Source organism: Blastococcus saxobsidens (assembly GCF_002938435.1).
In the GTDB taxonomy this organism is placed as follows: Bacteria; Actinomycetota; Actinomycetes; order Mycobacteriales; family Geodermatophilaceae; genus Blastococcus; species Blastococcus saxobsidens.
This window is the reverse complement of record NZ_POQT01000013.1, coordinates 1-57671: the sequence shown is the minus strand read 5'-3', so window position 1 is coordinate 57671 and position 57671 is coordinate 1. Positions and strand designations below refer to the sequence as shown.

At 71.5% G+C, this 57671-nt stretch carries 49 protein-coding genes and 1 pseudogene (1 of these 50 running past the window's edge); 24 read left to right on the top strand and 26 right to left on the bottom strand.

The features are described 5' to 3' along the window. Window positions 1–360 carry the 3' portion of a transglycosylase domain-containing protein gene (locus C5507_RS10125; RefSeq protein ID WP_104528399.1) on the top strand. It extends 792 nt beyond the left edge of the window, so only the last 360 of its 1152 coding nucleotides appear in the window; its start codon lies beyond the left edge, outside the window; it ends in the stop codon at window positions 358–360. 8 nt (window positions 361–368) lie between these two features. On the opposite strand, the gene C5507_RS10120 is transcribed toward C5507_RS10125, so the two are convergent. Beyond that, window positions 369–1676 carry a plasmid pRiA4b ORF-3 family protein gene (locus tag C5507_RS10120; protein ID WP_104528398.1) on the bottom strand — a complete coding sequence of 436 codons (1308 nt, stop codon included), beginning with the start codon at window positions 1674–1676 and terminating at the stop codon, window positions 369–371. A gap of 153 nt (window positions 1677–1829) precedes the next feature. Here C5507_RS10120 and C5507_RS22240 point away from each other — a divergent pair, with 153 nt between their 5' ends. Then, window positions 1830–2348: a hypothetical protein gene (locus C5507_RS22240; RefSeq protein ID WP_158657560.1), complete on the top strand. Its 519-nt coding sequence runs from the start codon at window positions 1830–1832 to the stop codon at window positions 2346–2348. 181 nt (window positions 2349–2529) lie between these two features. Beyond that, a complete protein-coding gene (locus C5507_RS10110; RefSeq protein WP_104528397.1) occupies window positions 2530–3432 on the top strand; it encodes an SMP-30/gluconolactonase/LRE family protein in 903 nt (300 codons plus the stop codon). A gap of 10 nt (window positions 3433–3442) precedes the next feature. Here C5507_RS10110 and C5507_RS10105 read toward each other — a convergent pair whose 3' ends face one another. Both C5507_RS10105 and C5507_RS10100 read right to left on the bottom strand, forming a co-directional pair. Then, on the bottom strand, window positions 3443–4465 hold the full coding sequence (locus C5507_RS10105) for a GGDEF domain-containing protein (protein ID WP_104528396.1): 1023 nt from the start codon (window positions 4463–4465) through the stop codon (window positions 3443–3445). A 67-nt stretch (window positions 4466–4532) separates the two neighbouring features. Beyond that, on the bottom strand, window positions 4533–5126 hold the full coding sequence (locus C5507_RS10100; protein ID WP_242611085.1) for an RNA polymerase sigma factor: 594 nt from the start codon (window positions 5124–5126) through the stop codon (window positions 4533–4535). Between the two features lie 126 nt (window positions 5127–5252). Between C5507_RS10100 and C5507_RS10095 the strand changes: the two genes are divergently transcribed. Further along, window positions 5253–6167, top strand: coding sequence for a phosphorothioated DNA-binding restriction endonuclease (locus C5507_RS10095; protein ID WP_104528394.1), 915 nt, complete (start codon window positions 5253–5255; stop codon window positions 6165–6167). A gap of 35 nt (window positions 6168–6202) precedes the next feature. On the opposite strand, the gene C5507_RS22235 is transcribed toward C5507_RS10095, so the two are convergent. Then, a complete protein-coding gene (locus tag C5507_RS22235; protein ID WP_158657559.1) occupies window positions 6203–6376 on the bottom strand; it encodes a hypothetical protein in 174 nt (57 codons plus the stop codon). 197 nt (window positions 6377–6573) lie between these two features. On the opposite strand from C5507_RS22235, the gene C5507_RS10085 reads away from it, so the two are divergent. The 4 genes from C5507_RS10085 (at window position 6574) to C5507_RS10070 (ending at window position 12138) form a co-directional block, all read left to right on the top strand. Beyond that, window positions 6574–6873, top strand: a complete 300-nt coding sequence (locus tag C5507_RS10085; protein WP_130504226.1) for a hypothetical protein — start codon at window positions 6574–6576, stop codon at window positions 6871–6873. A gap of 99 nt (window positions 6874–6972) precedes the next feature. Further along, window positions 6973–8838 carry an HNH endonuclease signature motif containing protein gene (locus tag C5507_RS10080; RefSeq protein WP_158657558.1) on the top strand — a complete coding sequence of 622 codons (1866 nt, stop codon included), beginning with the start codon at window positions 6973–6975 and terminating at the stop codon, window positions 8836–8838. Between the two features lie 364 nt (window positions 8839–9202). Next, a complete protein-coding gene (locus C5507_RS10075; RefSeq protein WP_104528390.1) occupies window positions 9203–10777 on the top strand; it encodes an alkaline phosphatase D family protein in 1575 nt (524 codons plus the stop codon). A gap of 71 nt (window positions 10778–10848) precedes the next feature. Beyond that, window positions 10849–12138 carry an endonuclease/exonuclease/phosphatase family protein gene (locus tag C5507_RS10070; RefSeq protein ID WP_104528389.1) on the top strand — a complete coding sequence of 430 codons (1290 nt, stop codon included), beginning with the start codon at window positions 10849–10851 and terminating at the stop codon, window positions 12136–12138. A gap of 169 nt (window positions 12139–12307) precedes the next feature. On the opposite strand, the gene C5507_RS10065 is transcribed toward C5507_RS10070, so the two are convergent. The 7 genes from C5507_RS10065 to C5507_RS23115 all read right to left on the bottom strand — a co-directional run bounded on the left by C5507_RS10065 (window position 12308) and on the right by C5507_RS23115 (window position 16856). Continuing rightward, window positions 12308–12697, bottom strand: a complete 390-nt coding sequence (locus C5507_RS10065; RefSeq protein ID WP_242611086.1) for a type II toxin-antitoxin system VapC family toxin — start codon at window positions 12695–12697, stop codon at window positions 12308–12310. Window positions 12698–12702: 5 nt separating this feature from the next. Then, window positions 12703–12939: a FitA-like ribbon-helix-helix domain-containing protein gene (locus tag C5507_RS10060; protein WP_104528387.1), complete on the bottom strand. Its 237-nt coding sequence runs from the start codon at window positions 12937–12939 to the stop codon at window positions 12703–12705. A 75-nt stretch (window positions 12940–13014) separates the two neighbouring features. Beyond that, window positions 13015–13260: a DUF7662 domain-containing protein gene (locus C5507_RS10055; RefSeq protein ID WP_104528386.1), complete on the bottom strand. Its 246-nt coding sequence runs from the start codon at window positions 13258–13260 to the stop codon at window positions 13015–13017. Then, the gene (locus tag C5507_RS10050; protein WP_104528385.1) at window positions 13257–14900 is read right to left on the bottom strand and encodes a nuclease-related domain-containing DEAD/DEAH box helicase; all 1644 of its coding nucleotides are present in this window, start codon (window positions 14898–14900) and stop codon (window positions 13257–13259) included. Before C5507_RS10050 ends, C5507_RS10055 begins: the two co-directional genes overlap by 4 nt. A gap of 337 nt (window positions 14901–15237) precedes the next feature. Further along, entirely contained in the window at window positions 15238–15609 is a 372-nt protein-coding gene (locus C5507_RS10045; RefSeq protein WP_104528384.1) for a type II toxin-antitoxin system death-on-curing family toxin, read from the bottom strand. After that, window positions 15606–15806 carry a ribbon-helix-helix protein, CopG family gene (locus tag C5507_RS10040; RefSeq protein ID WP_242611371.1) on the bottom strand — a complete coding sequence of 67 codons (201 nt, stop codon included), beginning with the start codon at window positions 15804–15806 and terminating at the stop codon, window positions 15606–15608. Before C5507_RS10040 ends, C5507_RS10045 begins: the two co-directional genes overlap by 4 nt. A gap of 87 nt (window positions 15807–15893) precedes the next feature. Then, window positions 15894–16856, bottom strand: a complete 963-nt coding sequence (locus C5507_RS23115; protein WP_104528382.1) for an Lsr2 family DNA-binding protein — start codon at window positions 16854–16856, stop codon at window positions 15894–15896. Between the two features lie 381 nt (window positions 16857–17237). On the opposite strand from C5507_RS23115, the pseudogene C5507_RS23110 reads away from it, so the two are divergent. The 7 genes and pseudogenes from C5507_RS23110 to C5507_RS10005 form a co-directional block, all read left to right on the top strand. After that, a pseudogene (locus C5507_RS23110) lies at window positions 17238–18083 on the top strand (ADP-ribosylglycohydrolase family protein); the annotation flags it as partial. Continuing rightward, a complete protein-coding gene (locus C5507_RS23400) occupies window positions 18075–18638 on the top strand; it encodes a protein-tyrosine phosphatase family protein (protein ID WP_346193782.1) in 564 nt (187 codons plus the stop codon). The pseudogene C5507_RS23110 and the gene C5507_RS23400, both read left to right, overlap by 9 nt. Window positions 18639–18838: 200 nt before the next feature. Next, entirely contained in the window at window positions 18839–21451 is a 2613-nt protein-coding gene (locus tag C5507_RS10025) for a Z1 domain-containing protein (protein ID WP_207225755.1), read from the top strand. Continuing rightward, on the top strand, window positions 21448–22440 hold the full coding sequence (locus C5507_RS10020; RefSeq protein WP_104528381.1) for a PD-(D/E)XK motif protein: 993 nt from the start codon (window positions 21448–21450) through the stop codon (window positions 22438–22440). Before C5507_RS10025 ends, C5507_RS10020 begins: the two co-directional genes overlap by 4 nt. After that, window positions 22437–24332: a hypothetical protein gene (locus C5507_RS10015; protein ID WP_104528380.1), complete on the top strand. Its 1896-nt coding sequence runs from the start codon at window positions 22437–22439 to the stop codon at window positions 24330–24332. Before C5507_RS10020 ends, C5507_RS10015 begins: the two co-directional genes overlap by 4 nt. Continuing rightward, window positions 24329–25222 (top strand): hypothetical protein, encoded by an 894-nt coding sequence (locus tag C5507_RS10010; protein ID WP_104528379.1) that lies wholly within the window; start codon window positions 24329–24331, stop codon window positions 25220–25222. The genes C5507_RS10015 and C5507_RS10010 overlap by 4 nt, the downstream gene beginning before the upstream one ends. Further along, entirely contained in the window at window positions 25219–26007 is a 789-nt protein-coding gene (locus C5507_RS10005) for a DUF6339 family protein (protein ID WP_104528378.1), read from the top strand. The genes C5507_RS10010 and C5507_RS10005 overlap by 4 nt, the downstream gene beginning before the upstream one ends. 8 nt (window positions 26008–26015) lie before the next feature. Here C5507_RS10005 and C5507_RS10000 read toward each other — a convergent pair whose 3' ends face one another. Continuing rightward, window positions 26016–26432, bottom strand: a complete 417-nt coding sequence (locus C5507_RS10000; protein WP_242611087.1) for a very short patch repair endonuclease — start codon at window positions 26430–26432, stop codon at window positions 26016–26018. Window positions 26433–26631: 199 nt separating this feature from the next. On the opposite strand from C5507_RS10000, the gene C5507_RS09995 reads away from it, so the two are divergent. Further along, entirely contained in the window at window positions 26632–27744 is a 1113-nt protein-coding gene (locus C5507_RS09995; RefSeq protein ID WP_242611088.1) for a DNA cytosine methyltransferase, read from the top strand. Window positions 27745–27773: 29 nt separating this feature from the next. Here C5507_RS09995 and C5507_RS09990 read toward each other — a convergent pair whose 3' ends face one another. The 4 genes from C5507_RS09990 to C5507_RS09975 all read right to left on the bottom strand — a co-directional run bounded on the left by C5507_RS09990 (window position 27774) and on the right by C5507_RS09975 (window position 31874). Further along, window positions 27774–29666, bottom strand: coding sequence for an ATP-binding protein (locus tag C5507_RS09990; protein ID WP_104528376.1), 1893 nt, complete (start codon window positions 29664–29666; stop codon window positions 27774–27776). Between the two features lie 27 nt (window positions 29667–29693). After that, window positions 29694–30443, bottom strand: coding sequence for an enoyl-CoA hydratase/isomerase family protein (locus C5507_RS09985; protein ID WP_104528375.1), 750 nt, complete (start codon window positions 30441–30443; stop codon window positions 29694–29696). A 109-nt stretch (window positions 30444–30552) separates the two neighbouring features. Continuing rightward, entirely contained in the window at window positions 30553–31419 is an 867-nt protein-coding gene (locus C5507_RS09980; protein WP_104528374.1) for an HNH endonuclease, read from the bottom strand. A 110-nt stretch (window positions 31420–31529) separates the two neighbouring features. Then, complete coding sequence (locus C5507_RS09975; RefSeq protein ID WP_242611089.1) at window positions 31530–31874, bottom strand: nucleotide pyrophosphohydrolase; 345 nt, start codon at window positions 31872–31874, stop codon at window positions 31530–31532. A 128-nt stretch (window positions 31875–32002) separates the two neighbouring features. On the opposite strand from C5507_RS09975, the gene C5507_RS09970 reads away from it, so the two are divergent. Then, window positions 32003–33868 carry a DUF2075 domain-containing protein gene (locus C5507_RS09970; RefSeq protein ID WP_207225756.1) on the top strand — a complete coding sequence of 622 codons (1866 nt, stop codon included), beginning with the start codon at window positions 32003–32005 and terminating at the stop codon, window positions 33866–33868. 2 nt (window positions 33869–33870) lie between these two features. On the opposite strand, the gene C5507_RS22230 is transcribed toward C5507_RS09970, so the two are convergent. From C5507_RS22230 to C5507_RS09945, 5 genes are all read right to left on the bottom strand, one after another. Continuing rightward, window positions 33871–35280, bottom strand: a complete 1410-nt coding sequence (locus C5507_RS22230; protein WP_130504227.1) for a hypothetical protein — start codon at window positions 35278–35280, stop codon at window positions 33871–33873. Between the two features lie 124 nt (window positions 35281–35404). Next, window positions 35405–36169: a 3-oxoacyl-ACP reductase gene (locus C5507_RS09960; RefSeq protein WP_104528372.1), complete on the bottom strand. Its 765-nt coding sequence runs from the start codon at window positions 36167–36169 to the stop codon at window positions 35405–35407. Window positions 36170–36174: 5 nt separating this feature from the next. Further along, window positions 36175–37542 carry an aldehyde dehydrogenase family protein gene (locus tag C5507_RS09955; RefSeq protein ID WP_104528371.1) on the bottom strand — a complete coding sequence of 456 codons (1368 nt, stop codon included), beginning with the start codon at window positions 37540–37542 and terminating at the stop codon, window positions 36175–36177. A gap of 24 nt (window positions 37543–37566) precedes the next feature. Then, window positions 37567–38301, bottom strand: a complete 735-nt coding sequence (locus C5507_RS09950; protein WP_104528370.1) for a gamma-glutamyl-gamma-aminobutyrate hydrolase family protein — start codon at window positions 38299–38301, stop codon at window positions 37567–37569. Continuing rightward, on the bottom strand, window positions 38282–39646 hold the full coding sequence (locus C5507_RS09945; protein WP_104528369.1) for a glutamine synthetase family protein: 1365 nt from the start codon (window positions 39644–39646) through the stop codon (window positions 38282–38284). The genes C5507_RS09950 and C5507_RS09945 overlap by 20 nt, the downstream gene beginning before the upstream one ends. Window positions 39647–39909: 263 nt before the next feature. Here C5507_RS09945 and eat point away from each other — a divergent pair, with 263 nt between their 5' ends. Together eat and C5507_RS09935 are read left to right on the top strand one after the other, a co-directional pair. Next, on the top strand, window positions 39910–41358 hold the full coding sequence (eat, locus tag C5507_RS09940) for an ethanolamine permease (RefSeq protein ID WP_104528368.1): 1449 nt from the start codon (window positions 39910–39912) through the stop codon (window positions 41356–41358). 83 nt (window positions 41359–41441) lie between these two features. Next, window positions 41442–42134 carry a FadR/GntR family transcriptional regulator gene (locus tag C5507_RS09935; protein WP_242611090.1) on the top strand — a complete coding sequence of 231 codons (693 nt, stop codon included), beginning with the start codon at window positions 41442–41444 and terminating at the stop codon, window positions 42132–42134. 39 nt (window positions 42135–42173) lie between these two features. Here the strand turns inward: C5507_RS09935 and C5507_RS09930 are convergent, their stop codons facing one another. After that, window positions 42174–42920, bottom strand: coding sequence for an enoyl-CoA hydratase-related protein (locus tag C5507_RS09930; protein WP_104528367.1), 747 nt, complete (start codon window positions 42918–42920; stop codon window positions 42174–42176). Between the two features lie 301 nt (window positions 42921–43221). Here C5507_RS09930 and C5507_RS09925 point away from each other — a divergent pair, with 301 nt between their 5' ends. Continuing rightward, entirely contained in the window at window positions 43222–44058 is an 837-nt protein-coding gene (locus C5507_RS09925; RefSeq protein WP_104528366.1) for a hypothetical protein, read from the top strand. Window positions 44059–44105: 47 nt separating this feature from the next. Here C5507_RS09925 and C5507_RS09920 read toward each other — a convergent pair whose 3' ends face one another. Together C5507_RS09920 and C5507_RS09915 are read right to left on the bottom strand one after the other, a co-directional pair. Then, complete coding sequence (locus C5507_RS09920; protein WP_104528365.1) at window positions 44106–47411, bottom strand: TM0106 family RecB-like putative nuclease; 3306 nt, start codon at window positions 47409–47411, stop codon at window positions 44106–44108. 191 nt (window positions 47412–47602) lie between these two features. Next, window positions 47603–49021: a hypothetical protein gene (locus tag C5507_RS09915; protein WP_207225760.1), complete on the bottom strand. Its 1419-nt coding sequence runs from the start codon at window positions 49019–49021 to the stop codon at window positions 47603–47605. Between the two features lie 405 nt (window positions 49022–49426). Here C5507_RS09915 and C5507_RS09910 point away from each other — a divergent pair, with 405 nt between their 5' ends. The 3 genes from C5507_RS09910 (at window position 49427) to C5507_RS09900 (ending at window position 52693) form a co-directional block, all read left to right on the top strand. Next, on the top strand, window positions 49427–50671 hold the full coding sequence (locus C5507_RS09910) for an MFS transporter (RefSeq protein WP_104528364.1): 1245 nt from the start codon (window positions 49427–49429) through the stop codon (window positions 50669–50671). A 110-nt stretch (window positions 50672–50781) separates the two neighbouring features. Beyond that, the gene (locus C5507_RS09905; protein WP_207225762.1) at window positions 50782–51867 is read left to right on the top strand and encodes an MBL fold metallo-hydrolase; all 1086 of its coding nucleotides are present in this window, start codon (window positions 50782–50784) and stop codon (window positions 51865–51867) included. 202 nt (window positions 51868–52069) lie between these two features. Beyond that, complete coding sequence (locus C5507_RS09900) at window positions 52070–52693, top strand: antibiotic biosynthesis monooxygenase (RefSeq protein WP_104528363.1); 624 nt, start codon at window positions 52070–52072, stop codon at window positions 52691–52693. Between the two features lie 64 nt (window positions 52694–52757). Here the strand turns inward: C5507_RS09900 and C5507_RS09895 are convergent, their stop codons facing one another. Both C5507_RS09895 and C5507_RS09890 read right to left on the bottom strand, forming a co-directional pair. Next, a complete protein-coding gene (locus C5507_RS09895; protein ID WP_104528362.1) occupies window positions 52758–53783 on the bottom strand; it encodes a hypothetical protein in 1026 nt (341 codons plus the stop codon). Window positions 53784–53869: 86 nt separating this feature from the next. Continuing rightward, window positions 53870–54667: a hypothetical protein gene (locus C5507_RS09890; RefSeq protein WP_130504228.1), complete on the bottom strand. Its 798-nt coding sequence runs from the start codon at window positions 54665–54667 to the stop codon at window positions 53870–53872. A 276-nt stretch (window positions 54668–54943) separates the two neighbouring features. Here C5507_RS09890 and C5507_RS09885 point away from each other — a divergent pair. After that, the coding region (locus tag C5507_RS09885; protein ID WP_487246492.1) for a P-type ATPase actuator domain-containing protein at window positions 54944–57671 on the top strand (2728 nt) is incomplete at its 3' end.

Genomic DNA, 57671 nt, shown 5'->3' with positions numbered 1-57671 from the left:
GGGCCGACGGTCTACGGCGTCTGCGCGGCCGGCTGGTACTACTTCGACTCCCCGCCGGGCGAGCTGTCCGTCGGTCAGGCGGTGCAGCTGGTCGGCCTGCTGCCCTCCCCCGGGCACGTCCGCCGGGCGCCGGGTGGCGGCATGGACTTCCAGGTGGAGGACGGCCTCGGCTGGCTGTCCCGGTCGCACGTGCTCAACGCCCAGGCCCGGGTGCCGCCGCACATCGAGCGGCTGGGCTTCCAGCCGGTGGAGGACGCCGGCGTCGAGGGGCTGGCCTCGGACCAGGAACCGTCGGACGACGACTGCTCGAGCCCGCCGGAGGAGATCACCGAGCTGATCGCGGCCGAGGGCACCGGCTGAGTTCCCTCTCAGCCCCGGCGACGCCCTCGGGTGTGCCGGTCGTAGAGGGCCAGCAGCTCGCTGGTGGCGGCGACGTCGAAGGCCTCCGGGTCGAATCCTCCGCCCACCCACGCGGTCATCTCGGCGTGGTCCGGGTGGCTCCCGTCGGCCAGCACGTGCAGCAGGTGCTCGTAGCCGGGAGGGCCGCCGCAGTCCTCGGGCGGGCAGGCGCGGGCACCGGCGGTGCAGTGCGGCGTCAGCACGCCTACCGCGGGCAGTCGCTGCCCGACGCGGATGACGTGTTCCCAGCCGTCGCCGAAGTCGTACTCGTAGCCGAACTCGGGGCCGACGGCGGCCGCGTCGCCGACGGTCGTCGTCGTGTCGTCCCCCACCTCGCCGGGGAAGTCCTCGACGTCCCCGTAGAGCACCTCGCCGACGCGGAAGAGGAACAGGTGCGCGTCCTGCCATCCCAAGGTGGTCTGCAGGACGGCGTGCAGCTCGCGCAGCGTCAGCGAGGCGGGGACGACGACCTGCCGCCACACGGGCGGCTCGACGTCCTGCAGGGTGACGGTGAGTTCCAGGGCGGCATCGCCGGGCGCCCGCATCGGCGCCGCATCGGCCGGCCGCCCGGTCCGGGGCGCCTCGTCGCGGAACACCGCGGTGCGGGCCAGGGTCCGCGCCGCGTCCGGGAGCGGCTCGCGGGACCGCCTCCAGGAGCCGAGGAGGCCGAGCCGGTCGAAGACCGTCCGGGTGCGGCGGACGACGACGTGCACATCGCGGCTGTCCGGCGACCGCCACCCGTCCCGACCGGCCCAGCCGAGCAGGCCCAGCCCCCGGGCGACCAGCTCGTCGGGGTCCTGCCGGCCGGCGGCGGTGGCCAGCAACCACAGGACACCGCCGTCCTGCTCGACGTCGCTGCGACCGAGCGGCAGCTTCCCGGCGATGTGCTGCCACAGGCCGATCGGGTCCTCCGCGAACCGGCGTCCGAGCGTCGTGGGCAGCAGCGTTCCGCGGTGGACCCGGGTGAGGCCGAGCAGGCGCGCCGAGTGGCGGAGGTCGGCGACCGGGACGGTGAGATCCTCCCGGTTGGCGGCGCCGATCCAGTCGACGTCCCATCCCAGCGCCTGCATGGTCTCCTGGACCACGGCCGGCGGGAGGTAGCCGGCCGCGGTGAGCGCGACTCCGTCGCCCAGCCGGGCGAGGAACCAGCGGTAGGGCTCGACGACGTCGGGGTCGGGCGTCACCGAGACCTGCGCCGCCTCGTCGATCAGCCGCAGCCACGCCGGATCCCGCACGCCGCGCAGGCGCTCGACGACGTCGTCGGCCGCGTTCGTCACCCGGCCATCCTGTCCTGCCTCCGGCGAGCGAGGGCACGGGGCCGGTCGGTCATCCCGGTGGCGGCCGACGCCACCGCACCCCACGACGCCGAGGTCGGCGCCGGGCGCCTCGCCATGACGGGTCAGGATGGAGCGCGGACTGCGGGAGGCGTGATGGGACGACGGCGACGATCCGGCACCTATCCGTACGACTACACCGAAGCCGACGACCGCCGGTTCCTCGACAGCGGCGCCGGCGGCACGCTGCGGGTGCTGCACGGCCCCGGCCGCGGCATGGGGATGACGGACGGGGTGCTCTGCCGCGTCGAGGTGGTGGCCGCGGACGGCGCCGTGCTGGACCAGGCGGCGGCCGGGAGCCGCGGCAAGGAACACCGGCTGCACGGGAGTTCCGCCGGCGACTGCGTCACGGTCTCCGTGTCCGCGTGCTTCGACGGCGACGACGGATGCGGCGGGCCCGGCTGCCTGCCGGTGCTCGACGAACTCACCGCGGCACGCGCCGTCGTGCTCACCGGCGATCTCGCCGACGTCGTCCGATTCGGTGTCGGCCCGGCCTGGGACGAGGTGCTGCTGGTCGACACCGGGGAGCTCGATGGACGCGCGAGCAGGCCGGCCGCATGCCGGTGGGGTGCCGGAGTCCGCCTCCGTGGCGCTCGTCCGGTCGATCGGCGGTAGCCGGACGCGGTGGTCGCCGAGCCCCGGCCGCGGCGGTGCACGAGCGAGTGGAGTGTTTAGCTGTTGTCGCGGGTTGAGACGCGAACCTGGCCGGGTGCGGCCGCGGCAGCACCCGCGGGGCCCCGACGCCGGCGGAGCAGCGGCCCTCGCGGCGGACCGGCCCGGCCCGTAGGTTCCGATCATGACGGGTCGAGCGTTCCGGACGGTGCTGGAGGGTGGCTCCTACTTCGAGGGGCCGCGGTGGCGCGACGGCCAGTGGTGGGTGTCGGACTTCTACCGGCACACCGTGAGCCGGGTGCCGGCCGAGGGCGGCGCGGAGATCGTCGTCCTGGAGGTCGAGAACCAGCCGTCGGGGCTGGGCTGGCTGCCCGACGGGTCGCTGCTCGTCGTCTCCATGAAGGACCACCGGCTGCTGCGGGTGTCCGACGGCGAGGTGTCGACGCACGCCGACCTGTCCGGCGTCTGCGGCGGGCTGATGAACGACATGGTGGTGGACGCGACCGGCCGGGCGTTCGTCGGCGACTTCGGCTTCGACCTGATGGGCGGCGGGGCGCCGAAGCCTGCGTCGGTGAAGCGGGTGGACCCCGACGGCACGGTGACCGTGGTGGCCGAGGACCTGCTCTTCCCGAACGGCTCGGTGATCACGCCGGACGGCGGCACGCTGGTCGTCGGCGAGACGTGGGGCAACCGGTTCACCGCCTTCGACCTCGCGCCCGACGGCTCGCTGACCAACCGGCGGGTGTGGGCCGAGCTCGGGCCGGAGCCCGTGGGCGGTTCGGTGGAGGAGCTGATCGGTCAGGTCGTCGTCGCCCCCGACGGCTGCACCCTGGACGCCGAGGGGCACATCTGGGTGGCCGACGGGCTCAACTCGCGGGTACTGCGGGTGGCGCCCGGCGGTGGCATCGTCGACGAGATCGCCGCACCGGACGGCATGGGGGTGTTCGCCTGCGCGCTCGGTGGGGACGACGGCCGCACGCTGCTGCTGTGCTGCGCGCCGGACTTCTACGAGCACACGCGGGCGCCGGTGCGCGAGGCGGTGCTGGTGACGACGCGGGTCGCCGTCCCGCACGCCGGGCTGCCCTGAGGCGCTCCGGTCAGACGGGGACGGCGCCGTCCGAGCGGCGGGTGTTCCTGCCGCCGGTGAAGAGCTGGGCACGTCCGCGGCCGCGGATCTTGGCGTCGTAGAGAGCGCGGTCGGCGCTGCGCATGAGCTGCGAGGCGCTGTCCCCGGAGCGGTACTGGGCGACCCCGCACGACAGCGAGACGTCGGGGTGCAGCGCGCAGATCCGGCGGACGAGGGCCAGCGCCTCGGGGCCGGGCATGCCGGGCAGGAGCAGGGAGAACTCGTCGCCGCCGTGCCGGGCGAACATGGCCCCGGCGGGCAGCTCGTGCCGCCACACGTCGGCGACCCGGCAGAGCACCCGGTCGCCGGCCTCGTGGCCGTGGGTGTCGTTGACCGACTTGAAGTGGTCGACGTCGATCAGCACCGCCGAGAGCACGCCGCGCACCCGGGCCGCCTCGGACATCAGCTCGTCGAGCGCCTGGTCGAAGCCGCGCCGATTGCTCAGCCCGGTCAGCGGATCGATGCTCGCGCTCGAGGCGAGGACGACCAGGCGGTGGATGACGATGCCGATGCCGGTCAGCACGAGGTCCAGGCCCAGCGTCGCACCCAGCGGGACGCCGTCGGAGACGAGCAGCGCCGCGGTGACGCCGGCGACGGCGACCACGAGGTGGGCGAGCGCCTGGCGTCCGGAGAAGAAGAAGTGCGCATCGACGACGACGAAGGCGATCAGCGTCGCGGCGGCGAAGGAGGTGACCGGATCGGGAGCTACCAGCACTGCCGTGACGATGAGGGCCGTCGCCACACCCACCGCGCCGTGGAAGAGGCTCCGCGGCCAGCGGGCGCCCCACCGGCCGACCCCTGCGGCCGCCAGCAGGGCGACGAGGGAGAGAATCAGCAGCACCAGCCGGCGGTTGCCCGGCTCGGCGGCCGAGGTGATGCAGACGCCGGCGGTCCCGCCGAAGGCGTAGAAGGTGGCGAGCGTGCGCGCCATGACGCGCGTCGTCGCCACCTCGGGCGCTGCGGACCGGCTCACCCCCAGGAGTTCGGCCGACACGCCCCATCCCTTGAGCCTCGGCCCCCGGTCCCACCCACCCGGGTGGCTGCCGGGCCGGCCTGCATGGTCAGACGGCCTCCTGGACGAGCCCGGACTGCCGGGTGGACGGCAGGACGGCGGCCGAGGTCGCCGGGCTCAGCCCCTCGTGCAGCCGGCGCATGCCGGCCAGCATCCGGGTCTTGACCGTGCCGAGCGGCGCGCCGGTGCGCTCGGCGATCTCCCGCTGGGTGTACCCGCCCCAGTAGGCGAGCACGAGCGCCTCGCGCTGCACGGCAGGCAGCGCCGCGAGGGCTGCCCGGGTGCGGGCGTCGGCCATGCGGTCGGCCACCACCTCGCTGACGTCGGGGGCGACCTGCTGCCCGTCGAGGTCGGCGAACGCGTCGGTCCGGCGGCGCAGGGCGGTCTCGCGCCGGACGGCGTCGACCGCCTTGTGGTGCACGATCGAGAGGAACCAGGCGGCGAACGACGCACGACTGGCGTCGAAGGCGGCCGGGTTGCGCCAGTAGGCGAGGAAGGCCTCCTGGACGACGTCCTCGGCGACGCGGTCGCAGCCCACGATGCGACGGGCCAGACTGAGCGCACGGGGCGTGTAGCTGTCCACCAGGACAGCCAGCGAGGGCTCGGCCGTTGTGTTCGACCGACCCAGGGTGTTGTGGGTCACCAGCGCTTGATGCCGCGCGATCAGATGGCGCAAACCCATTCACGGACGAGGGTCACTGTATTGACACCATCGTGTGACGGAGCCCCCTCCGCGCTGGGGTCGCGCCTCTGCGGCAGGGTGGGCCACGTGTCAGTGGAGGAGGCCGGCGCCCGCGAGGTGCTCGAGCAGTTCGCGTCGCTCCGCCAGCACCAGCGGGACGGCCGGAGATCCCCGCACAAGCCCCTCCTGACCCTTCTGGCTCTGGGCCGGCTGGCGGAGACGGGGAGCAGTGCGCTGCCCTGGTCGGAGGCCGAGGGGCGGCTGGCCGACCTGCTGGAGGAGTTCGGGCCGACGTCGAGGACCGGGCGAGCCCAGAGCGCCGCCTATCCCTTCACCCGCCTCCGCGCCGACGGGGTGTGGACGCTGGACCGCGACGTCCCGATGGACGCCGTCGGCCCGCTGCGGGACGGCGTCACCGGTCAGTTCGAGGCGTCGCTCGAGAAGGCTCTGAGAGCCCGGCCGGACCTGCTGGACGCGGCGGCGCGCGGACTGGTCGAGAGCCACTTCCCCGCGGCCGTGGGCCCCGACGTCCTCGTCGCCGTGGGCCTGGACCCCGAGCTGCTGGACGGCGTGACCGCCGGCGGCGGTGACACCAGGGAGCAGCGCCGACGCAGCCGGGCGTGGCCGACGGCGGTGATCGAGGCGTGGGACAGGCAGTGCGCCTTCTGCGGTTTCGACGGCGCGGCCGGGGGTGGCGTGGTCGGCATCGAGGCCGCGCACGTCCGCTGGTTCACGCAGGGCGGCCCGGACGATCTCGACAACGGGCCGGCCCTCTGCTCGCTTCACCACAAGCTGCTCGACCGCGGCGTGCTCGGGCTGGACGCCGACTCCGCCGTCGTGGTGTCGCAACGGTTCTCCGCCCGCACGCCGGCGGGCCGGAGGATCTACGACCTCCACGGGCAACGGCTGTCGCCCCGGCGGGGCACCCCTCTGCCGGCGGAGCAGCACGTGGCCTGGCACACGGAGCAGGTGTTCAAGGGCTCCGGCCTGGCCGCTGCCTGAGGGCTGCAGCCGGGACGCCGTGGGGCGCGCCTGCGTCAGCGGGCGTCGTTGCCCATGGTCGGCTGCGGCGCGGGGACGGCGGGCCGCTGCCGCTTGAAGCCGGGGTCGAAGCGCTGGGTCAGCTCGAGCTCGCCGGTGTCGGGAGCGGCGTGCCGCCCGAGGCGGGGCATCGCGAACTCGGCGGTCTCGTCGGTGAAGTGCTTGGCCACGACTCCACGGTACGAAGCGGACAGGGCGCGGCGCGACACCCGCCGTGGCGTCTCGGACGGGTGGGACCAGCGGGGCAACTGAGACATGTCGAGAAGTCGACACGTCGACGTCTCGACGAGTCTCCTCGGCCCTGCTGGGCGGATCGGCCGACGGGCAGGGTGACCGACGACGGCGCAGCGCTACCGGAGCAGATCCGGTGCATCACCGGGACGCCGGGCGCGACTTCCCCCGCCGGCTCCGCTGCGCCGAGGTTGCGGGCGCAGCGCGGGTGCACACCGCCGGAGACCTGCAGCCGCAGGCGGTGCCCGGCGCGGAAGAGGCGCGCGGCATCGGCAGCGCCGTCTCCACGACCCGCTCCCCCGCCGTCGACTGCTCGCCGGGCGCCGGGGCCAGCCGGACGAGCCGATCGGTGATGTCGATCGACGCAACCGTTCGGCCCGACGTCGCAGAGCCGGAGGAAGAGGTCGGCACACCCGCCGAGCCGCTCGGCTCGTGATCCCGAGCCTCGCCGGCCGCCGCGTTCCGGCCGTCGACCGGCCCACTCCTCCGGAATCCCCCCTGGTCAGACGGGCGACTCCCCGGTATGATCGAACACGTGTTCGACGACGCGGTGGTGCTGACGCCGGAGGAGTACGACTCCTTCGTCATCGCCTGCCTCGAGACGGAGTTCGACGCCGCCTACCCGGATCCGGCCGACTTCGTGCGCGACGACCACCAGCGGTTCCTCGACTCACGAGCGCGGTTGCTGACCTCCGGAGCAGCACACCTCGACGACGCCGTGGCGGCCGCGAAGCAGCTGTCGCGCGACGAGGCGGTCCGCGTCCGCGCGCTGGCCGCCTTCACCCGCAGCCGCCCGGCTGCGATGTTCGACCGCGTTCCCGGCGAGCAGGGTGCCGCGTCCGCGACGTCGCGGGCGTCCCGGCCGGCCGCACTCACCGAGGTCAGCGAGTGGGCGGTCGACGAGGCGGCGGCGACCCTGGGCGTCTCCGGTCGCGCGGCCTCCCTGATGCTCGTCGACGCGGTGACCCTGGTGGAGGGCCTGCCCGCCACCCTGGCCGCGCTGAGCGCGGGAGACATCTCACCGGCGCACGCGCGGATCATGGTGGAGCTGGCGGGTCCGGTGGCCGACCCCGCGAAGCGCCGGGAGGTCGAGGACGCCGTCCTGCCGCGAGCGGCGCGGCAGACCCCTGCGGCACTGCGGGCAGCCGTCCGTCGAGCGGTCGCCCGGATCGACGCCGGCGCGGCCGCCGACCGGCTGGCGAAGGCGGCGCGCGACCGGCACGTCCGGCTGGACGCCCGCGACGACGGCACGTCCACGCTCACCGCGCTGCTGTCGACGCCGGTCGGGCGGGCCTGCCGCGAGGCACTGAGCGCCTACGCGAAGGCGTGCGAGGTCGACGAGGACGGCAACCGCGATCCGCGCACCCACGACCAGCGGATGGCCGACTGCCTGGCCGACCTGATCCTGCGGCCGCACGCCGACCACCCCGCCGTGCAGGTGGTGCTCACGCTCGTCGCGGGCGTGGACACGCTCACCGGGCACGGCGCGGGGGCCGACGAACCCGGAGAGCTCGACGGCGACCTGGTCTCCGCGGCGCAGGTGCGGGAGCTGGCGTACCAGTTCGGCCTGCTGCCGCGGCCCGGGTCCACGCCCGCCGCCGTCGGTGACGCCCCGTGCTCCGCCGCTCCAGAAGCTCACTCCACCAGCCCGGTCGCCGAGTCCGCCGCCCCGGCCACCGACTCCACCTCGGCGGACGAGGACGACGCCCGGCTGGCCGCCCTGCGCCACGAGGAACTGACCGCGGCCGAGGAGCTGACCGCCGCGTACGCCGCAGGTGGCCGGTCGACGGGCACGGACACCGGATCAGCAGTACGGGCGGCGCTCACCCGCCTGCTGGACGCCCGCCGGCTGATCGACACCGCGCTCGCCGAGCGACCGCGCATCGCGGTGGTCGACCAGCTGAGAGGAACCCTGCTCTCGCTCACCGACAGCATCGAGCTCCGAACAGCGGCCGCCGCGGGAAAGTGCCTCGGTCCCCCGGGCGGCACGGACACCTACCGGCCGACCGACCCGTTGTACCGCTTCGTCCGCTTGCGCGATCGACGGTGCCGCTTCCCGGGCTGTCGGCAGCGCGCCCGGTGCTGCGATCTCGACCACCAGATGCCCCATCCGCACGGCGACACCGCGCACGACAACCTGGCGTGCCTGTGCGAGCACCACCACCGGCTCTCGCACCAGGCACCGGGCTGGCGCCTGCACCGCGCCGCCGACGGCGGTCTGGTCTGGACCCTGCCCAGCGGGCGGACGATCACGACCTACCCGCCGGCGTTCGGCAGCGACGACGGCGACACCCGCGTCGAGGCGCCGCCGCCACGGACCGGCCGTCAGCGGTACGACGACCTACGCACCGCCATCGCGAACAGCCGCCCGACCCCGCGGACCCCCGACATCCCGTTCTGAGAGCTCCGGCACCAGCGACCTCGACCGGCACGGACCGCCGCGATCGCAGCCGCCCGAGAACGGCGGACCACCAGCGACAGGCCGTGGAGGGCGCGGGTGCCGATCAGGGCGTCCGGCCGCAGCACGTGGCGGTAGGCGCCCGCCTGTCGCGAAGCCCGGCCACATGAGAGCCACCCGCCGGCCCTCGGCATCGAACCGGCGGACCGGCGGATAGTTCATCGGCGCGTGCCCGCGTTCGCGCGACACGGGTACCCACGGCGCTGCCCCGTCTTCCGACTCCGTTCGCCCGTGCGTCGTCGGGCCGTCGCCTCGGGCCGGGAGCGTGACCGGCATCCCGCAACGCGTCATCCGAACGGAGCCGACGATGCCCGATCCCACCCCGCCTCCCCCTTTCGATCCGGTGCTCTCCCGCCGGCGGCTGTTGCAGACCGCAGCCGTCGTCGGCGGAGCAGCCGGCCTCGCCACCCTCGCCGGCCCGGCCCCGGCCGCGTTCGGCAGCCCTGGGATGCGTGTGTCCCGGCCGGAGGTGCGGTGGGGGGTGCAGAGCGGCGACGTCACCGCGTCCTCGGCGGTCGTGTGGTCCAAGACCGACCGTCCGGCCCGGATGCTGGTCGAGGTGGCCGCCACGGAGAACTTCCGCAGCCCTCGCGGGCGGTGGAGGGTCGACGTCGGCCCGGACACCGACCACACCGGCAAGGTCCTGCTGGGCGGTCTCCCCGCCGGCACGGAGCTGTTCTACCGGGTGCGCTTCGCCGAGCACGGCAACGCCGGGCACGCCAGCGAGCCGCTCGTCGGCACCTTCCGCACCGCCCCGGCCGACCGGCGCGACGTCAGCTTCGCCTGGTCCGGCGACGTCGCCGGCCAGGGCTGGGGCATCAACCCCGACACCGGCGGCATGACCGGTTTCGAGGCGATCCGCCGGCTGGACCCGGACTTCTTCCTGCACTCCGGCGACAGCATCTACGCCGACGGGCCGCTGCAGGAGCGCGTTCCGCTCCCCGACGGCACGGTGTGGCGCAACGTCGTCACCCCCGAGAAGAGCAAGGTCGCCGAGACCCTCGACGAGTACCGCGGCCAGTACCGCTACAACCTGCTCGACGACAACGTCCGGCGCTTCGCCGCCCAGGTGCCCCAGCTCGTCCAGTGGGACGACCACGAGGTCACCAACAACTGGTATCCCGGCGAGGTCCTCACCGACGACCGGTACACGGTGAAGGACGTCGACACCCTCGCCGCCCGCGGCCGGCAGGCGTTCCTCGAGTACATGCCGATCGGCGGGGACCGCATCGACCGGACACTGTCCTACGGCCCCCTGGTCGACGTCTTCTCCCTCGACCTGCGCACCTACCGCGGCCCCAACTCCGCCAACCTGGCGACCGGCGGCCCGGAGACGCGCATCCTCGGCGAGGACCAGCTCGCGCGGCTGGGCCGGCAGCTGCGCTCGTCGCGGGCGCTGTGGAAGGTGATCGCGTCCGACATGCCGATCGGCCTGGTCGTCCCCGACGGCCCGGTGAACCAGGAGGGCATCGGCAACCGGGACCCGGGGCTGCCGCTCGGCCGCGAGCTGGAGCTGGCCCGGCTGCTGTCGGAGATCAAGCGGTCCGGCGTCCGCAACGTCGTCTGGTTCACCGCCGACGTCCACTACACCGCAGCCCACCACTACCACCCGGACCGGGCCGCCTTCAGCGACTTCGACCCGTTCTGGGAGTTCGTCTCCGGGCCGCTGCACGCCGGAACCTTCGGCCCCAACGAGCTCGACGGCACGTTCGGTCCGGAGGTCGTCTTCTCGCGCTTCGCGGACCGGCCGAACCAGCCACCCAGCGAAGGCCTGCAGTTCCTCGGTCACGTGCACGTCGACGGGGCCAGCGGCGTCATGACCGTCCAGCTGCGCGACGTCGCGGGCAACGTCGCGCACCAGCAGGTGCTGACACCCGCCTGACGGCAGGCACCCCGGGCCGCCTGCACGCGCAGGTGCGGCCGACATCCGATGCACGACCCCTTGGAGGTTCGATGTCCCACCCACGTCCCGCCCGCCGGCGGGCGGCCGCCGGTGCCGCACTCGCCGGCGTGCTCACGCTCCCCGTGCTGCTCGCCGCCCCGGCCGCTGCCGCTCCGCAGGAGCCCGTCACGTTCTCGTCGTTCAACGTCTCGATGTTCCGCGCCACCGAAGGCGAGCTGGCCGCCGACCTGGCCGACGCCGACGACGAGGCGCAGGACGTCGAGGTGCGCAACGTCGCGGAGATCATCCAGCGGCAGCGGCCCGACGTGCTGCTGCTCAACGAGTTCGACTACGACGCCGGCGGCCTGGCCCTGGAGCGCTTCCAGGAGAACTTCCTGGCCGTCGGGCAGGGCGGTGCCGCGGCGATCGACTACCCGTACGCGCTCGCATTCCCCTCCAACACCGGTATCGCCAGCGGGTACGACCTCGACCACGACGGCGAGGTGGGGACGTCCGGTCGCGACTACGGTGACGACTCCTTCGGCTTCGGCGAGTTCCCCGGGCAGTACGGGTTCGTGCTCCTCTCGCAGTACCCGATCGACACCGACGCCGTCCGGACCTTCCAGGAGTTCCGCTGGGCCGACATGCCGGGGGCCCGGCTGCCCGACGACCCCGGCACGCCGGAGCCCGCCGACTGGTACTCGGCCGAGGAGCTGGAGGTGTTCCGGCTGTCGAGCAAGAACCACGTCGACGTGCCGGTCGAGATCGGCGGCCGCACCGTGCACGTGCTGGCCAGCCACCCCACCCCGCCGTCCTTCGACGGGCCGGAGGACCGGAACGGGACGCGCAACGCCGACGAGATCCGGTTCTGGGCCGACTACGTCAGCCCCGGCGAGCAGTCGGGCTACATCTACGACGACGCGGGGGTGCACGGCGGGCTGCGGCCCGGTGAGCCCTTCGTCATCATGGGCGACCTCAACGCCGACCCCGCCGACGACGGCGGCGGCGTTGACGGGGCGGCCCGGCAGGTCACCGACCACCCGTTCGTCCGCGACCCGCTCCCGGCCAGCGAGGGAGCGGCCGAGGCCTCGGCGCTGCAGGGAGGCGCCAACGAGGCGCACGCGGGTGACCCGGCCTACGACACCGCCGACTTCAACGACAACGGGGTGGGCAACCTGCGGGTGGACTACGTGCTGCCCTCCCGGCCGCTCCGCGTGCTGGACGCCGGGGTCTTCTGGCCGGCGGAGAGCGACCCCCTGTCGCGGCTGACCGGGACCTACGACCGGCAGTACACCAACGGCTTCCCCAGCTCCGACCACCGCCTGGTGTGGGTGGACGTGGCGGTGCCGGGCGCCCGGTAGCAGCAGCTCGGCCGACGCCGGCCAGGCCCAGGGGATGCCTGGGCCCGGCCGGCGTCGCGTCGGTGGCAGGCAGGCGCGGCGCCGACCGTCGTGTTCACACGCTCACATCTGTCGCCGGGCGCTGCCCTGCCCGTGCAGACACGAACTCATCCCGGGGCCGGCCGACCTCTCACGCCGTCGGGAGTCGGAACGAGCACCGGGGGCCCGGCGCGGCGGAGAGGCGCCGATCGAGCGTCCACAGCGGCGCATCGAGCGCCTCGGCGAGTGCGACGTAGGCGGCGTCGTAGGCGGTGATCCCGGGATGCAGCTCCCACACACGGTCGGCCAGTGACTCGAACGGAAAGCACGTCACTGGCAGCTCGACGAGGTCACGGTGGGCGAGTGCGCCGACGTCTGCACCGAGCCGGCCGGTGAGGACAGCACGCCGCAGCACGTTGGACACCTCGACGTACACGTGGTGCGGTGCCGCGAGGTCCTCGGCGCGCAGCCCGGCGCGCGCCCACGAGCCGTCCGGCCCGCCATCGATGAGCGCGGCGACGACGGCGGACGCGTCGACCACGATGGTCACCTGCGGTCGGCGTCGCGCAGCTCGACGACCGCGTCAGCGGACAGCCGGCTGCCGGTGGCGAGGACGCGGTGCTGGACGCGGTCCCACAGGGCCTCCGGGCTGGGGCGCTGTGCCAGCGCCATCAGCTGCCCACGCAGGTACTCCTGGAGGGACTGACCGGCTCGCGCCGCGCGCGCGGCCAGCTCGTCCCGGGTCTCGTCCGGCACGTCGCGGATGGTCACTGACACCGGCATGCATGCATATTAGCAGCGCTGGCAGCAGATCGCCTCGATGCGCCCCGCCCCGCAGCGGGTACATCCGACGTCCACTCACGCTGCTCGCCGGAACCGCACGCGCAGGGACCGCTGATCGACCGCATCGACGACCCAGCCTGCGTGCAACCATGCGCGCGCGTGGACGTGCGTCGGATCGTTGGCCCACCAGGCACGGTGGCGACCGGCGGAGGCAGGTAGCGAGGCGCCGAGGAGCTCCTCGACGTCGGCGAACCCGAGGGTGGCCTCGTCTCCCCTCCTGGGGTCGCGCAGCCACTGCTCGAGCGGGTCGTACTTGCTCACGTGGGAGTCCCTGCGAGCCTGCGGGCTACGGCCTCGCCGCCGACCCGCCGGATCAGGTCCATGTCCCCGCAGACGACGAGCAGGTCGCGGGCCCGGGACAGCGCCACGTAGAGCATCTCCTTCGCGCGGGCCTCGTCCCGGAAGCCGTTGACCGCCAGCACGACGGCCGGTCGCTCCAACCCCTTGAAGCCGAGCACGTGGCCGTAGAAGACGTCGTCGTCCTGCCAGTAGGTGGCCCAGTAGGCGTCCTGCCCCTCGGCCTGCCGCTCCACCTGCACCGGATGCCGCCGATGCGTGGTCAGCAGCGCCACCGACTCCGGCGGCCACCCTTCCTCGAGCAGCCCGTCCGCGACGTCGTCGGCCGCACCTACGGCGTCCTCCGATGCGCACTGGACGAACCGCACCGGCACTCCGGCCTGGCCGCGGATGCGCATCTGCTCGGGCGCGAGGCTGGAGAAGGTGCCGGCGATCTGCTTGGTGTTGCGCAGGTTCTCGTTGAGCGGGATCGGCATCAGGTCGACGGTCGGCCGGCCCTGCCGCGCGAAGATGCGCTGCCCCTCGTCGGAGAAGACGTACAGGCAGCCGGTGGCCGGCGCGCGCAGCGCCGCGACGACGGCGTCCCACCAGCTCTGCGCGAAGTCCTGCCCCTCGTCGATGACGATCGCGTCGAACCGCTCGCCCTCCGGCAGCGCCGCGGCCAGCTCCACCATCGCGGCGGGCAGGCGCTCCTCCCAGTAGCCGCTGTCGTCGTCCGAACCCGGCTCGACGCCCCAGCCGATGCCGAGGTTGTGGAAGGTCCCGACGTACGCGGGCCGCTGCCGCTTCGGCAGGGTCTCGACCCGGCGCGTGAGGAACTCGGCGAGGCCGCGGGAGTAGCACATGATCGCCACGCGCTGGCCGTCGGCGGCGAGCCGGCGGGCCTTCTCCACGGCCAGCCAGGTCTTGCCCGAGCCGGCACCGCCGCGGATCTCGACCCGGTCGTAGGCCGCCAGCAGGTCCAGCACCTTGGCCTGGTCCTTGGTCAGCAGGTCGCAGGCGGCCTCGCGCTCGGCCAGCTCGGCCAGCAGGTGCTGCTGCGGGATCGCCGCGCCGGCCAGGCAGTCGACGAGCACGTCGACGTCGTCCGGCGTCGGCGGGTCCGGCTCGTCGCGGACCTTGGCCAGCGCCGCCCGGATGCGCGCGGCGGCGTGCGGGACGTCGGTCGCGTCGATCGCCATCCACCGCGCCAGGCCGGGGGCGATGAAGTCATCGGGGAGCGTGGTCGCGGGCACCGCGACGAAGTGGGCGGTCCGCGGGCGGCCGGCAGTCCAGCGCGGGTGGTCGCCCAGGTACTCGCAGAGCAGGTACTTGCAGGCGACCGCCTGGTCGACGGGCCGGATGACGGTGTCGACGCCGAACTGCTGCTGCCGCCACTCGCCCCGGTCCAGCGAGACGCTGCCGCCCTTGACCTCGACCACGGCGACGCCCACCCCGGGCCAGCCCACGATCAGGTCGGCCTCCCGGTCCTGCCGGCCGTCGCTGAAGCGGAGGTTGCAGAACAGCGCGGCGTCGTCGGGCAGCTGCTCGCGCAGGGTCTCGACCAGCAGCCGCTCGGCCGCGGAGGCGAACTGCGGCTCGTCGGGGAACAGCCGTGCGGTCACGAGCGCGCCCCAGGGAGGTCGGCCATCTCCACGTCGACGACGGCGACGGTCACGACGGCTCCTCTGTGCTCGCGGCCGGACGTCGACCGAGGGGTACGGGCTGCGCCGACCCTGACACAGCGGGACGACAGAACCGACGGTTCGGGGCCGGTCCGGTCCGCTCCCGCCACATGCGTTTCACAGCCAACTCGCGGGCGACCGGGCACGGCGACCAGCGCCGGTTGACCAACCGACGTGGAAGCGGGCGCGGCACGCCACTGCCACTACACCGGCGACTCGCGTGTCTTCAGCGACGGCCGGAAGCGGCTGCAGGCGCGGCCCGCCCCCTGAGGACCTCTCAGCGAGGAAGGACCCGGAGACGTGAGGCGATCGCCTCGACGTCGACACCACCGGCCGCCACGTCCATCACGAGTCCGAATGCTGCGTCGTCTTCCAGGTCAGGGGCGTGGCCGTTGAGATCGAGGAAAACCGCCGTCGCCAGCCAGCCCAGCCGCTTGTTGCCATCGACCAACGCGTGGTTCCGGACGATCGAATGCAGGAGCGCCGCAGCCTTCAGCGGAAGCGTTTGGTAGGCGTCCTGCCCGAACGCCTGCGCACGGGGGCGGCCCGCCGCGGAGTCTAGGAGTCCGATGTCCCGAATCGGACCTGCTCCCAGTTGCCGGGTTAGCGCCAGCAGGTCCTCGATGTCCAGGTACTCGACCTCGCTCACGCTGTGCCGAGGCGCTGCAGGACATCACCCCATTGCTCCATGAGCCGCGCCGAGCTCTCCTGCACCCGGGCGGCGTGACCGCTGCGCGCGTGCCGCTCCAGGACGGCACGCCGGACGATCTCCTGTCGCGAGGTGCCCTCTGCCTCCGCGAGGGCCGCAAGGGCCTTCTCCAGCTCGTCGTCGATGCGCAAGGTCATGGCCACGGAAAAACGATACCAGGGTGATACCACTTGTGGCGGTCTTGAATGGGTTCTGCCGCTGCGCGCCCACAGACGGCCTACCGGTCACCCCGCTGAGCGATGGTAGCGACGGAGGAGGTCGGCCGGTATCCGGCCGCGATCGCTGACGTCGATACCCTGCGCCCGGGCCCAGGCGCGGATCTCCGACGCGGAGGCGGGCCGGGCGGGCACGGGCCGGCCGGCGGCGAAGGAGTTCTCGACGGCCTCGGTGGCACGGGCCGCGCCCAGCTCGGCCAGGCACGCACCGAGCCAGCGGTAGGTCCACTCCTGCGCCAGCGGGCGGGTCTCGCAGAAGACCACCGGCACCGACGGGAAGCGCGCCTGGGCCTCGGCCAGCGCTTCGGCGACCCGGGCACCTGGAGTGTGCGGGAGCTTGAACAGCCGGCTGTAGCGGTCCTCGACCACGACGGCGGCGCGCGGCAACGCCGTCAGCTCGGCGAGGGCGTAGGTGAGCTTCTGCGACAGCAGGCTGCCGGCGAGGTCCTCCAGGGTCTTGCGCTCGACGGCGGCGACCACGTCCCCGTCGAGCTCGACGGCGTAGTCCCCGGCGGACAGGCGCTGCCGCCGGGTGGTGGCCTGCTGGGAGCCGAACGCGTAGGGGTACTTCTCGCCGCTGTCGACGAGGATGTCGAGCACCTGACCGTGCGCGCGGGCGGTGGGCAGGTGGACGCCGGGCCGGGCCTGCTTCGCCGTCCGCGGGGACTGCCAGAAGATGACCTCGCGGCCGCGGGCCCGGGTGATGACCAGTTGCGAGCGGTTCTCCCGCGCGCGGGTCAGCACCAGGTCGATGGCGGGGCCTCGGCGGGAGCAGGAACGGACGGGATGCCGTTCGACGATCTCGGCGTCGGCCGGCCACTCCTCGGCCCGGTGGCAGTACACCTTCGTCGCCCGGGGCCACACCTCCCTGGTCTTGACGACGACGCCGGCCGGGCCCAACGGGATCCGCACCAGGTAGGGCAGCGTGGAGTCGGGGTCGGGGTTGCGCGCCACGAGCAGGTCGTCGAACACGGATCAAGCCTGGCACGGCAGGTCGCGCGGGCGCCGTCGCCCCGAACGCCGTCGAGGCGGGGACTACCCGTCCGGGTCGGCAGCTCGGTCTCGATTTCGGACCACGGCCTCTCGGTCCGTGCGCCGCCGCGTTCGGACGAGATGACCAGGCGTCCCCGGCCAGGCGCCCGGGTCGCGGTACACCTCGGTGAGCAGCCGGGCGTCGAGCGCCTGGCTCGCCGGCCAGGACGCGATCGCCTGGCCGGGGTGGTCCACGCCCCGGCGCATGCCTCAGGACGGTAAGCCGGGGGGGTAGGTCGGGAGGTCAGCAGCGAACGTAGAACCGTGGCGGTTGACTTCGGATCAGCGCACCGCTGCGCTCACCCGTGGGGAGGAGAGTTCATGGCCACGCGCATGCACCGTTCGCACCGGGTCGCCGGTGCGCTCGTCGGCTCCGCCGTGGGCGACGCGCTCGGCGCCCCGTTCGAGTTCGGCCCGCCGAGGCAGTTCTCCGCCCGCTTCCCCTCCCCCACCCGCGGCTCGAAGACGGAGATGTGCGGCGGCGGCTCGTTGGACTGGGAGCCGGGCGAGTTCACCGACGACACCCAGATGGCGCTGCTCGTGGCGACGTCCCTGGTGGAGCGCGGCGGCCTGGACGAGGCCGACGTCTTCGAGCGGTTCTCGGCGTGGGCGGCGGCCGGTCCGCCGGACATCGGCAACCAGACGCGCGCCGTCCTCGGCTCCGGCCGGCCGTGGGACGTCGCTGCGGCCGAGCACTTCTCCCGGTCCGGGCACGCGGCCGGCAACGGCTCGCTGATGCGGACGACGCCGGCGGCCATCCGGTTCTCGCGGGACGGCCGCGAGGCGACCATGGACGCCGCCCGGCGCATCTCGGCGCTGACCCACGGCGACCCGTCGGCCGGTGAGGGCTGCGCGATCTTCCACGAACTGATGCGGGTGGCGCTGAACGGAGCAGACCCGCTGGCTGCCATCCCGTCCGCGCTCGACGCGGTGGCCCCGGAGCACCGCGAGCGGTGGACGACCGTGCTCGCTCCGTCGTGGACGCCGGCCTGAGCCACCGAGTCGAACGGCGCGGTGTGACCGACCCTCGGCCAGGCGGTGTGGGCGCTGCGGAACGGCCGCGACTTCGCCGAGGTGCTGCGGCTGGTCATCGACCTGGGCGGTGACACCGACACGGTGGCCTGCGTCGCCGGCGGGCTGGCCGGTGCGGTGTTCGGCATGGGCGCGATCCCGAGCCGGTGGGCGTCGGCGGTGCACGGGCGGGTGCCCGGTCACGGGGATCGCGTGTGGCGGCTGGCCGACCTGCAGCAGCTCGCCGCCTCGCTGGACGGCGGGGTGCAGCAGAACTACGACCCGGGCGTGATCCCGCGGATCGGCCCGACGGAGGTGCTGCCCGGCATCTGGGCCGGCAACCTCGACGGCGCCCGAGACAGCGAGGAGGACTTCGCCGTCATCTCGCTGTGCCGGCTGGGCGAGCCGTTCCCGCACCCGGTGCACCGGATGGCCTACATCGCCGACAACGAGCACAACGCCGACCTCGACGTCATGCTCGCCGACGTCCTGGACGACATGGCGGCGCTGCAGGAGGAGGGGCACCAGCTGCTGGTGCACTGCCACGGCGGCGCCTCGCGCACCGGGCTGGTGCTCCGCGGCTGGCTGGTGCGCGAGCGGGGCATGTCTGTCGAGGAGGCGACGGCGCGCGTTGCCGAGCGCTGGCCGCACCTGGGTCTCTGGAACGACAGCTTCACCGCTGCCTTGGATCGCCTCGCTCGACCGGCTTGATCCGCCGCATCCATGAGGCTCTCCGCTCGAGCCCATGCATTACGCGGGCGCCAGAACATGAAGCATGTCCTGCGACAGGAAACCCTTCTGTCTCACCAGCACGCCTCAGCCCCAAGTGCCATCTGTCCGGCTGGTCACCACTGAGTAGTTGCAGTTCGTGACTACCCTCGCCTCGACGCACCTACGGAAGGGGGCTCGTGGTGACAGCCGCAGGGGTCACGCAAGAGCAGGTCGACGAGCTCTACAAGGTCTTTCAGAAGTTCACTCAGTCGATGACGCCGCACGAGGCCGTGAAGAACCTGCAGTTGTTCGGGGCGAACGACGCGATGATCCGCGCGGTTCGCGAACGTCACGAGGCGGAGAGCCTGCGCATCCGAAACCTGGATGAGCCTGCATCGGTGCACCTCGACGGGCGTCAGACCTGGTACACGGGCCCGGACATGGAGAACGACCGGAACTGGCCTGCGCTCATGGCATCGATGAAGCGCAAGGACTTCGGCGACGAAAACGTCACCTCGATCGACAAGTCCTCCACGAAGATCGTGGCCCTTCTGGACCACCCGAAGCAGGACCGGTACCGGACCCGGGGCCTCGTCGTCGGCTACGTCCAGTCGGGCAAGACGACCAGTTTCACGGCCGTCATGGCAAAAGCTGCGGACAAGGGCTACAAGCTCTTCATCGTCCTTTCCGGCATCCACAACACCCTTCGGCGGCAGACCCAGATCCGACTGGTCAAGGACCTCGTCGACGCGAACCCCGGCCAGTGGCACCAGGTCACCAACGAGGTCCGCGACTTCACACCGCCCCCGAACCCGAAGGCCTTCTTCGCCGCCAAGGACCAGCATCTGCTCCTTGTGGTGAAGAAGAACGCCGCAGTGCTGCGGAAGTTGCGCGATTGGCTCGCCTCTGCCGGCGAGTACTTGGATCAGTGCCCGACCTTGATCATCGACGACGAGGCCGACCAGTCGACGGTCGCGACGGCGAAGATCAACCCACTGCTCTTCGACGTCCTCGACAAGTTTCCCAAGGTCGGGTACGTCGGCTACACGGCAACACCATTCGCGAATCTCTTGATCGACCCGTCAGCGGACGCGGACTTCTATCCACGGGACTTCATCGTCAATCTTCCGAAACCGCTCGGCTACCACGGCACTGAGGTGCTCTTCGGCCGCGACCTGTTGGACGGCGAGGATCCCGCCGATCTGCCGGGTGGTCACGACATGGTGCGCCTGGTGCCGGACGAGGAGGTCGACGACCTCAAGCCGCGGAACAAGAAGGAGGCCGCCGGTTTCCAGCCGGCGATCACCCGGTCCCTCCAGGCGGCGGTCGAGTGGTTCTGGCTCGCGACCGCAGCGCGTCGGGCACGGGGCGTTGGCAACCCTCATTCGACGATGCTTGTTCACACGACGACCGAGACCTCGGTGCACGAGGCCTTCAAGGCGCCATTGGAGCACCTGCAGCAGTCGCTGCTCGAGCGGCTGCGCCGTACGGACGAACGCACCCTGGATCGGCTGCGCTCGACGTGGGAGCGGGAAACCAGCCTTGTGCCGGCCACGGATCTCGGCGAGAAGAAGGTCCCGTTCGAGACGCTGCTGGCTCACCTCGAGAAGGTCGTCGGCGAGACCAGGGTCGTCATCGACAACTACCGCAGCAGCGACCGTCTGAACTATGAGTCGGGCCCCGTCACCGCCATTGCGGTGGGTGGCAACACCTTGTCCCGCGGGCTGACGCTGGAAGGCCTGGTGTCCAGCCTTTTCGTCAGGGCGGTGTCCGCGTACGACACGTTGCTGCAGATGGGGCGCTGGTTCGGGTACCGGAACGGCTACGCAGACCTTCCCCGAATCTGGATGACCGAAGAACTTGGCATGTGGTTCAGCCACCTGGCGACGGTTGAGGCGGACATGCGTCGCGACATCGATCGCTACATGCACAACCCTGCGGAGACCCCGCTGACGTTCGCCGTGAGACTCCGGTCCCACCCGCAGATGGCCATCACATCCAAGGCCAAGATGAAGTCAGCGGTTCTCGCGCACGCAAAGTACGGCGGAATGCTCGTGGAGTCCCGCTTCTTCGACGTGACCGAGCGCGGACGCGAAGTACTCGATACGAACGCACGAGCTGCGCGGAACCTGATTGGTGCGTCCCAACAGCATGGCGTTGCGGAAACTGCTCCGCGACCCGAGACGGCCCTGTTCACGGCAGTGCCCACGGACGACGTGGTTGCCTTCTTGCAGACGTATGCCTTTCACGAACGCTCGGAGGAGGGGAACCGCGGACGGCTGATCGACTACATCACGAAGCGGGCGCGCGCTGGCGCCCTCAACCGGTGGAGCGTCGCGGTGGTGGGGAACTCGCAGGCAACCTCGGCCACCCCGTCTTGTGATCTCGGCTCGGGCGTAACGGTGCGCATGGTCAAGCGTGCCCGCCTGGGCCAGCCCTCGGAGACCGCTTTCGACGGCGTCGCCGACATCAAGACCTTGTCCAGCCGCAGGGACGAACACATCGACCTGAGCACTGACGGCGCCGACGCCGGCTCCCGCCAGCGCATCCTCGATCTTCGTCAGGAGCAGCGGCCGGGTGAAGGCCTCGTCCTGATATACCCGATCGAACCCCGGTCGGACACTGGCAAGGGCGGACGTCTCCCCCTGGACGCACCGACCGAAGACGTCGTGATCGGCATCGCGCTCCTCTTCCCGACGCCCCGTCCCGGCAGTGAGGACTCCGAGGTCGAGTACTACAGCGCAGACCTTTCGGGGGTGCGCGTGGAGGAGGAGGACACCTCCGTCCTCGACTACGACGACGAGGCCGCGTGAGCGTCAGCACCCGGGATCTCGACCTAATCTGGAACGCCGCAGCCGGTCGCCCGGTGGTCACCAGCTTCCGCGCGGCCTCGGTGGGAGTAGAGACGCCGCAGGGGCCGGTCCAGGCAGGGCTCGACGCGAAGGGGCATCGACACCTGCTCGTGCCTCTCGGCGCCCGGCACACGCTTCAGGAAATGCTCGACGGTGACGCCGTCGTCCTCCGCCGACGGGCGCTGGAGGACGAGAACAGATACCAGCCCTATGCCTCTCTGGAACTGGTCGACGAAGGGCTCGAGGACTTGTTCAAGGCGCTGTGCGTCGAGGTCGTCGAACGCATCGCCGCGACACCCGACCGGGCCGTCGCCGCGCTTCGCGAGGTGCTGAAGGAGTGGCGTGCGCTGCTCGCAGGCAACGGCCGCCCCCTCAGCGCCACGGCGCTGGCCGGCCTCTTTGGAGAACTACACCTGCTCAGGGCCGCACTCCGCCGTGACCTCGGCGCCGTGGTCTTCTGGACCGGTCCCAACGGCTCCGCCCAGGACTTCCACCATGGCCGCCACGCCGTGGAGGTCAAGACGACGACTGCTCCGGAGGGGCGGTCGATCCGCATCCACGGGGCGGACCAGCTCGACGTGGAGGCGCCCGGCCGACTCCTGCTTCGCTGGCTGAGAGTCCGATCCGATCAGGGCACGTCCGTCCCGGAGCTGGTGACGGAGATCCTGGACCTGACGGACGACAGCACCACCTTTCGATTGCTGCTCCACAAGGTCGGATATCGCGAGGCGGACCGACAGGTCTACGACCGCACGAGGTTCGAGTTGCTCGAGGAGCGGGTGTACGAGGTGGGCCCCGGATTCCCACGCGTCACGCCGTCGGGGCTGACCGGCGACGCCGCGGCCGCCGGGATCGGCCCCATCGACTACACACTCGACCTGGACACCCCCTCCGCGGACGCAAAGCGCGTGGATGTGGACCCCGCTGACTTCCTGACGGACGCCCCGTGATCACACCTCGTTGGTGGTCCCAGCCCTTCCCTCCCACCGGCGCCATCGCGTCGGAGGGCATTCGTAACCAGCTCGGCCGGCCGCCGGTCGATCCCCTGACGGTCTTCGTCCGAGAGACAGCACAGAACTCCTGGGACGCCCGCCTGCCCGACGTGGAGACGGTGTACCGCCTTGAGTTGACGACGGTCGCGCCTACCCATCGTCCGACATGGGAGCGACTGCTCACCCCGCCGGCCGGCGTGCAGGAACATCTGGGCGTCGGACGTGCCGTACGGACGCCCAACCTGCGACTCCTGTCGGTGGTCGACCGGGGCACAAAGGGGCTTGGTGGCCCGACCAGGGCGGACCAGCTCGCGGACGGGCGACGCGACTGGATCTCGTTCGTGCTCAACGTCGGCGAGAAGCGGGACACCACCCAGGGCGGCGGCACGTACGGCTACGGCAAAGCCGTCCTCTACCGGCTCTCCCGTGTGGGCACCATCCTCGTCTACACCCGCACGGCAGACGAGCACGGAGAACTCTCCTCCCGTCTCATCGGGATCGCGCTCGGCAGCTCCTTCGACAACCGCGGCCGCGTCGACACCGCGAGCCGGCCGTTCACCGGGCGGCACTGGTGGGGGGACGCCCGTGACGACCATGTGGAACCGCTCCTCGGGGAGCACGCCGACGAGGTCGCCCGGTCGCTGGGACTCACTCCCTTCGGCCCCGGGGAGTCCGGTACGACCCTGGTCGTCATCGACCCCGACCTGGACGAGTTCGACGACATGGACCACGCGGCACGCCACCTGGCCGACACGATCGCGTGGCAGCTCTGGCCGATCATGCTCCCCGAGCGCGGTGCCCAGCGCCTGACCCCGGAGGTCGTGTCCGCCGGGGTCACTCACCCGGTCCCCGACCCGTCCCGGACCTACCCGCTGCGGATGTTCGTCGCGGCGTACCGCGGCCTGAAGTCGAACGCCGCAACGACTCTCGAGAGCGGCAACCCCAGGAAGCGCCTCGGCCGCTTCGCGCTCGAGCGGGCGGTGGTCGTGCCGATGACTGCCGGGGCCGCATCGATGGCCGCCGGATTCGCCGGGGTTGAGGGCGATCCGCACCACGTGTGCCTGATGCGTTCTCCCGAGCTCGTCGTCCGCTACTACGAGGGACCGACCACCAGCTCGGTGCACAGCGTCTATGCGGGCGTCTTCCGCGCCGACGACGACCTGGACGAGGTCTACGCCGCCTCTGAACCCCCTACGCACGACAACTGGGTCTACGAGCAGTTGACCGGCCCTGACCGGACTTTCGTCCGGGTCACCTTCACCCGCCTCCGGGAGCAGCTCGCCGTCTTCCGAGCACCGGTACAGGCGGCAGTCTCCACCAGGTCGCGCACCGCTCTGGGCGCCGCCAGCAGCTACCTGGGAGGCCTCGTCGCGGCAGCGTTCGCAGAAGCGCCGGAGAACTCGACCGCTTCGGCGGGCGTCCGCCGTTCCCAGGGCGCTGCGATGGCCGGAGGCACACGGCCCGAGTCCTCCGGTGCAGTCGACAACCGACGGTCGGCCGCCGCTGGCAGGGCGCGAGTGACGACACTCGTGGAGCCCCACCTCGAGGAAATCGAAGGAGCACTCGTGGTGGTCGCTCGGTACGGCGTCGACGCCCCCGGTCCTGTCCGGTTGGAGGCCCGCCTCGCCGTCGCGACGTGGGAGGGGCGTGAGGACGAGCCCCCGGCAGGAGCCGAGCGGCCCCGCGTCAGCCACTGGAGCACCCCCGACGGCGTCGTCGCGGGGGACTCGTGCACGTTGGTCGGACCGGCCGAGGTGGACCTCGTGGTGACCCCCGTGCCGGACACCGCGACCGAGATCGGCCTCATCGCGACGCCCTCGGCCGACACCGTTCCTGCGGGTGCCACGTGACGCGCGTCTTCCCGTTCCTGCGTCCGCCCGGCGACGTCGTGACCGTGGGCCCGTGGTCGCGCCTCACCCCCGACGGAGGGGAACCGCTACCCGACACCCTTACCGACTGGGACTACAGCACCACCCTGTCCCTGCACCGACCGCTGAAGGTCGATGGTCTCCGCCTGCGCCGGCTCAGCGGCCTGCCGGAGGACGCGGCCGTCGACCTGAGCGTCCAATGGTTGGCCACCAGCTCGGCGCTGCGCGGGAGGGCCTGGCGCGCCGAACTCCCCGCCGATGACGCCTCGGACCTCACCATCGATTTCTCGCTCCCCGGGGACGACCTCGGAGGGACGCTAGAACTCATCACCAGCGTCACTCTCCGACGTCCCGCTCCAGGGGCATCCATGGCAGCGGCGACCCGGCCCGGAAGCGTCCTCTGGTCGGACCGGCAGCGCGTGCTCCTCGAAGGCGAGAACACCCTCTTCCCCATCGCGACCGCTGACTTCCACGACCTGCCGTATCCCACCGGCGCCGGCTGGTACCTCCACATCGAGGAGGACCTCGAGGCGGCCGCACTCGGTTCGATTCTGCTGGTGGTCAACGAGCGACACGACGTCGTCATGCGCGCTGTCGAGGCGGCGTCCTCCCCGACGGACGCCGATATGCGGGTCCTCTCTGCACTGCGTGCCGACGTCCTTCGAGTGCTCGTCGAACGAGCCCTCACGAGCGAGGACCTGACGGAGGACAGCGACTACCCCATCGGCTCGCTCGGCGCCCTGCTCGTCACCGTCGTCCGCAACGCCTTCCCCGCCTTCTCCATGGAAGCGCTGCGGCGAGAGCGACAGACGGCGCCCGCCCTGTTCAGCAGCCGGATCCAGGAGGCCTCCCAAATGATGGTGAGCCCGTGAGCGTCCTATATCCCCGGCTGCTCGGCGACGCCGCGAAACGCCTCCATCAGGAACACCTGCAGTCGTCGATCACCGAGCTGAACGCCCGGCACGCCCTGCGCCATCCTGCGGCCGTCTTCGCCGCCACGGGCGGCCGACGCATCACTCAGGAAGAGCTGCAGCAGCTGCGCGACGACGTGCTCGAGGTCGCGCGCCGCGCCGGCTTCCCCGACGAAGGCCGGCGTCAGGACAGGGTGTCGTTCGACCTCGAGGTTGCACGACTCCTGCACGAGAGGTGCGGCCTCGTCGCCGGCGAGGCCGCCGTCCGACCGATCTGGGCGTTCCTGGCTCTGGTACTGCTGCCCGACGTCTCCTACTGGCGCTACCCGCGGCCTCCCGGGGATCGCGTCCTCGGCACGGACATCACGCGCCATGTCTGGGGACGACTGTGGTGGCGCGCCCACCTACTGGCCTTGCCCCGGGAGTACGACCGGTATCAACTGCTCGAAACCTTCGGCGAGGCCGCCTTCGACCAGATTTTCGCCCGTCGGAGATCGATCGGCGGCAGTCGAGCGCTCGTCCGCACCATCGCCGAGATCTGGCCCGCAGTGGACCACGGGCGGGTTCCCGAGCGAGAGGTCCTCATCGACGTGCTGAAGCGCCTCTCCCGGTGGGGGGCCGTCGTGGAGTTCGAGTCGCTGGACGACGACGAACTGCGACGTCAGGTGCTGGACGCCGCCATAGAGTCGGCCGCGCGCCTGCGCGCACAGGCACCGTCCGCAGGCCCACGGCACGCCGGCGTCTGATCAGGTCGCTAGGTACTCCTGACCGCGTGCTCGATGACGTCGACTGCGGCAGTCGCGTCCTCGTGTTCCCAGAAGCGCAGCACGGTCCACCCCAGCCCTTCGAGGTGCTCGTCGGTGTGCCTATCGCGCTGCTCGTTCCGCTCGAGCTTGGCGACCCACCACTCGCGGTTGGCCGTCGGAGTAGTGGCGTGCTCCGGGCAGGAGTGCCAGAAGCAGCCGTCGACGAAGACGGCGACCCTCCGGCGGATGAAGACCATGTCGGCCCGCCGTCGTGGCAGTCCAGGAAGCGGAGCATCCACGCGGTAGCGCAGCCCCCGTCGGTGGGCCTCCCGGCGGATGGCGACCTCAGGGGCGGTGTCCCGTCGTCGTGACCTGCTCATCCGCGCCGACACGCCGGGGCTCGATGCCGGCGGACGGTCGGTCACCGTGCTTCCCGCCGCCGTGTTATCACCGCCTTATCCTGCGCCCTACTGACGGGCAGACTCGTGGACACCCGTTCCAGCACCGAAGTGTCGGCCGGCGCGCTTACCGTTGCCCCTGGCTCGCGATCGATAGGGTCGCGACAAGGAACGCGGGCGCCAGCTACAGGCGGCCGCGCCGGTTGGAACGGTGGGGGCTACCTCGGTGCACGAAGCTGACCGCGAGGCGCATGCGAGCCAGTCAGGCGCCCGACCGCTGCGGGTGATCGACCTCTTCGCCGGCTGCGGAGGTCTCACGGCCGGGTTCGCGTCGACGGGTCGATACACCCCCGTGGCCGCTGTCGAACACGACCTCGCGGCAGCCTCCACGTACGCCGCCAACTTCGGCGAAGACCACGTCTACTGGGGCAAGATCGAGGACTGGGTCAAGGGTGACCTGCCGGAGGCGGACGTCGTCGTCGGCGGGCCCCCGTGTCAGGGCTTCTCGAATTTGGGCAAACGAAGCCCCCTCGATCCTCGAAACGAACTGTGGCGTCACTACATGGAGACGCTCATCGCCGTCCGCCCGAAGGCGTTCCTCATTGAGAATGTCGATCGCTTCGGTGCGAGCGATCAGTTCCAGATGCTCCAGCAGGAGACCCTCTCTGGGGGCCTGCTCGAGGACTATCAGATCGACGCGCGAGTCGTTCGCGCCACCGACTTCGGGGCTGCACAGCTCCGCCGCCGGTTCATTGTCATCGGAACCCATCGGGATCTCATCAAGATCCCAGTCCCCACCGGATCGGTGCCGAAGGACGAGTGGAAGACGGTGCGACAGGCCCTGGAAGGCCTCGCGCCGGACGTGGACCCCAGGGATCAGCTGCTGCCTTCGGCGACGACGCAGTACTTCGGGAAAATCGTTCCCGGCGTCTTCAAGTCTCCCGACCTCCACATCACCCGCAATTACACGGACAAGTCGCTAGAGCGCTTCGGGCACATCCGCCCTGGTGGCAATCGGCTTGATCTGCCGGACCGCCTCAAGGCTCCGTGCTGGATCGGCCATGACAAGGGCTCCATGGACGTCATGGGCCGGATGCACTGGGACCGCCCCTCCGTGACGATCCGCACCGAATTCTTCAAGCCCGAGAAGGGCCGCTACCTGCATCCTGACGAGCACCGCGCAATAACGCATCACGAAGCCGCCCGCCTCCAGGGGTTCCCCGATGAGTTCCAGTGGTGCGGTAGCAAGATCGACATCGCTCGACAAATCGGGAACGCCGTGCCCGTGGAACTAGCGCAGGGACTAGCCGTCCATTTAGCCACGGGATTGACGGACTGAGAAGACCGAATCAGAGACGGCTGAAGCCCTTAGTCCTCGCGTTCACCGAGCGCCTGGATCAGGCTCTTAAGTGAGATCACGTGAACCACCGCCTCGCCCGCGGTACTGAGCGTGGCAATATGCGTGACGCCCACATACTCTGAGTCCTCGGGACGAACCGTCGTGACCTCGACCGTAAGCCCACCCTGGGTGTAGGTGGCCTTGCTGGCTGACCAACACACTAGCCACCTGATCTCACTCCAAGTCTTCAACTCCCGCACTAAATCAGGCAGCATCTCGCCGAGATCATACTTGAATTCGGCGACTCCCTCGAGGCTACGTCCAGGCAGCGCCCCATCACTTGCGGGCAAGAGCTCGCGTATCTCCTCCGCAACCTCTTCAGGGGTGTACGTCAGATAACTGTCATACACGTAGGAACCACTGAAGAAGACGGGACGGAAGTGCCCTAGAATGCTGGCGCCGCGCATCTCGTTGAACAGTGCCACGACATCCTGCTCTTCTCTGGGCTCCGAGAGATAGCGAAGAGTCGGCAGTCCCTCCGCCGTCTGCACAGAGAGAGGATCCGACTTCCGAGCCGTCGCCTTGACCTTAGGGTCCTCGTAGTCGATGGACTTCCCCGACCGCGTCGTCGGGATCAGGAACGCGGCCCCTTCACGCGCAATATCGTCCGCAAGTGGATTTTCCAGAACGTTTAGCAGTTCCAGAATCTGCGGCGGATAGTCTTTGCGTCCGAGATCCGGCTCCACGCCATTGAGGTGGACGATTAGCCAGATGCGTTCGACGTTGAAGCCGCGATGACTCAAGCTGAGATCCCGCTGCCACGAGGAGATCATCCCATCCGTGGCAACACGAATGCTAGGACCAATTAGTCGCCGGTTCATCGGAACCGTCCAACTCTTGCTCAGAGTGTCCTTATATGCAGCACTGTAGCCTGCTAATGCATAGGCGGTTACTGAATGCTTCCTCAGCAGGACCTCAACGGCGGCTCGGTCCGTCAAAAGATCGCCAACGCCAACGACGTCTGGGACCATGGTCACAAGCTTATCCGTGCCATAGAAGCGGTAGGCAGCCTGGTGCTTCTTCCGTAGGCGCAATGGCGGCTCGACCCCCGGGGATGACGCTAGGTACGCCCCGACATCGATAACCTTTGGCCCTTTACTCAGACCGAGGTGGGGGAAGCGGTATGTCGTCTTGAGCTCGCAACTGCTCAGCGCTCCGTCCGAGCTACGCCAGTCCAACTGTGCGTCAAACGACGAGGAGCCGAGCGTCGAACCCTTCGGATAAACTCCGATAGCAGTCTGCGTCTCCAGAACTGTCCTGCTGTAGTCGCGAGAGGGAAATGTGCGAGCCAGGTTTCGTGGTTCGGTTTGATCGCTGACCTGAATTGTCAACACTGTTCCGGTCTCACGCAGCCGTCCCTCGTCGGGTCCTAGCCGGGTGAGCGCAGCGATGGGCGGAACGTCCAGGTCAGGATCTTCCACCCATTGCCGCGCATTCTCGATCCGAACACGATAGTGTTCTTGAGTTGTTCGGGACTCTAGTTCGAAGTAGTTGAAGCCGTACGCCAGAAAAGTCAGACCGACTCCCTTATGGCCCCGGGATAGGCCGTTCTTGAACAGGGTTGCCTTTTCGGTCATATCAGGCGCCAATAGCCGCTTCACGTTCTCGACGGAGATCCCACGACCGTTGTCCTCGACCGAGACCTTGGCATTGCTGCAGTCGATGCCAACGACTATTCGGCCTCGGTCCACCGCTCCTGACCGGACGGCTTCGTCAACCTCATCGACCGAGTTCTGCGTTGGCTCCGCGAGGATATCCGCCGGGTGGTTATAGCTCCGGATAATATTCCGCACTCGCTGCTTTATGGCTGCCTGAAGGAACGCCGCCTCGGCGCCCGCGAGCGGATCGAACGGTTCAGTCATCTCTATAGCTCCGGCCCTCGTTCGGGATCAGACGCGTGCGGCGCGTCGCATTGACCACATCTGGGCCGGGCGCTCGGACTGCATCGCAACGTCCCACGGGATCGCGCCGTTGACGACCTCCTTGCGAAAGTTGCCCACCGCCACTCGCGCCAGCTCCGGGTCGGCCGCCACCCGCTGAGCCAGCTCGATCGCCCGGTCCTCGACCGCGGCATCGTCCAGCGCCTCCCAGGCGAGCCCGAGATCGACCGCCTTGTCGCCGTTGATCTCCTCGCCGAACAGCGCCATCGCCGCCGCGGCCTCGCGACCGATCAGCCGCGACAGGATCACGAAGTGGCCCCCACCCGGGTGCATTCCGCGCTTCAGGAAGCCGGCCAGCAGCCGGACGTCCTTGGCCACGATCCGCAGGTCCGCCGCCAGCAGCATGTTCATGCCGGCGCCAACCGCGGACCCGCGCACCGCCGCCACCGTCGGCACCTTCACCTGGCCCAGCCGGTAGAAGCTGTCGTAGATCTTCCCCATGCCCTCAAAGGCGTCGGGCGCCGCCGGGTCCTTGCCGGCGGAGGTCAGCGTCGCGACGTCGCCGCCCGCGCAAAAGGACTTGCCCACGCCGCGGATGACCAGCGCGCCGACCTCCGGCTTGGCGTCCACCTCATCGAAGGTCGCGATCAGCTCGTCGGCCATCCCCGGGGTCAGCGCGTTGCGCCGGTCGGGGGCGTTCAGCGTCACGATCGCGACGCCACCGTCCACCTCGAGCAGGACCTCACCGGTACCGGACACGAGCCCACCTTCCTGCCGAGCGGACCGACTCCGACGTCGGCCTCGAACACCTGACAGGCATCAGACCACGACGGGTTCCAGGTCACACCGGCGCCCTCGCAGGGGAAGCTCAGTCCAACCACCCGCAGAGGGAGTTGTGCTCCGCCAGCGCCTCGCGCAACGGCACGTGCCCCGCGTCGATCGGCCGTCGGATCTGCCGCTCGTCGAACTCCTCGTACTCACTCCCGTGAAGATCCGGCGGCACCCGCACCGTCCCGTAGGGCAGCACGGTGACCAGCCGCAGGTCGAACAGCGTGTGCAGATCCGCCCGCAGCAGCAATCCGTTCCCGGCCACGTGCGAGCCAGTCCCCCGATAAGGGCGGATGTGCGCCGCCTCCAAGGTTGCCTCCACCCGTGACCCGGAGATGCAGCACGTCCGGTCGAAAGCTCGCAGCAGCCCCTGCCGGAACGCCTGCTGCCCGCGACGAACCGCGATCAGCCGCTGGGCGTAGTCGCGTTCGTCGACCGTCGGCGGCACGTCGATGCCGGCGGCGCGGAGAAAGTCGGCGAGCGCCTGCTCCACCGTGCTGGCCGGCGGGCCGAACACCTCAGCGACGGCCGCCGTCGCTGCGTCCTCGAGAGCAGGGAACTGCCCGAGCCGGATGGTTGACCGCCGTCCAAGACCGGCCAACTCGGCAGCGTCGGCTCCCGCCATCGCGATCGGCGTCGGCGGGTCGCTCAACACGTCGATGCCGAATAGGTAGCGGTACCGCTCCGGCTCCGGCCATGGCACGTCCGTGACGCCGTGCGGTACATAGGCATCCGTCGTCGCCCGGCAGTGCGCCAGCCAACCTTCGGTGCTCTTCCAGAGGAAGAGGTCGTCGCCGCGCCGCACGCGTGCGCCGCTACCGGACGGCGTGCCCCACAACGAGTTCGCCTTGGCGATGTCCCAGTTCGATTCCGTACCCACGGCGATAGCGCCGATCCAGCCCGTCAACGGTCATGACCTCACCCGTGATCACCGGGGTGAAGGCATGTCCTGGCCGGAAGCCTGTTGGGCCGCGGTTCGCTACCGCCGAACGGCGGCGCAGCCATAGTGCGGAACGGTCAGTGCCGATCAGGCGCGACACCCCGATGCCCGTCGGCAGGAAAGCGCGACTCGTTGCGCTCGAGCTTCTTGGCGGCCTCGTCCGCCAGGTCGATCCCGGCGACGTCCGCCAACCGCACCAGGTACAGCAGGACGTCGGCCAGCTCCTCCCCGAGTCGCTCCCTCAGCCGCTCGTCCGAGACCGTCCGGGCCGCCGAGTCGGGCAGCCACTGCACCAGCTCCGCCACCTCACCCACCTCCCCGGTGAGCGCGAGGGTCAGCGATTTCAGGTCGTGGAACTGGCCCCAGTCCCGCTCGTCGGTGAAGGCCCGCATGCGTGCGGTCAGGTCCGCCAGATCGCTCACCGGCCGAGTATCGGTGCAGGGATTCCGAGCCCGCCCCGGCTAGGGTGGCCGGAAAGCGGACCGACTGGCTTCCGAACCCTGGACATGCCCCACCCGCACGTTGATTCGTGCTGCCCGGGGACAGGTTCGTGCCACTCCTTCGTACGTCCGGCAAGGGTCTCGCCGACCTCGCGCGAGCCGGCCGCATCGGTTCCACACTGGCCACCCAGATGGCACACCGGATGAGCCACTCCCCCTCCGCGGCCGAGATCCGCTCCTGGGACGCCAGCCTCGCCGCGCTCGCGGCGGACCTCGAGCAGGCCGGCCTCGAGGGCGTGGAGGTGCTGGCGGAGTACCAGCTGCCGCTGTCCAGCAAGCGGATCGACGTCGTCCTCGCCGGCGAGCACCCGACCCGCGGCGGCCCCTCGTACGTCGTCGTCGAGCTGAAGCAGTGGACCAAGGCCTCGTTGTTCGAGGGCGAACCCGAGCTGGTCCTGCAGCCGAGCTACGGAAGCCGCCCCGTGCTCCACCCGGTCGCCCAGGTCCGGGCGTACGGCGAGTACCTGCTCGACTTCCTCGGTGTGCTGCACGGCACCGACGACGTCCTCGCCGGTGCCGCCTACCTGCACAACGCGACCGACGACGGTGTCACCGCCATTCGTGGCTATCCGCAGGACGAGCTCGGCCGGTTCTTCACCGCCCAGGACCGCGGCGACTTCCACGGCTTCCTCCGCAGCCGCCTCTCCCCCACCAACGCCTCGATCCACGCCGACCGACTGCTGCGTTCCGCCGTCGCCCCGAGCAAGCAGCTGCTCGCGGTGGCGGCCGAGGAGCTGCGCACGCGGGAGCAGTTCGTTCTGCTCGACGAGCAGCGCGTCGCCTTCGACCTGGTGCTGCACGAGGTCGAGAAGGCCCGGCAGGGTGACCACAAGAGCGTCGTCATCGTCTCCGGGGGTCCTGGGAGCGGTAAGAGCGTCATCGCGCTGTCGCTGCTCGGCGAGCTCGGTCGCCGCGGCATCCGGGCAGCTCATGCGACCGGTTCGCGGTCGTTCACGCAGACGCTGCGCCGGGTGGCCGGCCACCGAGCGCCTCGCACGGCTGCGCTGTTCCGGTACTTCAACCAGTTCATGGACGCCGACCGGAATGGGCTCGACGTGCTCATCGCCGACGAGGCGCACCGGCTGCGCGAGACCTCGGCCAACCGGTGGACCAAGGCCGAGCACCGCACCGACAAGAAGCAGATCGACGAGCTGATCGACGCAGCGCGCGTCCCGGTGTTCCTCCTGGACCAGAACCAGGTCGTGCGTCCGGGCGAGATGGGCACCGTCGAGGACATCGAGAAGCACGCCCGCGAACGTGGCCTCGACGTCCACCAGATCGACCTCTCGACCCAGTACCGCAGCGGTGGCAGCGGTGAGTACATCGAGTGGGTGGAGCGGCTCCTGGGCCTCGCGCCGGGTGGTCCGGTTCCGTGGGCCGGGGACGACCGCTTCGAGGTCCGGACTGCGCCGTCGCCCTCGGCCATGGAGGCCGTCCTCGCCGAGAAACTCGCCGGGCACCAGAACGCGCGCATGGCGGCCGGCTACTGCTGGACCTGGAGCGACCCGCGACCGGACGGCTCCCTGGTGCCGGACGTGCGGATCGGCGACTGGAGCCGGCCCTGGAACCTCAAGGGTGACCGATCGGTCGGTGGCGCGCCGCCGGCCGCCCTGTGGGCGAGCGACGACCGTGGCTTCGGACAGGTCGGCTGCGTCTACACCGCCCAGGGCTTCGAGTACGAGTGGAACGGCGTCCTGCTGGGGCCGGACCTCGTCTGGCGCGGCGACCGGTGGGTCGCCGTCCGCAGCGCCAACCGCGACCCCGACTTCCGCAACACCAAGAAGGTCAGCGACGCCGACTTCGACCTGCTGGTGCGCAACGTCTACAAGGTGCTGCTCACCCGCGGCCTGCGCGGCGTCTACGTCTACTCCACTGACCCGGAGACCCAACGCTTTCTCGAGCGCATCGTCGCCTGAGTTCAGCCAGCTTCGGACGTCTCCGGCGCCGGCTCCGACCTCACCAGAGCCCTCACCTCGTCCGCGAGTGTGTCGTCGACCAGCACGTGACCTCGGTCGAACGTCTTGAGCGCCACGCGATTTTTGCCTTCCAGACGATCGGCGTATGCAACTTCCTTCTGGTGGCAGGTGGGGCACGGCCGCATGACGACCAACGGAGTGAGGTCCAGTGCACCATCGGCGCTCTGCAGGTAGAAGACGTCCTCCGCGAGGGGGGTCGGGCTCGTGAAGCTCCTGTGTTCGAAGTCGGGGTGGTCCCCCATCGCGCTCAGTGCCTGGACGTGGAAGTCGCCTTCTCGGCGGCGGAGCTTGACGTCGTGGACGAGCAGCCAGGGGCTTTCTGCCATGAACCGCGCGGCCTCGACAGCACGCAAGAACGCCGGTGCGACGCCACCCAATCGTTCGGAGGCCTCCAGGTTGTTCCGCGGCCCTGCCCCATGGGCCCAACGGTTGCGCTCGTGCAACAGCTGGCGCAGATCCGGTTCCAGGCCGGTCTTGCCCTTCTTAAGCTTCAAGGCATCAGCCATACCCGGGAGCGCGCTTTCGTGCCTCGCCATGGGCCGGTCGATCGACCGCACCACATCAAGCCAGTGCCCCCATGCCACACCGCGCGCGAAACCCCGCTGTAGCTGGTCAAGTTCCGGCGTGAGCACGTGGTGTTCACGCGCCCATATCGTGGAAATGATGCCGAGGACGATCGAGAGGGTCTCCGCAGCGCGGAGGACGTTCTCGTACGCGTCCTTCAGATCACCGGATTGCTGCACCGCACGGATGGCCCTGGCGACTGGATAAGGCAGGATCTCTCTAGCGCGCTGCAATGCAGGTTCGTCCCGAAGACTGCCGAGGTCCAAAGCTTTGATCGGCGTGGCTCCGGCCGAGCGCGCGTTCTGCTCCTCACCCGGACCTGTCGCCCCCCGGAACTCCGCCTGCTTGTGATGCTGAAGCGGACCCACTCGGGTCGATCGAGACGACGGTGTACTTGACGTCTGTGAATCAGGCCCCGTAACGGGCGGCGAGGCGTCCGCGCCATTCCGTGCCTCAGGCGGGGAACCGGAAGTCGGCAGGCTGGCACCCATGGCTGACGTCTGTCGTCGGTATCGCCACCGGCGCAGCAACAGCCGCAGATAGGCGGGGACGACACCGAGCAGCAGGCCAACGACGGCCGCGGTCAGAAGGGCGTTCACCCACATAGGCATCTGTGTCGTGGGTGGTGTATTCCTCGAGGGGAAGACCACGGAAAAGACACCGATGACGGCCCACGCGACCGTCCACCACGCGAGCCCATCCCGATACAGCGGCTTGTCGAAGAGTCCTAGCACCGCGCCGACTTGCTTCGGTGCTCGTCCGTGGTCTGGATCCTGCAGGGAAGCCACGTCGGAACAGTAGGTCAGCGCGATTCCATTACCTAGTCGTCGCGCCGGGCGGCTGCCGCATCCCCTCGTCCGCCTGGATGAGGCTGCGGCTCGGTGGCCAGCCAGTCGCGGGCGGCCAACTCGCTCACTCCGGCGTGACGTAGGCCCCCGAGATCCCGCCGTCGACGAGGAACGTGGACGCGGTCATGAACGAGGAGTCGTCGCTGGCGAGGAACGCGACCGCCGCGGCGATCTCCTCGGGCTCCGCGAACCGGCCCAGCGGCACGTGCACCAGCCGCCGCGCCGCGCGCTCCGGATCGGAAGCGAACAGCTCCTGCAGCAGCGGGGTGTTCACCGGCCCCGGGCACAGCGCGTTGATCCGGATCCCCTCCCGCGCGAACTGCACGCCGAGCTCCCGGCTCATCGCGAGCACGCCGCCCTTGGAGGCGCTGTAGCTGATCTGCGACGTGGCCGCCCCCATCACCGCCACGAACGACGCGGTGTTGATGATCGAGCCCTTGCCCTGCCGCTGCATGTAGGGGATCGCCGCCTTGCAGCACAGGAACACCGAGGTCAGGTTCACCTCCTGCACCCGCCGCCACGCGTCCAGCCCGGTCACCAGGATCGAGTCGTCCTCCGGCGGCGAGATGCCGGCGTTGTTGAACGCGACGTCCACCGAGCCGTAGGTCTCGTGCGCGGCGGCGAACAGCGCCTCGACGTCGGTCTCGCTGGTCACGTCGGCGCGCACGAACAGGCCGTCCACCTCGTCGGCGGCGCGCCCGCCGGCCGCCTCGTCGACGTCGGCGATCACGATCCGGGCACCTTCCGAGGCCAGCCGGCGCACCGACGCCAGCCCGATCCCGCTCCCGCCGCCGGTCACCACCGCGACCCGACCCTCCAGACGCTGCATGCTGCTCAATCCTCCGTCGCGAGAAAGACGTTCTTGGTCTCGGTGAACGCCGAGAGCGCGTCCGGGCCGAGTTCCCGGCCCAGCCCCGACTGCTTGAAGCCCCCGAACGGCGTGCCGTAGCGCACCGACGAGTGCGAGTTGACCGACAGGTTCCCGGCCTCCACCCCGCGGGACACCCGGAACGCCCGGCCGACGTCCCGCGTCCAGATCGATCCCGACAGCCCGTACTCGGAGTCGTTGGCGATCCGCACGGCGTCGTCCTCGTCGTCGAAGGGCACCACCGCGACGACCGGGCCGAACACCTCCTCGTGCAGCACCGGGTCGTCCGGGCGCGAGGGCGTCAGCACCGTCGGCGGGAACCAGAACCCCGGCCCGGACGGCGCACTCCCCCGGTACGCGACCGGCGCGTCGTCGGGCACGTAGGACGCGACCTTCGACAGGTGCGTGGCCGAGATCAACGGCCCCATCTCCGTGGCCGGGTCGGAGGGATCCCCCACCCGCAGGCCGGTCACGGCCGGCTCCATCAGCTCCAGGAACCGGTCGTACACCGAGCGCTGCACCAGGATCCGCGACCGCGCGCAGCAGTCCTGCCCGGCGTTGTCGAAGACGCCGTAGGGCGCGCTCGCCGCCGCCTTCTCCAGGTCGGCGTCGGCGAACACGATGTTGGCGCTCTTGCCGCCGAGCTCCAGCGTCACCCGCTTCACCTGCGCGGCACAGCCGGCCATCACCTGCTTGCCCACCGCCGTCGAGCCGGTGAACGACACCTTGCGCACCAGCGGGTGCTCCACGAACCGCCGTCCGACGACGGAGCCCTCCCCCGGCAGCACCTGGAAGACGTCGTCGGGGATCCCGGCTTCCCGCGCCAGCTCCGCCAGCCGCAGCGCGGTCAGCGGCGTCAGCTCGGCCGGCTTGAGCACCACGCAGTTGCCCGCAGCCAGCGCCGGCGCGAAGCCCCACGCCGCGATCGGCATCGGGAAGTTCCACGGCACGATCACGCCGACGACACCCAGCGGCTCGGAGAACGTGAGGTCCACTCCCCCGGCCACCGGGATCTGCCGGCCGAAGAGCCGCTCCGGTGCCGCCGCGTAGTACTCCAGGACGTCGCGGACGTGCCCCGCCTCCCACCGCGCGGCACCGATCGGATGGCCGGAGTTGCGCACCTCGAGGGTCGCCAGCTCCTCGACGGAGGCGTCGACGGCGGCCGCGAATCGCCGCAGCAGCCGCGCCCGGTCCGCCGGCGCCACCCGCCGCCACGAGGCGTGCGCCGCCGACGCGCGCTCGATCGCGCGATCGGCCTCCGCCGCCGAGGTCAGCGCCACCTTTTGCAGCGGCTGCTCGTCGGCCGGGTTGACCAGCTGGATGGTCGTGCTCACGCGTCTCCTCGGGAAGTCACGGGGTCAGGTCGACCCGGGGGTCGAGGCGTCGACCAGTGCCTGGAAGAGGCGACAGTCGTCGCCGTCCACCTCGGGGTGCCACTGCACCGCGACGGCGAACCGCGAACCGCGCAGCTCCACGGCCTCCAGTGTCCCGTCCTCGGCCCGGCCGACCGCCACCAGCTCCGGCGACAGCACGTCCACCGCCTGGTGGTGGTAGCAGTGCACGTCGGTCTCGGGCCCGAACAACCCCCCGAGCAGGGTGCCCTCGTCGAGCCGCACCCGCGTCCGCCCGAAGGTGGCCGGCGCCGGCTGGTGCCGCTCGTGGCCGACGACGTCGGGCAGGTGCTGCACCAGGGTGCCGCCCAGCGCGACGTTGAGCACCTGCATGCCGCGGCACACCCCGAGCACCGGTACGTCGGCGGCCAGTGCCGCCCGCAGCAGCGTCTCCTCTGCAGCGTCCCGGACGGCGGACGTCCCGCCCGTCCGCGGATGAGGATCGGCGCCGTACCGCGCGGGATCGACGTCCCCACCGCCGCTGAGCACCAGGCCGTCGAGCACGCCGATCACGTCCGGGTCCACCTCGTCCACAGGCGGTAGCAGCAGCGGCGTGCCACCGACCCGGGCCACGACGTCGACGTAGGACCGCGGCAGCACCGCGGCCTCGTGGTCCCAGACCCCGTGGCGGGCGTTCTGCAGGTAGGTCGTGACCCCGATCCGGGGACGCCGGCCCCCGGAGTCAGAGCCGTTCGAAGCCACGCACCCGCTCCCAGTCCGTCACCGCGGCGTCGAAGGCTTTGACCTCGACCCGCGCGGCGTTGACGTAGTGGTCCACGACCTCCTCGCCGAACGCCTTACGCGCCACCTCGCTGCCCTCCAGGCGGTCGGCGGCATCCCGCAACGTGGACGGCACCCGCGGCTTGTCCGAGGTGTAGGCGTTGCCGGTGACCGGCTCCTCCAGCGGCAGCCGGTTCTCCAGCCCGTGCAGCCCCGCGGCGATCAGCGCAGCGACGGCGAGGTAGGGGTTGACGTCGCCGCCGGGCAGGCGGTTCTCGAACCGCAGCGACTCGCCGTGCCCCACGATGCGCAGGGCGCAGGTGCGGTTGTCCACGCCCCAGGCCACCGCGGTGGGCGCGAAGCTGCCCTCGGCGAAGCGCTTGTAGGAGTTCACGTTGGGCGCGAGCAGCGCGGTGAACTCGCTCAGGCAGGCCAGCTGCCCGGCCAGGAAGTGCTCCATCAGCGGGGAGAAGCCGTGCTCCCGGTCACCGGCCATCGCGGACCTGCCGTCGGTTCCGCGCAGGCTCAGGTGGATGTGGCAGGAGTTCCCCTCCCGCTCGTCGAACTTCGCCATGAAGCTCAGGCTCATGTCGTGCTGCGCCGCGATCTCCTTCGCACCGGTCTTGTAGACGACGTGGTGGTCGCAGGTGCTCATCGCGTCGCTGTAGCGGAAGGCGATCTCGTGCTGGCCGAGGTTGCACTCCCCCTTGGTCGACTCCACGTACAGACCCGCCCCGGTCATGCCCCGGGCGATGTCGCGCAGCAGCCCGTCGACGCGGCCGGTGCCGATCAGCGAGTAGTCGACGTTGTACTGGTTCGCGGGCTCCAGGTCCCGGTAGCCGCGGCGCCAGGCGTCCTCGAACGACGTCTTGAAGGCGAAGAACTCCAGTTCCGTGCCGACGTGGGCGGTCAGCCCGTGCTCGGCCAGCCGGTCCAGCTGCCGCTGCAGCACCTGCCGTGGGGACGGCGCGACCGGCCGGCCGTCCAGCCACTGGACGTCGCAGAGCACCAGCGCGGTGCCGGCGTGCCACGGGATGAGCCGCAACGTGGCGAGGTCCGGCCGCAGCGCGAAGTCGCCGTAGCCCGACTCCCACGAGGTCATGGCATAGCCGGGGACGGTGTTCATCTCGACGTCGACGGCGAGCAGGTAGTTGCAGGCCTCGGCACCGTGCGTCAGCACCTCCTCCATGAAGTACCGGGCTCCGCACCGCTTGCCCTGGAGCCGGCCCTGCATGTCGGTCAGGGCGATGAGCACGGTGTCGATCTGGCCCCGCTCGACCAGCCGACCCAGCTCTTCGACGGACAGCGGTGCCGGTGGTCGCTCCACAAGCGCCTCCTCGGGCGGTGCCCTCGTCCGATCGGACGACGGCGGTCAACGGGCCAGCGGAAGCCCATTCGCCGCATGGAACAGGGTGACGCCGTCGCCGTCAACGGGAGCGGACCTCGGTCCACGCGGGAGGCCGACCAGGGCCGACGGTCTTGACAGGCCCGCCCGGGGCCCACCAGTCTTCCCGCCACCGATCCGCCTCCAAAGGTCCACGTCGAGCCCAATGCCTGCCGCTGGGCGGGCCCCACAGCCTGGAGTGCCGCATGGCCGACCGCCGATCGATCCACGGTGCCGACTACCAGCGCATGGGTGCCGACTACCTGCAGCAGAGACAGCTGAAGAGCGGGGCCGCCGGATGGGTCCTCCTCGCCGGGCTCGGCGTCGCCTACGTCATCTCCGGTGACTTCGCCGGCTGGAACTTCGGCCTCGCCGAGGGCGGCTGGGGCGGCCTGCTCATCGCCACCGTGCTCATGGCGATCATGTACACCGCGATGGTCTTCGGCCTGGCCGAGCTCGCCTCGGCGCTGCCGGTCGCCGGAGCCGGCTACGGATTCGCCCGCCGGGCCCTGGGCCCGCTGGCCGGGTTCGCCACCGGAACGGCGATCCTCATCGAGTACGTCATCGCGCCGGCCGCGATCGTGGTGTTCATCGGCGGCTACGTGGAGGCGCTCGGTCTGTTCGGGCTGACCAACAGCTGGCCGGTCTACCTCGCCTGCTACGCCCTCTTCGTCGGCGTGCACCTGTACGGGGTCGGCGAGGCGCTGAAGCTGATGTTCGGCATCACCGCCATCGCGGTCGTCGCGCTGGCCGTCTTCGTCATCGCGATGATCCCGCAGTTCGACCCGTCGAACCTCTTCGACATCGAGCCGACCGCCGCCGCCGGCGCGAGCGAGTTCCTCCCCTTCGGCTTCGCCGGCGTGATCGCGGCCTTCGTGTACGGCATCTGGTTCTTCCTGGCCGTGGAGGGCGTGCCGCTGGCCGCGGAGGAGGCGCGCGACCCCAAGCGGGACATGCCCCGCGGGATCATCGCGGCGATGATGGTGCTGCTGGTCTTCGCGGCGCTCATGCTGCTCACCGCGCCCGGCGGCGCCGGCTCCTCGGCGATCGCCGAGTCCGACAACCCGCTCCCCGAGGCCCTGCGTGCGGCCTACGACGGCAACACGTGGATGGCCGACTTCGTCAACTACGCCGGTCTGGCCGGGCTGGTGGCCAGCTTCTTCTCCATCGTCTTCGCCTACTCCCGCCAGCTGTTCGCGCTCTCCCGGGCCGGTTACCTGCCGCGCTGGCTGTCGCGCACCAGCACCCGCAAGACGCCGTACCTCGCGCTGATCGTGCCGGGCACGATCGGCTTCCTGCTCGCCGCGATCACCCAGGACGGCGCACTGCTGATCAACATCGCGGTGTTCGGCGCGACCGTCTCCTACGTGCTGATGATGCTGTCCCACATCGTGCTGCGGCGGCGGGAGCCGGACCTGCACCGGCCGTACCGGACCCCCGGCGGCGTGGTGACCACCGGCATCGCCCTGGTGCTTGCCGCAGGCGCCGTGGTGGCCACCTTCTTCGTCGACGAGAAGGCCGCCGGCATCACCGCGCTCATCTTCGTCGCGGCGCTCGCCTACTTCTGGTTCTACAGCCGGCACAACCTGGTGGCCGACGCCCCCGAGGAGGAGTTCGAGGCGATCGGGCGAGCCGAGGCCGAGCTGGCCGACTGATCCCGGCCGGAACTCCGGTGCAGCCAGAGGCGGCACCGCGACGGGCCGCCGACGAGCTGCCCGTCCGCGGGGCCGACGCGGCCGTGTTCCGACCGATCCGCGGTGGCAACGCCTTCGAGGAGACGGTGGAGCGGCTGCTCCAGGCGCTCCGGCTCGGCGTCGTCGGCCCGGGCGGGCGGCTGCCCCCGGGGCGGGAGCTGGCCCGCCGGCTCGGGGTGAGCCGCGCGACGCTTCGGGAGGCGCTCGCGACCCTGCAGTCCGCCGGCTACCTGGAGTCCAGGCGTGGGCGCTACGGCGGGACGTTCGTCGTGTCGGCGCCCTCGGCGGCCTCCCTGCCCCCGCAGGCGAGGAGCCGGCCGGCGGTGGTCGACCTCGAGGACGTCCTGCAGTTCCGGCTCGTCCTGGAGGCCGGCGCCGCCGAGGCCGCCGCGGCCCGAGCGCTCACCCGCGCCGACCGCGAGCACCTCACCGGCCTGCTCGCCGGCTGCACCGGCGCCGGTCCCGCCGACTACCGCAGGCTGGATTCCCGCCTGCATCTGGCGGTGGCCGAGGTGGCCGGCTCTCCGTCCCTGACGACGGCGGTCGCGGACGTCCGCACCCGGGTCAACGAGCTGCTCGACGCCATTCCCCTGCTGCCGCCCAACATCGAGCACTCGGACCGCCAGCACGCGGCGGTGGTCACCGCGATCCTGTCCGGCGACCCCGAGGGCGCGCGCTCCGGCATGGCCGAGCACCTGGCCGGCACCGCGGCGCTGCTGCGCGGCTTCCTGACCTGAGAGACCTGGCAACGAGCAGCTGACGCCGGCGCCGCGGGATCAGCCGGCCGAGCGGCGCATCGACCACATCTGGGCGGGGCGCTCGGACTGCATGGCGACGTCCCACGGGATAGCACCGTTGACGACCTCCTTGCGGAAGTTGCCGACCGCCACCCGCGCCAGCTCCGGGTCAGCCGCTACGCGCTGAGCCAACTCGAGCGCACGGTCCTCGACCGCGGCGTCGTCCAGCGACTCCCAGGCCAGCCCGAGCTCGACGGCCTTCTCGCCGTTGATCTCCTCGCCGAACAGCGCCATCGCGGCCGCGGCCTCGCGACCGATCAGCCGGGACAGGATCACGAAGTGACCTCCGCCGGGGTGCATGCCGCGCTTGAGGAAACCGGCCAGCAGCCGCACATCCTTCGACACGATCCGCAGGTCCGCCGCCAGCAGCATGTTCATGCCCGCGCCTACCGCGGACCCGCGCACCGCCGCCACCGTAGGAACCTTCACCTGGCCCAGCCGGTAGAAGGAGTCGTAGATCTTGCCCATGCCGTCGAAGGCATCGGGCGCCGCCGGGTCCTTCCCGGCCGAGGTCAGCGTCGCCACGTCGCCACCCGCGCAGAACGACTTGCCGACGCCGCGGATGACCAACGCGCCGACCTCCGGCTTGGCGTCCACCTCGTAGAAGGTCGCGATCAGCTCGTCGGCCATCCCGGGCGTCAGCGCGTTCCGCCGGTCCGGCGCGTTGAGCGTCACGATCGCGACGCCGCCGTCCACCTCGAGCAGAACCTCACCAGTTCCGGTCACGAGCCCACCTTCCTACCGAGCGGACCGGCTCCGATGCCGGCCTCGAACACCTGACAGGCATCAGACCACGACTGGGTCGGCCGTTCACAACAGACCCGAGGAGGCGGCCAGGACCCAGGGCAGCAAGGACAGATCGCGCGTCCGTTCCTGCCCAGGAGGACGGCCGGACACGCGGGACGTGGGAAGCTCAGGTCATCCATCCGACGGCGACGAGCGCTTGTAGCCCGCCGTCCTGGCCGACGTCCTCCCCCACGGATCACACGTTGTGCTCCCGCACGGAACAACCGAAGGACGAGAACTCATGGCGCTGATCGCCTGCCCGAACTGCTCGAGTGAAGACATCAACGGCACGCCCCAGTTCGACAGCCGGCTGCTCATCCACTGCAACGAGTGCGGCACCGAGTGGCTCCGCGGCGAGGCCCAGCGCGACCCCGGCCGCCCCGCGGTGCAGACGATCGACTCCCTGCACGCCGAGTTCCCCACCCCCGCCGCCGTCCGCCACGAGATCCGCGAGCGCGTGGCGATGCTGCAGGCCGAGTTCCTGCTCGACCGGCCCGAGCCCGACCCCGAGGTCGCCGAGTACCGCGCGCGCTATCAGGAGTTGTTCAGCCGTGACGGCCTGTCCACCGCACCGGCCGACGACCTCCTGCACTTCGCCAACTCGGCCACGATCGCCTCGCCCGGCAACATGTCCGGGCTCAACCGGGCCTGGAAGACCCAGGGCCAGGACAAGGCGGCGCACCTGGTCCGGGAGTCGATCGAGCACCTGCTCTACGGCCCCGAGAGCCTGCGCCTGGAGGACCGGCTCACCCAGCTGATCGACGGGAAGAAGGGCATCGGCCTCCCGTCGTTCAACAAGGAGCCGCTGCTCACCAAGGTGCTGTGCGTCGTGGAACCCGACCGGTGGCTGCCGGTGCTGAGCTACTCGGCCGCGACCGACGGCAAGAAGGAGCTCGTCAAGCTGGTCTTCGACCTGGACCTGCCGCCGGCCGCGAAGACGACGTGGACGATCGGTCGCCTGGCCACCTGGAGCAACGACCTGCTGCGGTCGCTCGTCGGCAACGACGTCCCCGACCTGCAGCAGGCGGCCCAGTTCCTCCTGTGGGCCAAGAACCAGCCCGTGGCGTCCCGCAGCTGACCCTCGGCGCCGCGGGCGTCAGCCGGCCGAGCGGCGCATCGACCGCATCAAATCCCCATGTCCGGGTCCACCGGGACGGGCGTCGCCGACTCCACCAGCCGGCACAGCGCGTTCACGCGGCGCAGCTGGTCCGGCGTCCGCACCGGCGCGTCCAGCAGCAGCGGGCTCAGCACCACAGCGGCCAGCGCCTGCGCCCGCGACACGGCCACGTTGAGCCGGTTCAGGTCGTAGAGGAACCCGACTCCGCGGGGTGCGTCGTCGGCGCTCGTGCTGGTCATCGAGTACAGGACGACCGGCGCCTCCTGGCCCTGGAACTTGTCCACGGTCCCCACCCGGGCCCCGGCCGGCAGCGCCGCCTTGATCAGCCCGACCTGTGCGTTGTACGGCGCCACGACCAGCACGTCCGCCGGCCCGATCGGTGACTCCACGCCCTCGTGGTTACGCCACGTCGAGTTCTGGACCGAGTGCCACAGCCGTGCGACGACGTCGGCCTCCTGCGGGCTCTTGTCCGCCGCCGTCAGCTCATGCCGCACCGGCACCGCTCGCAGCCCGCTCCCTGAGAGCGCCCCCTCCCCCAGCACCGCCACGCCCCCGCGCCCGTCCGCCGCCTCCAGCCGGCCCTCGTACGCCAGGCCGGAGACGAATCGGGTCAGCGACGGGTGCATCCGGTATGAGCGGTCGAGAAAGACGCCGCGGTCGGCGGGGATGGTCGGGTGGCCGTCGAGCAGGTGCTCCAGCGCCGATGCGCCGGACTCCCCCGGGTGCACCGCCTGGCTCGGCTGGGCCAGCTGCTGCGGATCGCCGAGCAGCACCATCGACCGCGCACCCCTGGCCACCGCCACCGCGTTGGCCAGCGAGAACTGCCCCGCCTCGTCGACCACCAGCACGTCCACGGCAGCAGCCAGGTCCGGTCGCGTCCAGAACCACGCCGTGCCCCCGACCAGGTTCACATCGCCGGCCAGCAGCTTGCCCGCCACGACGGCGTTGTCCGCGGACCACTCGACGTCGTCGGAACCGCAGTGCTGGCTCTCGTCGCACTTCTGCAGCGCCGGGCGCCCGACCGCCTTCAGCAGGTTGCCGATGACGGCGTGCGAGGTCGCCGTGACGCCGACCTTCTTCCCGGCGTCCAGCAGCTCGCGGATCAGCTCGGCCGCGGCCGTCGTCTTGCCGCTTCCCGGCGGGCCCTGGATCGCCAGCACCTCGCCGTCCAGCGCCAGTCCGAGCCGCACGATCGCCTGGGTCGTCGTCTCACCGGGCAGCAGCGGCGTTCCCGCGGGAACGCGACGCTCGACCAGCGCCGCGCCCAGGCAGTCGCGGCCCGCGAGCACGTCGTCGGCGGTCGCCTGGATCGCGTCGCGCAGGCTCTTGGTGTTGAGCGGCCCGCCCGGCCCGAGGCCGCGCGGCAGCGGCGCCTCCGCGGCGGTCGTCTTCAGCACCAGCCGCCCGGTCGCGGCGTCGAAGCCGAAGACCTCGCCGACCTTCTTCGCGGTGTCCACGTCGAGCGCCTCGCCGGTGGTCACCTTCGTGTCCTGCACCGGGAACGAGTACTCGTACAGATGGCTCTTCTTCTCCGGGCGCACGTAGCGCTCGAAGGTCAGCCCGCCCAGCGCGGTGCCGTCCTGCTCCAGCTCCTCGGCGTCCAGGTCCTGCAGGCGGTTGACCTCCCACCACGCCGGGCGGTCCTCGCGGCGGTGCCAGCCCACGAGGTCGCCGAGCAGCTCGTGCCCGGCGTCGTGCAGGCGCTCGGTCAGCTCCTGCTCGGCGGCCTGCGCCTCGGTCACCTTCGAGTCCGGCGCCTTGACCTGGGTCACCGGCCGGGGCAGCGATCCGTGCGCCGCCTCCACTTCGGCGCGCTGCTGCTCCAGCCAGTCGTGCAGCTCGCGGGTCGAGTCGACGTCCTCGGTGTTGTAGGACTCGATCGCGGCCAGCTTCGCGGCGTCGCCGTCGCGCAGCCACTGCTCGTAGACCAGCACGCTGCCCAGCCCGCTGGCCACCTCGCCCTCGTGCGACCGCCCGTAGAACGCCTCGACCTTCTTGATCGAGTACGACTCCTTGCTGATCCGCATCGACTGCCGGACGACGGGAAAGAGGTCGACGAACCGCTCCTCGCGCAGCAGCTGGTCGAGCTCCGCCTCCCGGACGCCGTAGCCGCCGGTCAGCTTCTTGAGCGCGGTCACCTCGTACGGCGCGTAGTGGTAGACGTGCATCGCCGGATCGGCCTGGGCGGCGGCGACGATCCGGTCGATCAGCTCGGCGACCATCGCCTTCTCCGCCGGCCGGTCGTGCGCCCACAGCGGCGTGAACCCGCCCGACCGGTCGCCCAGCCCGGCGAGGTACTCGATTCCGGCGCCGTCCTCGAACCAGGGATCGCCCTCGAAGTCGAGGTACAGGTCGCCGGCGCTGGGTGGCGGCAACCGGAGCAGACCCAGACCGGGAACCGGCGGCAGCAGCGTTCGCGACGACTCCCCCGACCTCCGTTCCTTCAGCTGCTCGGCCGCCTGCTGCTGCAGCCTGGTCCGCGCGTCGGAGCCGATGCCAGACGCCTTCAGCTGCTCCGGCGAGGCGAGCGCGAGCGCCTCCAGCGTCGGGATGCCCGCCGCCCGCAAGAGGTCGCGATGGTCGCCGCGCATGCCGGCGACCAGACCGAGGTCGTCCGCCTCCCGCAGCTCGCCGTTGCAGCGCTCGGCCCAGCGGCACTGCTCGCAGTAGCCGATCGGCGACGGCCCGGTCTCCGGTGGCGCCTCGACGAACGTCTCCAGCCGGGTCCGGGCCCGCCGGGCGTACGCGGCGACGTCGCTCAGCCGCCACGGCCGCGAGACGCCGTCGCCGGTGACGACGTGGACGAACTCCGGTGCCACGCCCTGCAACTTCGTGAGCCGCTCGGCGTAGGTGGCCATCTGCAGCAGGGCAGCCACCTTGAGCTTGCGCGCGAGCTTGGTGTCGGCGATCTCGTACGACCAGTCCCCGAACAGCGGCGACGGCCGGTCGACGCGGAGCAGGAAGTCGGACTGCCCGCCCCAGGCGCCGTCGAAGAACGTGCCCTGGTAGACGACGTCGACGCCGCTGCGCATCGCCTCGACCGTCTGCTCCTCGGCCCGACGGCGTCCGTCGGCGTCGAAGACCGTCTCGATCCGCGCGATCGACCGCCCCTCGGCCGCCAGCGACGCGAGGTACTTCTCCTCGTGCGCCATGCCCCGGTCGAAGACGAACTGCAGTTCCTCGGTCGTCTCGACCTGCGGCGCCGACCACTCCCCCGCGGCCACACCAAGATCGAGCCGGGTCAGGTGCCGGCACTCCTGGTGGGCCGTGAGGTCGGTCGGGCTGAGCACCAGCCGCCCGTCGAGTCGCTGCATCGCCCCGTACCTCCCGTTCGCCGGTCCCAGACAACGGTGTCGGACCTATGCCTGAGACGGTTAGCGCACACGTCTGACCGAACGGGCATCTCGCGCGTCGTCCGCGTCGGATCTCACCTGTCCGGAGTCAGCCGTCAACGGCCGTGGTTCGTCTCCGACGGCTGAACGACCTGCCACTTTGTCCGCGACCCTTAGGACGTAGCCGGCTCCTCACTCAGGGAGGAGGAACCGTCACCCCCGTCGTCTGGGTCAGCGCCGGACTCGCCGTCTTCGACCGGCTCCACGCCGTCCTGGGACGAGAGCGCTGTACTGACGAGAGCTGTCCGTGACTCCCCGGGCACGTCAGTGACCTCCCGCATCTTGGGAGGCGCGGCCGTCCACGCCTTCAGGTGCTGCAGCACCTCGCCGTAGAACGTCTCGACCGCGTCCAGCACAGAGTCGATGGCTGCGCCGCGACCACGGCCGCGCTTTGTGCCGAGCGGAGTTGTGTGGGCGATGCGGAAGGACCGAAGCTCCTTCTTGGGGTCCTGAATAAGCAAGTTGGGATCCTCACGAACCGACTTCAAGAGGTCCGCCGCCCCTGGTCCGCGGGTGTGCAAGGCGAAGGCCTCCAGGCGAACGGAGTCCGGCGCGGCCTTCAGCTGTCGAACGAGCCAGTTCACCCGAGTGGTGGAGCGACCATCTCTGGGGGCGTCGACGTCCACATGCACGGTCACCCGGCTCGCGCGGAGATCGAGCTCGATGTTCAAGGGGGCGACGGCATTTGGGATCCGAATGGCGCCGTTCAGCCGCCCCTCCTTGACCATGCCGTCAACCAGGGCAGCGGATCGAAGCGCCGGTTCAGCGGCTTCCCGACGACTGACGACGGGAACGACCTCGGTTCCGAGGGTCCGCCCCAGCCGCAATGAGGCGTAGCGGAGCAATGCGTCGAAGCGGGCAGCCACGTCGGCCACGCCCTTGTCCGAAGCGCGCAGCGTTCCCGCGCTCACGGCGTCCCTCACCGCAACCCAGGAGGGCCCCATGTCCTCAAACTCGAGCGCGCCGGATCGAGGGTGCTCCAGGTAGCGGATCAGTTCACCGAGGATCCATGCCTGGTCGGGGTCGGCCACGCCGCGGTGTTCCTTCTGAACCACTGCTTCGGCCAGGATCTGGCTCCACGGCAGGTGATGCATGGCCACCTTGCGGAGCTTCCGCTTGTCGACCTTGGTCGGGTGCTGACCGGCAGAGGGCGGGATCTCGTTGCTGATCGTGATGAGCGCATCGAATCCGTTCTCCCGAGCGATATCGAGGTAGTTCTCCAGCTGCTCAACGGCGAGCTCATTCGTACCGGTCTTGACCTCGACGAGCGCCGTCCAGCTTCGCTGACCGCGCGTCACCCTGATGAGGCCGTCGGGGTAGCACCGCTTGTCACCGAGCATGAATGGAACCTCGATGAAGGCCTGGATGTTGCCTGCGGGCGCCCCCAGCGGCTGGGTCAGGCCGCGACCGAACTCCCGAACCGCCGTCACCACCGCCAAGAGTGCGGAGGTAGCGCGACGCTCCTGCTCCTCCGCCCCGTTGATCCCCGAGGTCGGGATCAGGCGTGCTTCGTGCCAGGCCTCTTCCGCCATACAGCTCGACGTCCTTCGCTCAACGCTGACAAACAGTGGTTCAGGACACTAACGAGCCCGCGCGTCTCCGCTGGGAGGCCGGTTGTGTCGGGACCACCCTTCGTCCAACGCGACCCTTTCGCCCCTCAAGCCCTCCGCGGGCATCCGCCAGCGCCTTGAGCGCGGCCGGCCGTTCCAGGCGACGAACCGGAACCGCTGCCTTCTACGCCAGCCGACGCAGTGGCACATCCGTGAGGCTCTGTGTCGGCGAGCCACTTCGCTCAACAGGGATGCCGTTTCCCTTCGGTCACCTGAACAGACGGGAGCTAGGATCGCCGGAGTTCCTGAACGTTCCGTGTGTAACTACCTGCTGCCGGCTCCGCCGGCGGATCAAGGCGGCACGCCCGATCCGCAGCAGCAGAGGTCATGTTCCGCACGCGCCCGACCGGCAACGCGCTCATCCGCTCCGCCGGTCTCTCCTACTTCCCGCTCGCGTTCGTCGCGCGGCTCCCGTTCGCGATGATGATCGTCGGGGTGCTCACGCTCGTCGTCGCCGAGCGCGGCTCGGTCACCCTCGGTGGCCTCAACTCCGCCTTCGCCGGCCTCGGCACCGCGCTCGCCGGCCCGCTGCTCGGCGCCGTCGTCGACCGGTTCGGCCAGCGCCGGGTGCTCGTCCCGGTCGGGCTGACGAACGCCGCCCTGCTCGGCGTGTTCCCGCTCGTCGTCGCCGGCACTGCGGCCGACGTCGTCGTCCTCGCGCTGTCGGTGCTGATCGGCGCCTCGGCGCCGCAGATCGCGCCCATGTCCCGCACCCGGCTGATGGCGATCATCCGCCGCTCGGTGCAGCCCGACCGTCGCGAGAAGGTGCTCAGCGGCACGATGGCCTACGAGTCGGCCGCCGACGAGATGGTCTTCATCGTCGGCCCGTTCCTCGTCGGGCTGCTCGCCACCGCGATCGCCCCGTGGGTCGCCATCGCCGGCGCCAGCGCCTTGACGTTCGTCTTCGTCACCGCCTTCGCCCTGCACCCCTCCGGGCGGCTGCACCAGGGCACGAACGAGACGCACACCGAGCAGGCGCCCGCCCGCGAGCTCGTCCGGTTCAAGCTCCTCACCGTCGTCGTCGGCACGCTCGGCGTCGGCCTCTTCTTCGGCGCCACCCTGACCAGCCTCACCGGGTTCCTCGCCGCCGACGGCGACGGCGACAGCGCCGGCCTGCTCTACGGGATCATGGGCATCGGCTCCGCCGTGCTGGCACTCGGCACCGCCGCGCTACCCCAGCGGTTCGCGCTCAGGGCGCGCTGGCTGGCCTTCGGGTCGCTGCTGCTCGCCGGGGCACTCCTCTACGCCAACGCCGGGTCGGTGACCGGCCTCGTCGTGGCGCTGGCGATCCTCGGCTGCGGCGTCGGCCCGACGCTGGTCACCCTCTACAGCCTCGCCGCCGCCCACAGCCCGGCCGGCCGCTCGGCGACCACCATGACGATGCTCGGTTCCGCGATCGTCGTCGGCCAGGCACTCACCTCCGCGGTCACCGGCCTCGTCGTCGACCGGCTCGGCCCGGACGCCGCACTCGCCGCTCCTTCGCTCGCGGCGGCGATCGTGGTCGCCGCCGCCGTCGCGCACACGGCCTCGACCCGGCGCGACGCGCGCCGGCTGGAACCCGTGCCCGCCTGAGCGCTCGGGTCTGCCGGCGTCACGGCTCGGCCCTAGTGTGAGCCAGGTCCCACCCGATCTGACTCCACGGACGCCGGCCCCCAGGTGCGCCGGCGCCGGAACGGACTGACATGACTTCTCCCGAGTTCGGTCGCCTGTCCCGACGGACCCTCTTCGGTGTCGGCGCGGGCGCCGTGGTGGCCTCCGGCGTCCTGGGCTCCCTCGGCTCGTCCGCCGCTGCCGCCACCGACGAGCAGCCTGCACAGGTACCGAAGGAGGGGATGTTCGCCGTCACGCTGGGCACCGGCGCCGGCCCGGCCATCCGGGGTCCGCGGATCGGCATCTCCACCGCGGTGGTCGTCGACGGCAACATCTACCTGATCGACGCGGGCCTCGGCATGGTCCGGCAGGCGACCGACGCGGGCCTGACCATGGACCGGCTCCGCGCGCTGTTCATCACCCACCTGCACTCCGACCACATCAGCGAGGTGCCCGCCCTCCTGCTCTACAACTGGGGCCCGGGCGTGAAGGGCATCGTCGAACCGGTCCGCGTCCTCGGTCCCGGGCCGGCGCGGTTGCCGCACGGCGCCGAGGTCCACATCCCGCCACCCACCGGCGGCACCGAGCGGTTCGTCCGCGACCTGCTGGAGACCTACGCCTACGACATCAACCTCCGGGTGCACGACGAGGGCCGGACACCGCTCGACGACCTGGTGCAGGCGGAGGACATCGAGATCCCGAAGTCGGCCCGCGCGGACGTCGACCGCAACCCGGCCCCGGAGATGGACCCCTTCCAGATCTACCAGGACGACCACGTCCGCGTGACGGCCACGCTGAACAACCACCCGCCGGTCTTCCCGTCGTTCGCCTTCCGGTTCGACTCGAGGTACGGCTCGGTGGTGATCTCCGGAGACACGACCGAGCACCCCAACGTCGTCCGGCTGGCCACCGAAGCGGACATCCTGATCCACGAGGCCATCAACGCGGACTTCTACAAGAAGCAGCCCAACATCCCTCCAGCGCAGCTCGAGCACATCCTCGACAGCCACACCGACCTGGAGGGCGTCGGCCGGGTGGCCAGGGACGCCGGCGTCGGGCACCTGGTGCTCAGCCACCTCGGCGGCATCGCGGGCGACGCCGACGCGGCGGTCACCCGGGAGATCTTCGACCCCGTGACCGTCGCCGTCGACGGCCAGGTGTTCCCGGTCGCGGGCTGACCCCAGACGGTCAGGGATCCGGTCGCCCCGGCCGGATCCCTACCGGTCGGACGGCGCACTCCCCCGACGCCCGACCGCTCCATCCTGAGCCGCGGAGGACGGGCCACGTCCGCACCCGTTGACAGCGGGCGGCAGCCGAGAAGCATGGCCTTCGCGGCGACGCCGCAGGGGCGCCGCGCCTGTCCCAGGAAGGGAGGGCGTCATGTACGCCCGCACCACCACCATCACCGCCGACCCCAACCGCATGGACGACGGCATCGCCGACGTCCGCGACAACGTCATGCCCGCTGTCGGTGACATGCTCGGCTGCGTCGGGCTGTCGATGCTCTGCGACCGGGACTCCGGTCGCTGCATCGTCACCACCGCCTGGGAGAGCGAGGAGGCCATCGCCGGCAGCCGCGAGAGGGTGCGCGCCCTGCGCGAGCGCGCCACGGAGCAGTTCGGCGCCCGCAGGGCCGAGGTGCAGGAGTGGGAGATCGCGGTCATGCACCGCATGCACACCGCCGGCGACGACGCCTGCGCCCGCGTCACCTGGACCCGCGTCGACCCGGGCACGATGGACCGCGTCCTCGACGTCTTCCGCACGAGCCTCGTCCCGCGGATGGACGACCTACCCGGCTTCTGCAGCCTCAGCCTGCTGACCGAGCCGCAGAGCGGCCTGGGCTGCGTCACCGCCGTCTACACCGACCGCACGGCCATGGAGGCCTCCCGCGAGCACGTCATGGGCATGCGCGAGGAGTTCAGCCGCCAGATGGACATGGACGTCACCGAGGTGGCCGAGTTCGACCTCGTCCTCCACCACCTGCGCGTCCCCGAGATGGCGTGACGGCCAGGACGAACCGGACGACGGGCCCGGCCACCGACAGGTGACCGGGCCCGTCGTTCCCGGATCAGCCCAGACCGTGGGCCCGACGGCGGCCGAGCACCGTCAGCCCGAGGCCCAGCACGAACGCCAACAACCCACCGAGCAGCGCCCGGATGATGGCGGTGCCGGTGTAGGCGAGCGTCGCGTCGGTGCCGGCGGCGCTGCTGAGAACCGCCGCTCCGCCGCTCAGCCCGTCGCGCGGCGATCCCGTTGCCCCGGCGGGCACCAGGCCCACGGAAGCGCCCGGCCGACCGGACGTCGGCGTGGCCGGCGTGACCGGCGCAGCCGGCCCGGTGCACGTGGCGCTCGCACCGCCGAGGACCCCGACGGCGTTGCCGCAGACGGTGACCGGCGCCTCGACGCCGACGCCGTCCGCCGAACCGCCCGCGACGGGCGCCGGGGCGGCGCAGCTCGCGCCGGCATCACCCAGGACCGCCACCGCGTTCCCGCACACCAGAACCGGCACGACGACGCCGACGCCGTCCGTCGAACCGCCCGCGACGGGCGCCGGGGCGGTGCAGCTCGCACCGGCATCACCCAGGACCGCCACCGCGTTCCCGCACACCAGGACCGGCACGTCCACGCCCACGAGCGACGCGTCGCCGCCCGGCTGCGCCGCAGCGCCGCCGTCGGCCGGCGGAGCACCGGCCGCGGTCGCGGAGCCGAGGACCGCGACCGCGTTGCCGGTCACGGTCACCGGCACGTCCGCGTCGACCGCCGACCCCGCGGACCCACCGGAGGCCGGAGCAGCCGAGGGCTGGGCCACGTCCAGCCCGCCGGCATCGGCGGCGTTGCCGCCGATGGTGATCGGGACGGCGACCGACACGCCGCCGACGTCGGCGGCCACGGTGCCACCGATCGCCGGCAGTTCGATCTCGGCCGGCGTGCTGCCGGGTGCCGTACCCAGCAGCGCCAGCGTGTTGTCCGTGACGGTGACCGGCGCGGTCACCGCCACCGCGGTCTCGTCGGCGGACGCGAGGCCGGTACCGGCGGCGAGCAGGCCGCCGGTGAACAGGGCCGTCTGCAGCCCGCGCTTCATCCACACGTTCATGAGGGGTTCCTTCTCTGACTGAGGGACCGGTCCGATCGGACCGGGTGGGATGGCCGCGGTCAGCTCGGGGGCTGACCAGGGCGCCCTCAGTCGGGAGCGAAGGCGGGGTCGAACGCGCGGTCGGCTGCGGCGTCGCGCGCACGGTCGGCGGCAGCGCCCAGCGCTGCGCCGTCGGCGGGAGACGCTCCCGGGGGCAGGTCGGCCGCCGGCTGGTCGGGGAACGACGGTCCGCCGACCGACACCGGCGCCGGCGCAGCGGCCGGTCCGGGCACCGGCATGCCGTGCCCGCCGGGGACGGCGACCGGCGCTGCCGTGCCGTCGGCGGCCGGGGTCCCGGCGGCGGCGACAACGGGACCGGCGGCGTCCGAGGCGGGGGTCGGGACGTCGAGCTGCTCCTCCGTCGTCGACGATGCCGGCCCGCGCACGGGCTCCGCACCGGCCACGTCGGCGGCGACCGGCATTTCGGTCGGAGCAGACACCAGGTCCGCGACGTCGCCCGGGACGGGCCGGACCAGCGGCTCGGGCACCGGCGGGACGAGGGCGGCCACCGGCGCGGCGACGTCCTCCACCGCACCGACGACCACGGGGAGGATCGGCGTCTGCGCCACCGGCGCCACGGCCGGCTCCACGACGGGCGCTCCGACCACAGCGACCGGTTCCACCGCGGTGGGCGCCCGGGACAGCAGGCGGTCGGTCGGTTCGGCGAGCGCCTGCACCGGCGCGGCGAGCGGAGCCGACGGCGGCGGCGCGTCCGCGGCCGCGGCCGACGAGGCGGCCGAGCCGGCCAACCACAGCCCGGCACCGAGGCCGGCCAGCAGCAGCACCCGACGAACCGGCGTCGACCCGTTCGGAGGGCGGAGGGCAGCGACAGCGTCCTGCGACATCGCATACCTCCCACCGACAGTGATCGACCTATCACCATCAGTAAGAGGGCACTGCTCGGTGTGCGCCATCCGAGACGCGTCCCTCGATGGGGTGCAGCAACCGGGATCCGGTCACCGTCGGTGAGATGCGGGCCGTCAGCGGGAGGCCTGCTGCCGTGGAGGGGCACGCGGACCGCCTCCCGGAGAGCGACGAGGCCTGCCACGCATCGGAGTGCTGCCGCCGACCGGCCGGCGACGTACGGTTCACAGTGACCGTCGTCACACGGAGGGGGCGTCATGGCTCTGCTCCGCCGGCTCGCCTCCGCCCGCAGCGCCGCGCACGAGCTCGCCTCCCTGGCGACCGACACCGCCGCGCTGGCCGCCGTCCCGGTCCTCGTCGGCGCCGGCCTGGTCGGTGGGACGACGACCCGGGCTGTCCGCGCCGGGGTGTCCGGCTCGCTGCACCTCGCCAAGCACGCGGCGGTCTCCGGGACCCGGGCGATCGGCACCCTGGTCACCGGCGCCGACCCCCTCCCCCGCGGCCACCTGCACGACCTGGTCGACGCCGCCAAGGGCATGGTCGAACCGCCCAGCGCCCGGCACACCCGGCGGGTCTGGGGCGACCGCGACCGGCTGCAGGTCGAGCTCGCCGCCGACGACGAGACCCCGGAGGCCAAGCGCGCGCTGCGCCGCCACCTGGAACGGCTCGAGGGCGTCGAGTGGGCCACGGTCAACGACGTCGTCGGCCGGGTGCTCGTCGCCGTCGACTCCCGCCGCGTCGGCATCGAGGACGTCGTCGGCGTCGTCACCGAGATCGAGCAGGCGCGCGGCGGCACCGGCATCTTCCCCGAGCGCCCCGACCACCCGGCCGACCTCGAACCGCTGCTGGCCGCGATCGCCGCCGCGGCGGTCGACACCGCCGCCGTCGGCGTGGCCGCGGTGGCCAAGGCGCTGCCGATCCCCGCGCTCACCCGGCACGCCACCCTGCTCATGGCCCTGCTGGACACCCAGCAGTGGCTCAAGCGGGCGGTCTCCGACCGCATCGGCACGGTCGGCACCGAGCTCGCCTTCGAGGGCACCAGCGCACTGCTGCACTCCCTCACCCAGAGCCCCACCGTGCCGGCGCTCAACGCGGCCGCGGCCATCCAGCGGGCCCTCGAGGTGCGCGCCCGGCGCCAGGTGTGGGGCCGCCGGGAGCGGGAGCTGTGCCTGCCCGAACCGGACGACGACGCCGAGCCGCTGCCACCCCCGCGGTCCCGGCCCGCTCCCCTGCCGGCCGGCCCCGTCGAGAGCTACCGCGCCCGGCTCGGCCCCACCGAGCTCGCCGCCGCGCTCGGCCTGCTCGCCCTCACCCGCCGGCCCGGCCGCTCCGCGGACCTGATGAAGGCGCTCACCCCGCGCGCCGCCGTCTTCGGCCGGGAGTCCTTCGCCACCTCGCTGGGCCTGCTCATGTCCCGCCGGGGCGTCCTCCCGCTCGACGGCTCGGCCTACCGCCGGCTCGACCGCGTCGACACCCTCGTCGTCGACGGCGCCACCCTCTGCACCGGCCCGCGCGTGGTGGTCGAGGCGACCGGCGAGGACGACGACTGGGACGACGCCGCGGTCTGGACGGCGGCCACCCGGCTGCTCGCCGGCACCGGTCCGGACGGCGTCCGGCTCGGGCCGCCGCGAGCCACGGACGACGCCCCGGGCGGCGAGGTCCGCTCGCTGCTCTCCGGACGCCGGCGGGTCGGCACGGTCACGATCGCCCCCGAGCTCGATCCGTACGCCGAGGCGCTGCTCTCCGCGGCCACGGACGCCGGCCTGCGGCTGGTCCTCACCCCGCACGTCAGCGCCCGCGAGATCGCCGGACTGGCCGACGAGGTCGTCGACGAAGCTCTCGTGGCGGTCGTCCGCGGCCAGCAGGAGGACGGCCATGGCGTGCTGCTGGTCTCCGCCACCGACGGCCTCGCCCTCACCGCCGCCGACATCGCGGTGGCCCCCGTCCTCGAGGGCCGGGCGCCGGCGTGGGGCGCCGACCTCGTCACCGGGTCCGGCCTCGCCGACGCCTGCCGGATCGTTCCCGCGACGGCGGACGCGAAGGCGTTCGGCCGGCGCGCGGCGAGCGCCTCGCTCACCGGCAACGTGCTCGGTGCCCTGCTCGCCGCCGTCGGCAGCCCGCTCCACGGCCAGCGGAAGGCCACCACCCCGGGCAAGTGGGCCACCGCCACGACGATGGCCACCGGCACCTGGGCCGCCGTCCGCACCGCCCGCCGCCCGGTGCCTCCGCCCACCGTGCACACCCCGTGGCACGCGCTCGAACCCGACGACGTCCGGCGCCGGCTGGCCGACCTGCCCGGCGACGACGCGCACCCGCCGACCCGCCTCGCGGCCGCCGCGCAGCGGGTCCGGAAGCATCCCGTCGTCCACGGTCCGGCGAGGTTCGCCCGCACCGTCGGCGCCGAGCTGGCCGATCCGCTCACTCCGATCCTGGCCACCGGGGCCGCGGCGACCGCCGTCCTCGGCGACGCCACCGACGCGATCCTGGTCGGCAGCGTCACCGTCATCAACGCGCTGGTCAGCGGCCTGCAGCGGCTCCGCGCCGAGACCGCGCTGGAGGAGCTGCTGCTGGAGCAGGACAGCTGCGTGCGCCGGGAGACCGACGGCGGCGCCGAGGAGGTGCCCGCGACCGCGCTCCGCGTCGGCGACGTCGTGCTCGTCGAGGCCGGCGACGTCGTGGCCGCCGACGCCCGGCTGCTGGACGCCGAGGACCTGGAGGTCGACGAGTCCGGGCTCACCGGGGAGTCGCTGTCGGTCGGCAAGTCGCTGCCCGCGACGCCCGGGGCCGAGGTCGGCGACCGCACCTGCATGCTCTTCGACGGCACCACGGTCGTGGCCGGCCGCGGCCGGGCCGTCGTCGTCGCCGTCGGTTCCGCGACGCAGGCCGGGCGCGCCGCACGGGCCGCCGGGGGCGCGGCCCCACCCGCCGGGGTGCAGGCGCGGCTCGGTGAGCTGACCCGCTCCGTCCTGCCGATCACGCTGGCCG

Bases quoted from the DNA above. Each gene is read 5' to 3' on its own strand.
- C5507_RS22240 (WP_158657560.1), top strand. From the start codon at position 1,830: ATGGGACGACGGCGACGATCCGGCACCTATCCGTACGACTACACCGAA.
- C5507_RS10110 (WP_104528397.1), top strand. From the start codon at position 2,530: ATGACGGGTCGAGCGTTCCGGACGGTGCTGGAGGGTGGCTCCTACTTC.
- C5507_RS10075 (WP_104528390.1), top strand. From the start codon at position 9,203: ATGCCCGATCCCACCCCGCCTCCCCCTTTCGATCCGGTGCTCTCCCGC.
- C5507_RS10070 (WP_104528389.1), top strand. From the start codon at position 10,849: ATGTCCCACCCACGTCCCGCCCGCCGGCGGGCGGCCGCCGGTGCCGCA.
- C5507_RS10060 (WP_104528387.1), bottom strand. From the start codon at position 12,939: ATGCCGGTGTCAGTGACCATCCGCGACGTGCCGGACGAGACCCGGGAC.
- C5507_RS10040 (WP_242611371.1), bottom strand. From the start codon at position 15,806: ATGACCTTGCGCATCGACGACGAGCTGGAGAAGGCCCTTGCGGCCCTC.
- C5507_RS23400 (WP_346193782.1), top strand. From the start codon at position 18,075: ATGGGCGCGATCCCGAGCCGGTGGGCGTCGGCGGTGCACGGGCGGGTG.
- C5507_RS09990 (WP_104528376.1), bottom strand. From the start codon at position 29,666: ATGACTGAACCGTTCGATCCGCTCGCGGGCGCCGAGGCGGCGTTCCTT.
- C5507_RS09960 (WP_104528372.1), bottom strand. From the start codon at position 36,169: ATGCAGCGTCTGGAGGGTCGGGTCGCGGTGGTGACCGGCGGCGGGAGC.
- eat (WP_104528368.1), top strand. From the start codon at position 39,910: ATGGCCGACCGCCGATCGATCCACGGTGCCGACTACCAGCGCATGGGT.
- C5507_RS09925 (WP_104528366.1), top strand. From the start codon at position 43,222: ATGGCGCTGATCGCCTGCCCGAACTGCTCGAGTGAAGACATCAACGGC.
- C5507_RS09920 (WP_104528365.1), bottom strand. From the start codon at position 47,411: ATGCAGCGACTCGACGGGCGGCTGGTGCTCAGCCCGACCGACCTCACG.
- C5507_RS09915 (WP_207225760.1), bottom strand. From the start codon at position 49,021: ATGGCGGAAGAGGCCTGGCACGAAGCACGCCTGATCCCGACCTCGGGG.
- C5507_RS09910 (WP_104528364.1), top strand. From the start codon at position 49,427: ATGTTCCGCACGCGCCCGACCGGCAACGCGCTCATCCGCTCCGCCGGT.
- C5507_RS09905 (WP_207225762.1), top strand. From the start codon at position 50,782: ATGACTTCTCCCGAGTTCGGTCGCCTGTCCCGACGGACCCTCTTCGGT.
- C5507_RS09900 (WP_104528363.1), top strand. From the start codon at position 52,070: ATGTACGCCCGCACCACCACCATCACCGCCGACCCCAACCGCATGGAC.
- C5507_RS09895 (WP_104528362.1), bottom strand. From the start codon at position 53,783: ATGAACGTGTGGATGAAGCGCGGGCTGCAGACGGCCCTGTTCACCGGC.
- C5507_RS09890 (WP_130504228.1), bottom strand. From the start codon at position 54,667: ATGTCGCAGGACGCTGTCGCTGCCCTCCGCCCTCCGAACGGGTCGACG.